Annotated in this window: 55 protein-coding genes and 1 pseudogene (1 of these 56 running past the window's edge); 34 read left to right on the forward strand and 22 right to left on the reverse strand. The window is 70.4% G+C overall.

Annotation, left to right across the window (positions count from 1 at the left end; translation table 11 throughout):
• Positions 1-123 precede the first annotated feature (123 nt).
• Positions 124-876, forward strand: a complete 753-nt coding sequence (locus OP79_RS08025; RefSeq protein ID WP_033319294.1) for a sulfite exporter TauE/SafE family protein — start codon at positions 124-126, stop codon at positions 874-876.
• Positions 877-948: 72 nt separating this feature from the next.
• Here the strand turns inward: OP79_RS08025 and OP79_RS08030 are convergent, their stop codons facing one another.
• Positions 949-1,230, reverse strand: coding sequence for a metal-sensitive transcriptional regulator (locus OP79_RS08030; protein WP_033319408.1), 282 nt, complete (start codon positions 1,228-1,230; stop codon positions 949-951).
• A gap of 88 nt (positions 1,231-1,318) precedes the next feature.
• On the opposite strand from OP79_RS08030, the gene OP79_RS08035 reads away from it, so the two are divergent.
• The gene (locus tag OP79_RS08035) at positions 1,319-1,885 is read left to right on the forward strand and encodes a rhodanese-like domain-containing protein (RefSeq protein WP_033319295.1); all 567 of its coding nucleotides are present in this window, start codon (positions 1,319-1,321) and stop codon (positions 1,883-1,885) included.
• A 93-nt stretch (positions 1,886-1,978) separates the two neighbouring features.
• Positions 1,979-3,010 (forward strand): iron-containing redox enzyme family protein, encoded by a 1,032-nt coding sequence (locus OP79_RS08040; RefSeq protein WP_033319296.1) that lies wholly within the window; start codon positions 1,979-1,981, stop codon positions 3,008-3,010.
• A gap of 36 nt (positions 3,011-3,046) precedes the next feature.
• Here OP79_RS08040 and OP79_RS08045 read toward each other — a convergent pair whose 3' ends face one another.
• The 4 genes from OP79_RS08045 to OP79_RS08060 form a co-directional block, all read right to left on the reverse strand.
• Positions 3,047-3,262 carry a CDGSH iron-sulfur domain-containing protein gene (locus OP79_RS08045; RefSeq protein ID WP_033319297.1) on the reverse strand — a complete coding sequence of 72 codons (216 nt, stop codon included), beginning with the start codon at positions 3,260-3,262 and terminating at the stop codon, positions 3,047-3,049.
• The gene (locus tag OP79_RS08050) at positions 3,237-3,899 is read right to left on the reverse strand and encodes a HemK2/MTQ2 family protein methyltransferase (protein ID WP_078491669.1); all 663 of its coding nucleotides are present in this window, start codon (positions 3,897-3,899) and stop codon (positions 3,237-3,239) included. The genes OP79_RS08045 and OP79_RS08050 overlap by 26 nt, the downstream gene beginning before the upstream one ends.
• A gap of 56 nt (positions 3,900-3,955) precedes the next feature.
• Positions 3,956-4,615 carry a dienelactone hydrolase family protein gene (locus OP79_RS08055; RefSeq protein WP_033319410.1) on the reverse strand — a complete coding sequence of 220 codons (660 nt, stop codon included), beginning with the start codon at positions 4,613-4,615 and terminating at the stop codon, positions 3,956-3,958.
• A gap of 134 nt (positions 4,616-4,749) precedes the next feature.
• Positions 4,750-5,868, reverse strand: a complete 1,119-nt coding sequence (locus tag OP79_RS08060; protein ID WP_033319298.1) for a baeRF2 domain-containing protein — start codon at positions 5,866-5,868, stop codon at positions 4,750-4,752.
• A 194-nt stretch (positions 5,869-6,062) separates the two neighbouring features.
• Between OP79_RS08060 and OP79_RS08065 the strand changes: the two genes are divergently transcribed.
• Complete coding sequence (locus tag OP79_RS08065) at positions 6,063-9,167, forward strand: FAD-binding and (Fe-S)-binding domain-containing protein (RefSeq protein WP_078491670.1); 3,105 nt, start codon at positions 6,063-6,065, stop codon at positions 9,165-9,167.
• Positions 9,168-9,612: 445 nt separating this feature from the next.
• On the opposite strand, the gene OP79_RS08070 is transcribed toward OP79_RS08065, so the two are convergent.
• Positions 9,613-10,242 (reverse strand): NADPH-dependent F420 reductase, encoded by a 630-nt coding sequence (locus OP79_RS08070; RefSeq protein WP_033319299.1) that lies wholly within the window; start codon positions 10,240-10,242, stop codon positions 9,613-9,615.
• A 232-nt stretch (positions 10,243-10,474) separates the two neighbouring features.
• On the opposite strand from OP79_RS08070, the gene OP79_RS50375 reads away from it, so the two are divergent.
• The 11 genes and pseudogenes from OP79_RS50375 to OP79_RS08125 all read left to right on the forward strand — a co-directional run bounded on the left by OP79_RS50375 (position 10,475) and on the right by OP79_RS08125 (position 22,284).
• Complete coding sequence (locus tag OP79_RS50375) at positions 10,475-11,194, forward strand: DUF4142 domain-containing protein (protein ID WP_051744494.1); 720 nt, start codon at positions 10,475-10,477, stop codon at positions 11,192-11,194.
• Positions 11,195-11,445: 251 nt separating this feature from the next.
• Positions 11,446-11,856: a hypothetical protein gene (locus OP79_RS56835; RefSeq protein WP_245685247.1), complete on the forward strand. Its 411-nt coding sequence runs from the start codon at positions 11,446-11,448 to the stop codon at positions 11,854-11,856.
• A complete protein-coding gene (locus OP79_RS56840) occupies positions 11,853-12,521 on the forward strand; it encodes a site-specific integrase (RefSeq protein ID WP_033319300.1) in 669 nt (222 codons plus the stop codon). Before OP79_RS56835 ends, OP79_RS56840 begins: the two co-directional genes overlap by 4 nt.
• Positions 12,518-12,861, forward strand: a pseudogene (locus tag OP79_RS56845) (helix-turn-helix domain-containing protein). The gene OP79_RS56840 and the pseudogene OP79_RS56845 overlap by 4 nt, the downstream one beginning before the upstream one ends.
• A 331-nt stretch (positions 12,862-13,192) precedes the next feature.
• Positions 13,193-15,643, forward strand: coding sequence for an MMPL family transporter (locus OP79_RS08090; RefSeq protein ID WP_033319301.1), 2,451 nt, complete (start codon positions 13,193-13,195; stop codon positions 15,641-15,643).
• Positions 15,644-15,782: 139 nt separating this feature from the next.
• Entirely contained in the window at positions 15,783-17,093 is a 1,311-nt protein-coding gene (locus tag OP79_RS08095) for a sensor histidine kinase (protein ID WP_033319302.1), read from the forward strand.
• 154 nt (positions 17,094-17,247) lie between these two features.
• Positions 17,248-17,547 (forward strand): response regulator, encoded by a 300-nt coding sequence (locus OP79_RS55210; protein ID WP_051744495.1) that lies wholly within the window; start codon positions 17,248-17,250, stop codon positions 17,545-17,547.
• 369 nt (positions 17,548-17,916) lie between these two features.
• A complete protein-coding gene (locus tag OP79_RS08105) occupies positions 17,917-18,861 on the forward strand; it encodes an SGNH/GDSL hydrolase family protein (RefSeq protein ID WP_033319303.1) in 945 nt (314 codons plus the stop codon).
• Positions 18,862-18,973: 112 nt separating this feature from the next.
• Positions 18,974-19,684 carry a LuxR C-terminal-related transcriptional regulator gene (locus OP79_RS08110; RefSeq protein WP_051744496.1) on the forward strand — a complete coding sequence of 237 codons (711 nt, stop codon included), beginning with the start codon at positions 18,974-18,976 and terminating at the stop codon, positions 19,682-19,684.
• Between the two features lie 714 nt (positions 19,685-20,398).
• Positions 20,399-21,631 (forward strand): sensor histidine kinase, encoded by a 1,233-nt coding sequence (locus OP79_RS08120; RefSeq protein ID WP_342669503.1) that lies wholly within the window; start codon positions 20,399-20,401, stop codon positions 21,629-21,631.
• Positions 21,628-22,284 (forward strand): response regulator, encoded by a 657-nt coding sequence (locus tag OP79_RS08125; RefSeq protein WP_033319305.1) that lies wholly within the window; start codon positions 21,628-21,630, stop codon positions 22,282-22,284. Before OP79_RS08120 ends, OP79_RS08125 begins: the two co-directional genes overlap by 4 nt.
• Here OP79_RS08125 and OP79_RS08130 read toward each other — a convergent pair.
• Both OP79_RS08130 and OP79_RS08135 read right to left on the reverse strand, forming a co-directional pair.
• Positions 22,254-22,934, reverse strand: coding sequence for a DedA family protein (locus OP79_RS08130; protein ID WP_033319306.1), 681 nt, complete (start codon positions 22,932-22,934; stop codon positions 22,254-22,256). The genes OP79_RS08125 and OP79_RS08130 overlap by 31 nt on opposite strands.
• Entirely contained in the window at positions 22,931-23,656 is a 726-nt protein-coding gene (locus OP79_RS08135; RefSeq protein ID WP_033319307.1) for a class I SAM-dependent methyltransferase, read from the reverse strand. Before OP79_RS08135 ends, OP79_RS08130 begins: the two co-directional genes overlap by 4 nt.
• Before the next feature lie 123 nt (positions 23,657-23,779).
• On the opposite strand from OP79_RS08135, the gene OP79_RS08140 reads away from it, so the two are divergent.
• Complete coding sequence (locus OP79_RS08140) at positions 23,780-24,940, forward strand: sensor histidine kinase (RefSeq protein WP_211270758.1); 1,161 nt, start codon at positions 23,780-23,782, stop codon at positions 24,938-24,940.
• A complete protein-coding gene (locus OP79_RS08145) occupies positions 24,937-25,587 on the forward strand; it encodes a response regulator (protein WP_033319308.1) in 651 nt (216 codons plus the stop codon). The genes OP79_RS08140 and OP79_RS08145 overlap by 4 nt, the downstream gene beginning before the upstream one ends.
• A 108-nt stretch (positions 25,588-25,695) precedes the next feature.
• On the opposite strand, the gene OP79_RS08150 is transcribed toward OP79_RS08145, so the two are convergent.
• The 7 genes from OP79_RS08150 to OP79_RS08180 form a co-directional block, all read right to left on the reverse strand.
• Complete coding sequence (locus tag OP79_RS08150) at positions 25,696-26,025, reverse strand: helix-turn-helix domain-containing protein (RefSeq protein ID WP_342669505.1); 330 nt, start codon at positions 26,023-26,025, stop codon at positions 25,696-25,698.
• 390 nt (positions 26,026-26,415) lie between these two features.
• On the reverse strand, positions 26,416-28,764 hold the full coding sequence (locus OP79_RS08155; protein ID WP_033319309.1) for an alpha-L-fucosidase: 2,349 nt from the start codon (positions 28,762-28,764) through the stop codon (positions 26,416-26,418).
• A gap of 437 nt (positions 28,765-29,201) precedes the next feature.
• Positions 29,202-30,674 (reverse strand): MFS transporter, encoded by a 1,473-nt coding sequence (locus OP79_RS08160; RefSeq protein WP_051744498.1) that lies wholly within the window; start codon positions 30,672-30,674, stop codon positions 29,202-29,204.
• Positions 30,675-30,796: 122 nt separating this feature from the next.
• Positions 30,797-31,972, reverse strand: a complete 1,176-nt coding sequence (locus OP79_RS08165; RefSeq protein WP_211270759.1) for an NAD(P)/FAD-dependent oxidoreductase — start codon at positions 31,970-31,972, stop codon at positions 30,797-30,799.
• The gene (locus tag OP79_RS08170; protein WP_033319311.1) at positions 31,969-32,166 is read right to left on the reverse strand and encodes a ferredoxin; all 198 of its coding nucleotides are present in this window, start codon (positions 32,164-32,166) and stop codon (positions 31,969-31,971) included. The genes OP79_RS08165 and OP79_RS08170 overlap by 4 nt, the downstream gene beginning before the upstream one ends.
• Before the next feature lie 68 nt (positions 32,167-32,234).
• Entirely contained in the window at positions 32,235-33,464 is a 1,230-nt protein-coding gene (locus OP79_RS08175) for a cytochrome P450 (RefSeq protein WP_033319312.1), read from the reverse strand.
• A gap of 475 nt (positions 33,465-33,939) precedes the next feature.
• On the reverse strand, positions 33,940-35,142 hold the full coding sequence (locus tag OP79_RS08180) for a cytochrome P450 (protein ID WP_033319313.1): 1,203 nt from the start codon (positions 35,140-35,142) through the stop codon (positions 33,940-33,942).
• Between the two features lie 236 nt (positions 35,143-35,378).
• Between OP79_RS08180 and OP79_RS08185 the strand changes: the two genes are divergently transcribed.
• On the forward strand, positions 35,379-36,008 hold the full coding sequence (locus OP79_RS08185) for a TetR/AcrR family transcriptional regulator (RefSeq protein WP_033319314.1): 630 nt from the start codon (positions 35,379-35,381) through the stop codon (positions 36,006-36,008).
• Positions 36,009-36,291: 283 nt separating this feature from the next.
• Positions 36,292-37,044, forward strand: coding sequence for a YqjF family protein (locus tag OP79_RS08190; protein ID WP_033319315.1), 753 nt, complete (start codon positions 36,292-36,294; stop codon positions 37,042-37,044).
• 3 nt (positions 37,045-37,047) lie between these two features.
• Here the strand turns inward: OP79_RS08190 and OP79_RS08195 are convergent, their stop codons facing one another.
• Positions 37,048-38,049, reverse strand: coding sequence for an alpha/beta fold hydrolase (locus OP79_RS08195; protein WP_033319316.1), 1,002 nt, complete (start codon positions 38,047-38,049; stop codon positions 37,048-37,050).
• Between the two features lie 269 nt (positions 38,050-38,318).
• Here OP79_RS08195 and OP79_RS08200 point away from each other — a divergent pair, with 269 nt between their 5' ends.
• From OP79_RS08200 to OP79_RS08210, 3 genes are all read left to right on the forward strand, one after another.
• Entirely contained in the window at positions 38,319-39,740 is a 1,422-nt protein-coding gene (locus tag OP79_RS08200) for a S1 family peptidase (protein WP_033319317.1), read from the forward strand.
• Positions 39,741-39,775: 35 nt separating this feature from the next.
• Positions 39,776-40,960, forward strand: coding sequence for a damage-control phosphatase ARMT1 family protein (locus tag OP79_RS08205; protein WP_051744499.1), 1,185 nt, complete (start codon positions 39,776-39,778; stop codon positions 40,958-40,960).
• A 126-nt stretch (positions 40,961-41,086) separates the two neighbouring features.
• Positions 41,087-41,851: an ankyrin repeat domain-containing protein gene (locus OP79_RS08210; protein ID WP_033319318.1), complete on the forward strand. Its 765-nt coding sequence runs from the start codon at positions 41,087-41,089 to the stop codon at positions 41,849-41,851.
• Between the two features lie 12 nt (positions 41,852-41,863).
• Here OP79_RS08210 and OP79_RS08215 read toward each other — a convergent pair whose 3' ends face one another.
• A complete protein-coding gene (locus OP79_RS08215) occupies positions 41,864-43,039 on the reverse strand; it encodes a PucR-like N-terminal domain-containing protein (RefSeq protein WP_051744500.1) in 1,176 nt (391 codons plus the stop codon).
• Between the two features lie 153 nt (positions 43,040-43,192).
• Between OP79_RS08215 and OP79_RS08220 the strand changes: the two genes are divergently transcribed.
• Positions 43,193-44,347, forward strand: coding sequence for a PucR-like N-terminal domain-containing protein (locus OP79_RS08220; protein ID WP_157857288.1), 1,155 nt, complete (start codon positions 43,193-43,195; stop codon positions 44,345-44,347).
• 70 nt (positions 44,348-44,417) lie between these two features.
• Positions 44,418-45,299, forward strand: coding sequence for a poly(ethylene terephthalate) hydrolase family protein (locus tag OP79_RS08225; RefSeq protein WP_106972328.1), 882 nt, complete (start codon positions 44,418-44,420; stop codon positions 45,297-45,299).
• A gap of 25 nt (positions 45,300-45,324) precedes the next feature.
• Here OP79_RS08225 and OP79_RS08230 read toward each other — a convergent pair whose 3' ends face one another.
• The 3 genes from OP79_RS08230 to OP79_RS08240 all read right to left on the reverse strand — a co-directional run bounded on the left by OP79_RS08230 (position 45,325) and on the right by OP79_RS08240 (position 47,511).
• Entirely contained in the window at positions 45,325-46,287 is a 963-nt protein-coding gene (locus OP79_RS08230) for an endonuclease/exonuclease/phosphatase family protein (RefSeq protein WP_033319321.1), read from the reverse strand.
• A gap of 249 nt (positions 46,288-46,536) precedes the next feature.
• Positions 46,537-46,731, reverse strand: a complete 195-nt coding sequence (locus tag OP79_RS08235; RefSeq protein ID WP_033319322.1) for an antitoxin — start codon at positions 46,729-46,731, stop codon at positions 46,537-46,539.
• A gap of 102 nt (positions 46,732-46,833) precedes the next feature.
• Entirely contained in the window at positions 46,834-47,511 is a 678-nt protein-coding gene (locus OP79_RS08240; RefSeq protein WP_033319323.1) for a ribonuclease H family protein, read from the reverse strand.
• A gap of 202 nt (positions 47,512-47,713) precedes the next feature.
• On the opposite strand from OP79_RS08240, the gene OP79_RS08245 reads away from it, so the two are divergent.
• The 6 genes from OP79_RS08245 to OP79_RS08270 all read left to right on the forward strand — a co-directional run bounded on the left by OP79_RS08245 (position 47,714) and on the right by OP79_RS08270 (position 51,614).
• The gene (locus OP79_RS08245) at positions 47,714-48,637 is read left to right on the forward strand and encodes a MurR/RpiR family transcriptional regulator (RefSeq protein WP_033319324.1); all 924 of its coding nucleotides are present in this window, start codon (positions 47,714-47,716) and stop codon (positions 48,635-48,637) included.
• A gap of 150 nt (positions 48,638-48,787) precedes the next feature.
• The gene (locus OP79_RS08250) at positions 48,788-49,171 is read left to right on the forward strand and encodes a hypothetical protein (protein ID WP_189321839.1); all 384 of its coding nucleotides are present in this window, start codon (positions 48,788-48,790) and stop codon (positions 49,169-49,171) included.
• 116 nt (positions 49,172-49,287) lie between these two features.
• The gene (locus tag OP79_RS08255; RefSeq protein WP_078491679.1) at positions 49,288-49,971 is read left to right on the forward strand and encodes a TetR family transcriptional regulator; all 684 of its coding nucleotides are present in this window, start codon (positions 49,288-49,290) and stop codon (positions 49,969-49,971) included.
• A gap of 115 nt (positions 49,972-50,086) precedes the next feature.
• The gene (locus OP79_RS08260; RefSeq protein WP_033319327.1) at positions 50,087-50,494 is read left to right on the forward strand and encodes a Zn-ribbon domain-containing OB-fold protein; all 408 of its coding nucleotides are present in this window, start codon (positions 50,087-50,089) and stop codon (positions 50,492-50,494) included.
• Between the two features lie 79 nt (positions 50,495-50,573).
• Positions 50,574-51,083, forward strand: coding sequence for a mycothiol transferase (locus OP79_RS08265; protein ID WP_033319328.1), 510 nt, complete (start codon positions 50,574-50,576; stop codon positions 51,081-51,083).
• A gap of 102 nt (positions 51,084-51,185) precedes the next feature.
• The gene (locus OP79_RS08270) at positions 51,186-51,614 is read left to right on the forward strand and encodes a DUF2267 domain-containing protein (RefSeq protein ID WP_033319329.1); all 429 of its coding nucleotides are present in this window, start codon (positions 51,186-51,188) and stop codon (positions 51,612-51,614) included.
• Here the strand turns inward: OP79_RS08270 and OP79_RS08275 are convergent.
• Positions 51,601-51,945 carry an STAS domain-containing protein gene (locus tag OP79_RS08275; protein WP_033319330.1) on the reverse strand — a complete coding sequence of 115 codons (345 nt, stop codon included), beginning with the start codon at positions 51,943-51,945 and terminating at the stop codon, positions 51,601-51,603. The genes OP79_RS08270 and OP79_RS08275 overlap by 14 nt on opposite strands.
• 246 nt (positions 51,946-52,191) lie before the next feature.
• On the opposite strand from OP79_RS08275, the gene OP79_RS08280 reads away from it, so the two are divergent.
• The 3 genes from OP79_RS08280 (at position 52,192) to OP79_RS08290 (ending at position 54,114) form a co-directional block, all read left to right on the forward strand.
• A complete protein-coding gene (locus OP79_RS08280) occupies positions 52,192-52,836 on the forward strand; it encodes a phosphoribosyltransferase (protein WP_033319331.1) in 645 nt (214 codons plus the stop codon).
• Positions 52,833-53,741 (forward strand): polysaccharide pyruvyl transferase family protein, encoded by a 909-nt coding sequence (locus OP79_RS08285; protein WP_033319332.1) that lies wholly within the window; start codon positions 52,833-52,835, stop codon positions 53,739-53,741. The genes OP79_RS08280 and OP79_RS08285 overlap by 4 nt, the downstream gene beginning before the upstream one ends.
• Before the next feature lie 64 nt (positions 53,742-53,805).
• Positions 53,806-54,114, forward strand: coding sequence for a DUF3040 domain-containing protein (locus OP79_RS08290; protein WP_033319333.1), 309 nt, complete (start codon positions 53,806-53,808; stop codon positions 54,112-54,114).
• Between the two features lie 51 nt (positions 54,115-54,165).
• Here OP79_RS08290 and OP79_RS08295 read toward each other — a convergent pair whose 3' ends face one another.
• Complete coding sequence (locus OP79_RS08295; RefSeq protein WP_033319334.1) at positions 54,166-54,618, reverse strand: YbhB/YbcL family Raf kinase inhibitor-like protein; 453 nt, start codon at positions 54,616-54,618, stop codon at positions 54,166-54,168.
• A gap of 131 nt (positions 54,619-54,749) precedes the next feature.
• Here OP79_RS08295 and OP79_RS08300 point away from each other — a divergent pair, with 131 nt between their 5' ends.
• Positions 54,750-55,633 carry the 5' portion of a hypothetical protein gene (locus OP79_RS08300; RefSeq protein ID WP_157857289.1) on the forward strand. 541 nt of this gene lie beyond the right edge of the window, so the window shows 884 of its 1,425 coding nt (coding positions 1-884); it begins with the start codon at positions 54,750-54,752; its stop codon lies beyond the right edge, outside the window.

Below are 55,633 nucleotides of genomic sequence, written 5' to 3' on the forward strand. Positions count from 1 at the left end.
CCCCACTCTCGGCTCCTCCCCCGCTCTTGGCTTCGCTCAAGCGAGGGGACCCTCATGCGGCGGCATGGTCGCCCGGGCTGACGCGGGTCTGCCCGTCACCGGCCCGGGCGGCGGTGTCACCGCGTGAGCACGCTGATCCTGGCCCTGGTCGCCGGAGGCGCGGTCGGGCTGGCGCTCGGTGCGCTCGGCGGGGGTGGCAGCGTCCTGGCCGTGCCCGCGTTGATCTACCTGCTCGGCTTCTCACCGGCTGCCGCCACCACCGCCGGGCTCCTCATCGTCACCGCCACCTCCGCCACCGCCCTGTACGCGCATGCTCGGGCCGGTCATGTCCGGTGGAAGGCGGGCGCGTTGTTCGCTGCGGCCGGGCTCCTTCCGGCCGCGGCGGCGGGGGCAGCGGCGGCCCGGCTGCCGCAGCCGCTGCTGACCGCCGCTTTCGGCGCCGTCGCCGCCGTCGCGGCCTTGCGGATGCTCCGGCCCGCCGACGGCACGGTCGTACGGGATGTGGCAGGGGTGCGGCCGGGCCGGGCGGCCGGAGCTGGGGCGGGTCTGGGTGCGCTGACCGGGCTGCTCGGGGTCGGCGGGGGCTTCCTCGCCGTTCCGGCGCTCGTCACCGTGCTGGCCTTCGAGATGCAGGCCGCCGTCGGTACCAGCCTGCTGGTCATCACGGCCAACTCCCTGGCCTCCCTGACCCTGCGCGGTGCCTCCGCCCCGGCTCTGGACTGGGCGGTGATCGCGCCGTTCACCGCGGGGGCGATCCTGGGCGCCTGGGACGGCAAACGCCTGACGGGCAAGGTTTCCGGCCCGCTGTTGCAGCGCGTCTTCGCGGTGGTGCTGCTGGCCGTGGCCGCGTTCATGCTCGCGGACGCCGTGGCGTGAGCGGGGGCTGCGGCATGAGCGGCCGTCGCCGTTTCGGTCGGCGCCCTGACCGGTACGTACTCGGCCCGGGGATCAGGCGAGCGACAGGAAGAGCTTCTCCAGACGGGCGCGCATCTGTTCGCGGTCACCGTCGGCGGCCAGGTCCGAGTCGGCCAGGCAGTGCTGCAGACCGGTGGCGATGATCGCGAAGCCCGCCTTGTCCAGGGCCCGGGAGACCGCCGCGAGCTGGGTGATCACCTCCTCGCAGTCCCGGCCCTCCTCGATCATCCTGATCACACCGGCGATCTGGCCCTGCGCCCTGCGCAGTCGGTTGAGCACCGTCTTCAGTTCGTCGGCCGCCATCGCCAGTTCCACGAGCCACTCCTTCGACACACATATTCTCCATACCCCTACGGGTATCCTACCCGCAGGCCGCCCCCTCGAAAGAAGAGGAAAGATCCACGTGACCACGACCGCCGTCCTCGCCCCGGAACAGGCCCACGCCCGCCTGCACGAGCTGACCGTCATCGACGTCCGCACCCCCGGCGAGTACGCCTCCGGGCATCTGCCCGGCGCCCACAACATCCCTCTCGACCACCTCGACGAGGCGCTGTCCGCCCTCAGGGGCGTCGCCGACCGCGGTGATCTCCTCGTCGTGTGCGCCTCCGGCGCCCGCTCCGCCCGGGCCTGCGAACGGCTCGCCGAGCACGGCATCACCGCGGCCACGCTCACCGGTGGCACCAGCGCCTGGACCCAGCTCGGCCACGACGTCCACCGGCCCGCGGGCGCCCGCGCCGTCTGGGCCATGGAACGGCAGGTCCGTCTGGCCGCCGGTTCGCTCGTCCTGGCCGGACTGGCGGCCGGACGGCAGTGGCCGCGCGCCCGCCTCCTGTCCGCGGGCATCGCGGGCGGCCTGGTCTTCTCCGCCCTCACGGACACCTGCGGCATGGCCCGCGTCCTCGCCAAACTCCCCCACAACCGCCCGCGCGCCACCGACCTGGACGCCACGCTCGCCGCGCTCACCGAGTGAGGCATCCCTCCGGCGGACCGGGTGTCGGTTACGCACCTCGGCGGCGGGTACCCGCACGGCTCGAATCGTGCGCCGGCCATTCCGAGGTGACCCATGGACTCCAGCGTCGCGACGCAGGTCAGCGCGCGTGGGAGTGAGCCCGTCGTCCCCGAGCCGCGCGGGCCGCTGTCCTCCGCCGTGCTGTCCACCCTCGTGCGGCAGCCACCGGGTGGCCCGCTGCCGCTGCACGAGGTCGCGCATTCCGATCCGTACGGCGAAGACCTCCAACTCGCGCTCTACGCCTGCTACGAACTGCACTACCGCGGCTTCGGCGGCGTCGACCCGGGCTGGGAGTGGGATCCGGAGCTGCTGCGGCTGCGGGCCGCCATGGAGTCCGTCTTCCATGAGGCGCTACGCGGGGACGTGGCCGGCGGCGACAGCCCCGACGACCTCGATCGCGAGCTGGACGCCCTCCTCGCCGAGCCGCGGGAACCGCGCGGTGTCTCCCAGTACCTGAAGCGGTACGGCACCCGGGAGCAACTGCGCGAATACTTCGCCCATCGCTCCGCCTACCAGCTCAAGGAGGCCGATCCGCAGGCCTGGGTCATCCCTCGCCTGGAAGGCCCCGCCAAGGCGGGCCTCGTCGCGGTCGAGTACGACGAGTTCGGCGGCGGCCGGGCCGAACGGGTGCACGCCCGGCTGTTCGCCGACCTGATGGCCGAGGCCGGCCTCGACCCGACGTACGGGCGCTACGTGGACGCCACCCCGGCCGTCACACTCGCCACGGTGAACCTGATGTCGTACCTGGGCCTGCACCGCGCCCAACGCGCCGCGCTGGTCGGCCACTTCGCGGCGGCGGAGATCACCACCGCTCCCGCCGCGCGCCGCATGGTCGACGCGATCGACCGTCTGGGCGCGGGCCCGGCCTGCCGGTTCTTCTACAGCGAGCACGTCGAGGCCGACGCCGTGCACGAACAAGTTCTGCGCCGCGATGTCATCGGCGGCCTGCTCGACGCCGAGCCCGCCCTCCTCGGGGACGTGGTCTTCGGCATCCAGGCGACCGGACTGCTCGACGACCGCATGGAGCGACACCTGATGGACTGCTGGTGCGAGGGCAGGACCTCGCTGTGCGAGCGCGGGTGGTGACCGCCCCTTTCAAGGGCGCACCTTTCGAGCCCCCTCTCAAGGGCGACGGCGTCGGTGGCTGGTGTCGCACCACGGGTACGTGCCGCTGCGTCGGCAGGCGCAGAGCGCCACCACGAAACGGTCGGAGACGACCCGACGGCCGTCGTCCAGTTCGACCTCGACCGGGCCCTCGATGAGGATCGGGCCGTCCGGTACGACGACGACGCGTCGCGGGCGTCGCTGACGCTCAGAGTCGGCGTGGTTGGTCGGCACGGATCACCACCAGCTCCTCCGTGTCCTGTCCGGGGCCGATCAGCCCGCGGGCGCGGAGTTCGGACGTGCGGGAGCGCAGCACCGGGCCGAAGGGAACCGTGGCGCGGTCGACGACCGCGGCCTTGAGCCCGGTGTCCCGCAGGCGGGCGAGCGTCTCTTCGACGCCGCACAGGGCCGAGTGCACCATCAGCAGCATCCCGCCGGGCGCGAGGCACGGCGGGGCGGCGGTGCAGAGGCGGTCCACCAGTGCCCTGCCGTCGGGCCCGGCGTCCCAGGCCAGGGCCGCTCCCCCGCGCGACGTCGGGTGCCTGGGCGCGGGCACGTACGGCGGGTTGGCCAGGATGACGTCGAACGTCTCGCCCGTGACGGGTCGCGTCAGGTCGCCCCTGACCACGCGCATCGGCACCCGCCGGACCGTCGCGTTGAGCCGGGCCGCCAGCACCGCCCACGGCGAGAGGTCAACCGCCGTCACCGGGCCCGCGCCCGACTGTGCCGCGGCCAGGGCCAGCGCGCCGGTACCGGTGCCGATGTCCAGCACCCTGGCACCGGGCCGCATCGCCGCCGGCCGCAGGGCCCTGGCCAGCAGCCAGGTGTCGCCCTGCGGCGCGTAGACGCCGGGAGGTCGCAGCAGAAACATGGGGCACGGGTACCTCGGCCCAGCCCGCGAAACCGTCACCGCCACTCGTCGGCCTCTCATACGGACCGTACGGACCGCACCCGCTCGACGCACCACTCCTTGGCGGTCTGCGCGACCTGTTCCAGCGCGCCCGGCTCCTCGAAGAGGTGGGTGGCTCCCGGCACCACGTGCAGGGAATGCGGCGCCCGCAGCATGTCGGCCGCCTCCTCGTTGAGCCGCAGCACCTCGCGGTCCCGGCCGCCGACGATGAGCAGCACAGATGCTCGTACGCGGGCCAGGGCGTCGCCCGCCAGATCGGGCCGTCCGCCCCGCGACACGACGGTCAGTACGCGCTCCGGTCGCTCGGCGGCGGCCACCAGGGCTGCCGCCGCGCCCGTACTGGCGCCGAACAGGGCGACGGGGAGCCCCCTCGCCTCGGGCTGTCCGTCCAGCCAGTCGATCGCGGCCACCAGGCGTCGCCCCAGCAGCGGGATGTCGAAGCGGTGCTCGGCCGTCAGGGTGTCCTGGATGTCCTCCCGTTCGCTGAGCAGATCCATGAGCAGGGTGCCGAGTCCGGCCGTACGCAACTCTGCGGCCACCATCCGGTTGCGCGGGCTGTGCCGGGAGCTGCCGCTGCCGTGCGCGAACAGCACCACCGCCCTGGCCTGCGTGGGGAGTACGAGATCGCCGACCAGCGTGACCTCGTCGGCCGGCACGGCAACCAACTGGGAGATCATCGGGATCATCTTCTTCCTCGGGCCGGAGGGCCCGCGGTTCGCCGTTCGGTTTGTCTGTTTCTTAACCAGTTTCTCCCCATCACGTACCCCCGGTGGCCCCGGCGAACATCAGGCCCGTACAACCAAGGAGCATGTCAATCCGCGGCCATGTCCCCCGGCTCGCGATAACGCAACAGCACGCCCACTCCGTCGGTCAGCGGGACCCGGTCCGAGTCCACCACGATCAGCTCGGCTCCGGTGCGGGCGGTGGCGTACAGCAAGGCGGCGTCGGCGGGCCGGTCGCGTACGGACTTCACCCCGAACGCCTCCAACTCCTCTGCGGACAGCGCAAGTTGGGAAGGCTCCGCGCCCACCCACAGCCGCTCGGGGAGGCGTGGGGAACGGGTGAGCAGGAGGGCTCGGGCCCGGCCGCGTTGCAGGGCGGTGACCGCGGCGGTGACGCCCTCGGACTTCTGGCGATGCCTGGCGCGCTGGGCGAGGAAGGTGTCCAGCTGGAGGCGATCCGGTGCGCTCAGCCGGCCGTCCAGCGTGCGGGCCACTTCCGTCTCCAGCAGGGGGCGGCCGGGGGCGGTGTCGGCCGCCGTGCCGGGCCCGCTCTCGACGACGGTCACGCGGTTCTGTAGGTGGATGGGCATGCGGTTGACCAGGACGCCCGACAGCCAGGGGTCGCCCTCGTCCCGGCGGAGCACGACGAGCCCGGCTCGGTGCCGCCCGGCGAGTTCGTCCAGTTCCTGAGCGATACGGGGCGCCGTACGCGGCCAGTCCTCGACCGGCACCAGGCGGCTGAGCCGTGGCCCCGGCGCGACCCGGCTGACGGGCCACCGCCCGCTCTCGGCGACGACCGAGACATACTCGCCCTTCCCCTCCGAGACGCCTCGGGTGAGGGCGACGGCCAGGTACGGGATGTCCGGTGCGCGCTGCACCGCCAGCGGCAGGGTGTCGGGCAGGTCGTCGAAGCGGGCGGTGTCGCGTACGGGCGGGTCGGGCAGGTCCGCCACCAGGACGAGTTGCCCGTGCGCGGCGAACAGGGCCTGCCCGTGCCGGCCGGGCAGGTCACAGCCGGTGCCCACCGCCGCGTCCAGAATGGAGACGGTGGCCGCGTCCGTCCCCTGGTCGCGCAGCGTGTCCCGCAGGTGGCGCCAGCGCAGATCGATCGCCTTGTCGGGTTCGTCGATGTCCCGGGAGGTGTCGAGGTGGACGCTGGCCCACGGGCCGGGCCGGGAGTAGAGCGGGTCCAGGAACGAGAGCTTCACGGTGGCTCCCTGAGCGGTGGTTCGGTTCGGCAGCGGCAAGAGCGGCGGGCGCGGAACCGGGTCACGTACGCGTCCTGCGTGTACCCGCTCGGGCTCTGCGCCATGCGCGGGCGGCTGCTGGGTACTCGACGGGCCCGTACCCGTACGTACGGCATGGCCGGCGATCCGGCAGCCGATGCCAGGAGGAGGACTCAATGGGCGTGCAGAGCCTGCCCGATCCCGTCATCAGCAGGCGACCCGAGCCGCCGGTCGACCCGGCAGCGCTGGCGGCGGCGCTGCGCGAGCGGGTCGACGGCGAGGTGCGGTTCGACGCGGGCAGCCGGGCCGCGTACGCGACCGACGCCTCGAACTTCCGGCAGACGCCGATCGGGGTCGTCGTGCCGCGTACGCCGGAGGCGGGAGCCGAAGCGGTGGCGGTGGCCCGGGAGCACGGTGCTCCGGTGCTGTCCCGGGGCGGCGGCACGAGCCTGGCGGGCCAGTGCACCAACACGGCGGTGGTACTGGACTGGTCGAAGTACTGCGACCGCCTGGAGTCCGTGGACACCGACGCCCGCACCTGTGTCGTACAGCCGGGCATCGTGCTGGACGAGCTGAACCGGCAGCTCGCGGCGACCGGTCTGCGCTTCGGCCCGGAGCCCGCCACGCACGCGAACTGCACCATCGGCGGCATGATCGGCAACAACGCCTGCGGCGCCACCGCGCAGCAGCACGGCAAGGTCGTCGACAACATCGCGCGCCTGGAGGTGCTGCTCTACGACGGCACCCGTTTCTGGTGCGGCGAGACCAGTGAGGAGGAGTACGCGGAGATCGAGCGGCGCGGCGACCTGCGGGCCACCCTGTACCGGCAGTTGAGCGCCCTCCGCGACACGTACGCGGACGAGATCCGCCGCCGCTTCCCGGACATCCCGCGCCGGGTGTCGGGCTACAACCTCGACTCGCTGCTGCCCGAGCACAACTTCGATGTCGCGGGACTGCTCGTGGGCAGCGAGTCGACGCTGGCCACCGTGCTGCGCGCCGAGCTGGAACTCGTGCCGGTGACGAAGGAGCGGACGCTGGTCGTGCTCGGATTCCCGAGCGTCGACAAGGCCGCGGACGCCGTGCCGGAGATCCTGCCGCACCGGCCGATGGCTCTGGAGGGCGTCGACGCACGGCTGATCCGCGACGAGCAGCTCAAGCACCTCAACCCGCAGGCGATCGCCGAACTGCCCGCGGGGCGTGCCTTCTTAATGGTGCAGTTCGGCGGGGAGACGATCGAGGAATCCGACGAACGGGCGCACCGGATGCTGAGCGCGCTCCACGAGAGCGAGCACGACGCGGAGGTGGCCTTCCTGGACGACCCTGCGCGCGAGGAGGAGCTGTGGCAGGTCCGTGAGGCGGGTCTCGGTGCCACTGCGCACGTCCCGCACCGGCCCGACACCTTCGAGGGCTGGGAGGACTCGGCGGTGCCGCCCGAGCGGCTCGGCGACTATCTGCGGCGGCTGCGCGGGCTGTTCGAGGAGTTCGGGTACCAGAGCGATACGGGGCCCAGTCTCTACGGGCACTTCGGTCATGGCTGCGTACACACCCGCATCCCGTTCGACCTGTACAACGCCGACGGAGTGAAGGCGTACCGGCGGTTCATGGAGCGGGCGGCCGATCTGGTCGCGGAGTTCGGCGGGTCCTTCTCCGGGGAACACGGTGACGGGCAGAGCCGCGGTGAGCTGCTGCCGCGGATGTTCGGCGACGACCTGGTCGAGGCGTTCGGCCGGCTCAAGGCGGTCTTCGATCCGGACGACCGGATGAATCCCGGCAAGGTCGTGGCGCCGTACCGGCTGGACGAGAATCTGCGGCTGGGTGCCGACTGGGCTCCGTACGACCCGCAGGGTCTGTACTTCCACTATCCGGACGACGGCGGGTCCTTCGCGGAGGCGGCCAACCGGTGTGTGGGGGTGGGCAAGTGCCGGCAGCTCACGAACGAGGGCGGCGCGGTGATGTGCCCGTCGTACCAGGTCACGCGGGAGGAGGAGCACTCCACGCGGGGGCGGGCCCGGCTGCTGTTCGAGATGCTGGACGGTCATGGCGACAGTGCGGTACGGGACGGATGGCGCTCGGAGGCGGTACGGGACTCCCTCGATCTGTGTCTGGCCTGCAAGGGCTGCAAGTCCGACTGTCCGGCGGACGTGGACATGGCCACGTACAAGGCGGAGTTCCTGGCCCACCACTACGCGGGGCGGCCGTGGCGTCGGCCACGGTCCGATCTGTCGATGGGGTGGTTGCCTGCGGCGGCCCAGGCTGTGGGCCGGCTGCGGCTCGGGCCTGCGGTCAACGCGGTCACACACGCGCCTCTGCTGGCGCGGGCGGCCGTCGCGGTCGCGGGGGTCGAGCGGCGTGAGGTGCCGCTGTTCGCCGACGAGACGCTGCAGCAGTGGTTCGCTCGCCACGAGCCGCAGGGCGACGGGGCGCGCGGCACCGTTCTGCTGTGGCCGGACACCTTCACCAACTTCTTTCACCCGCACATCGGGCAGGCCGCGGTACGGCTGATGGAGGACGCGGGCTGGCGGGTCGTCCTGCCCGCGGAGCCGCTGTGCTGCGGGCTGACCTGGATCTCCACGGGTCAGCTCGGCACGGCCCGGCGCATCCTGACCCGGACCGTGCGCCACCTCGCCGAGCACCTTCACAGCGGCGGTCTTGTGGTCGGTCTGGAGCCGAGCTGTACGGCGGTGTTCCGGTCCGACGCCGGCGAGCTCTTCCCCGGGGACCGGGATGTACGCAGGTTGCGGCGGCAGACGGTGACTCTCGCGGAGCTGCTCACCGAGCACAGCCCTGGCTACGTCCCTCCGCCCGTGCCGGAGGGCCGATCTGAGGCGCTGGCGCAGGTGCATTGTCACCAGCACGCGGTGCTGGGGTGGGACGCCGACGCGGAGTTGCTGCGCCGCGCGGGGGTCGACGCCGAGCGTCTGGAGTCCGGCTGCTGTGGGCTGGCCGGCAACTTCGGCTTCGAACGCGGGCACTTGGAGGTCAGCCGGGCCTGCGCGGAGCGCGTTCTGCTGCCGCGGCTGCGCGAGGCTCCCGCCGGGGCGGTCATCCTGGCCGACGGCTTCAGTTGCCGCACCCAGATCCACGAGTTCGACACCACCGGCCATGAGGGAGTCCACGTGGCGGAGCTGCTCGCCTCCGGGCTGCCGGACGCGCCGGGCAGCGCCTACGGTGTCGCCCCGGGCGCCCGCCCGGCTCCTCCGGGCCGCGGGGCGCTCCGCTGGTTGTGCGGTTTTTGGGTGCGGGTGCGTCGTGGCTGGTCGCGCCGTTCCCCGCGCCCCTAGGTTCGTTGGGGGTCGGGGCCGTGGGCCGGTGCGTCAGCCCGTCGCAGGCCGGGCATACGACCCTGGCCCGGTACAAGGCCCTGGTCCTCCGAGACCGAAGCTACGCGACGGGCATACGACGCACCGGCCCACGCCCCCTCCCGCCGGAGGGAAGCTGCGGGTTCGTTGTGGTGCGGGCTTTCAGGGCGCGGCCTTGCGCGGGGTGCGGGCTTTCCCGGGGCCCGGGCTTGTTCGGAGCGCCGGGGTCTTCGGGCCGCGGGTAGCCGCAGGCTTTTGCTTTTCAGGGGCGCGGGGCTGTGTCGATTTGCGGCTCCGCCGCGTGGGCGCGACCAGCCGCGACGGCGCCGCAGCCGCGACACGACTGTCACACCCCACCCCCTGGCAGGGGTCTGGGGGCGCAGCCCCCAGTTTCGGGAAGGGGCGGGGCCGGGGAAAAGAACCCCCGTCAGACGGCGGCGTGCACCAACGCGTCCAGTTCCGCGGCCGACAGTTCGGCGGTGAAGGCGGTGGTACCAGGCTGGTGCCTGCGGCCGCCCCGGCCCAGGTAGCCGGCGTCCACCGGGTCGAAGCCGAGGTCGCGGATCAGGCCCGCGACCACCGCCTTGGCCTCTTCGTCGTCGCCGGACAGGGGGATGGCGAGCCGTGCGGGGTCGCCCTTGGGGCGGCCGCGGTCGCGCAGGTTCTGCCAGTGGATGGCGTTGAACGCCTTGACGAGGTCGGCTCCGGTGAGGGCCCGTAGCTTCTCGCTGGAGGTGGTCCTGTCCTCGTCCAGATCGGGGTCGTGGCCGTCCCGTTCCGGGAAGTAGTTGCAGGCGTCGACCACGACCTTGTCGCGCAGCTCCGCGATCGGCAGCTCGTTGATCCGCCCGTAGGGGATCGCGACGACGACCAGTTGCCCGAACCGGGCGGCCTCCTGAGCCGTGACGGCCCTGATCGGGCCGTTGATCTGCGAGACCAGGTCCTTCAGTGTCTCGGGGCCGCGCGAGTTGGCGATGGTCACCTCGTGGCCGATGCCGGCCAGCCTCCTGGCGAGTGTGGAGCCGACCCGACCGGCTCCGATGATCCCGATGCGCATGGTGTTTCCCCTGCCGGTGTCTGCGGGCGGGCGCTGGAATCTCCCGCGATCTCCAGACGGAGTTTCCGGATAAGCGCTGACGAAACGACCACCGAGAAGACAGCCGCGAAGACCGCACGCCCGTTTGCGCCACCCAAAGTGACGAAACAGTCACCTTGGGTGTGAATGGTCAGCATCAGCCCTTTGTGGGCGCACCGCACAACCGCATACAGACGAGACGAACGGATGCACCATGCATGTGAAGCGCTGGGCTCCCATGGCCCTCACCTTCCTCGCCCTGTCCGGGACGTCCGCCGCGTCCGCGACCGCCGACGAACGGCCCGAACTCCCCAGGCCCGATCGTTACTTCCTGCGCGCGGCGCACCAGGGCAACCTCGCCGAGATCGCCGCCGGCTGGGACGCCCGGCGCCACGCCGCCACCGACTGCGTGAAGCAGGCGGGTGCGATCCTGGCGACCGACCACACCCAACTGGACGAGCACGGCAGGGCCCTGGCCGACAAGCTGGGCGTCCCCCTGTCCGGCATGCTCACCGCCACCCAGCGGCAGGAACTCGCCGCGGTCAAGGCCAGGGCCGGCACCACCGAGTACGACGAGGCCTGGCTCGACTCCCGGCGGGCTGCGCACAAGACAGCCCTGGCGCTCATCGACCAGCAGCTGGACTCGGGCTCGAACCCCGAGGTCAGGGCCGCGGCGCGGGACGCCCGGCCAGTGGTGGCCAGGCATCTGCGAATGATGCGCGCAGACACCTGCCGTACGGAGTCGGCGTCGGCGTCTGCTCCCGCGGCCATGCACGCGAATTCCGGCGCCCACTCGGCCGCCGACGCGGATACCAGCGGTCAGTCGGCCGCCGACAACCGGGAAGCCATCCTGGGCGCCGCCGCACTGGGCAGCGGTGGCGTGCTCATGGTCATCGGCTGGCGCATGGCCGTCGCACAGCGGCGCTCCATGTAGTGAGTACGCGCGGGTTCCGTTGGAGCTCTGACGGCCCGGAAACTGGCATCTCAGCGGGTAGATGAGGGTGCCACGCACGCTCGATCGCTCGCGTGAAAAATCTTTGATAATTCACAAAATCTGCGAGTGGTCGCAGTGTGCGTGCTCGTGTCAGGTTCTGAAAGTCGCGTGCTGACTCTCGTGCGCCCGGCTCCGGACCCCGGCGGTCGCGATGGATCCAGCCTGTGTGTCGGTGGAGACCGGCCTCGCGGATGTGGTCACGCTGCAACGGCGGCGCCACGGTGCACGACGAGGAGAGCTTCTTCCTCGACACGCTGTCGGAGTACCAGTGGGCGCGCGATGTGGCAGGTCTGGCGCCGACGACGCTGGACGGGCTGATCAAACCGGTGATCGAGGTCTGCAAGTTCTACGGCACCGTTCCGTGGCAGCTGACGTCCCGCGAGGTCGACCGGTACTTCGCCGGGCCGGGCAAGCGGGCCCAGTCGACTCTGCGCGGCAAGATCAACAAGATCGACGCGTACTTCGCGTTCCTGGAGCAGCGGTACGCCGGCGAGATCATGCGCCGCTTCGGCGCCGCCGTCGAGTCGCCCATCGACCCGTTCAACCGGCCCGGCACCGCGGAGATTTCGGGCTGCGCATCCCGCCCTCCCAGACAGCGATGAAGGACTTCTTTGGCCGGTGGCGCGGGGACCTGCCGAACGCGCGAAAGTACGCGGTCGCCTGCCGCGACTACGTGATGACGAAGCTCGCCTACCTCTCCGGCGTCCGGGCAGCGGAGCTGTGCGGGGTGTGCCTGGGCGACATCCACTGGGAGCACGGCCAGTGGGGCCGGTTCGTCGTCCTGGGCAAGGGCGCCCGGGGCTCCGGCCCGCGGCCGCGGGAGGCATACCTCTTCCAGGAGGGCCGTGCCCTGCTGTGGTGGTACATCGAGGAGATTCGGGGCGAGTTCAGGGACGACGCGGAGCACCCGCGGGCACCGCTGTGGCCCTCGGAGCGCAAGTCGAAGGCAATCGCTGACCTGAACGTGCCGGTCGCACCGGCGATCGTGCCTTCGACGTTCCGGAGGGCGTTGCACACCGCGGCCGCGCACTACCTGACGGGTCCGGTCTCCGACCTGTTTCCGCACCTTTTGCGGCATGCCTGCGCGACGCACAACTACGAGCGCGGGATGACACTTTGGGAGGTCCAGAAGGTCCTCGGACACGACTGGTCAACGACGACTCTTCGGTACATGGCGACTGCTCACGCTGACCCGGAGCTCGCGAATCTGGCGGCCAGCTCCCGGGCGGCCCAGCGACTGGTGATGGACAAGGGGAACCTTCGGTGAAGTGGAATCTGCGGATGGTGGCCGCCCAGCGGGAGGTGTGGCGGCCGACCGAGGTGCTCGCCGCCTTTCAGCAGGTCGGGTTCAACCCGTCGCTGAGCAAGGTGGCCGCGCTGTGGAGCGGCACGTCGGTCACGGTGCGCCTCGATGACCTGGACAAGATGTGCGCCGCGCTGAACTGCACGGTCGCCGACCTGCTCCAGGCCGAGCCGCTCGCGGCGGGCCAGGCCGCGCCGGAGTCCGGCCAGCGCGCGGTCGGCGCCGAGGAACAGTCGGCGGCGGACCCGGTGCGGCCGGTGCCGCGCCGTCGTGGTGCGGGCCATGCTCGCTCCCGCCGAGTTGAGGGGCCGACCGGTGACGGTGGGCCTTCAACAGAGCCCGTTCCGCACGCAGGCTCCCGTCCACACCCGTTCAGGAATTCACGAACTCGCGCGCTTTCGACCGGCCGCCGCAAACCCGCGGCGGCCGCGTCGTGGCCACCGTCTCTCTTCGATCGGGGCATCGCCGGCCGACGGGCTGCGAGGAGGACAGGGCGTAGTACTGCGGTACTAACGGGCCCCGCCGGATTCGGTTCCGCGGTACGGGATGGTCGCCCGGTACCGCTCCTAGGTTGAGATCGCGGGTCAGTCAGGCCCAGCTCACCCAATGATCTCTTCTCCTGGTGGGAGTAATCCGTGGCCACCTTCCTCTATCGGCTCGGCCGGCTGTCGTTCCGGCGACGACGCATCGTCGTGATGCTCTGGGTCGCCGTCCTGGCCGCCATCGGCATCGGCGCCATGAGTGCGCCCGGCACATCCTCCGGGGCCCTGAGCGTTCCGGGCACGCAATCGCAGAAGGCGATCGACCTGCTGCAGAAGGAGTTTCCGCAGGCATCCGCCGACGGTGCCACCGCGCGGGTGGTGTTCGAGGCGCCCAGCGGGCAGAAGCTCACCTCCGCCGCCAACAAGGCCGAGGTCGAGTCCCTGGTGGCGAAGCTGGAGAAGTCGCCGCAGGTGTCGGGCGTCTCCGATCCCTTCACCAGCGGCCTGGTCAGCAAGTCCGGCACCATCGCCTACGCCCAGGTGTCCTACACGGTCGCTCAGGCCGACGTCAGCGGCGCGGCCCACGCCGTCCAGACCAAGGTCGTCGCCCAGGGCGAGAAGGCCGGCCTGAAGGTGAGCCTGGGCGGCAACGCCGTCAAGGACAAGGCCACGAGCAAGGCGGCCGAGCTGATCGGCGTCGGGGTCGCCGCCGTCGTCCTGGTGATCACCTTCGGCTCGATGATCGCGGCCGGCTTGCCCCTGCTCACCGCGATCCTCGGGGTGGCCGCGGCCATCCTGTCGGTCACGCTTGCCACGCATTTCTTCGACCTGGCCTCGGCCTCCACGACCCTGGCACTGATGCTGGGCCTGGCCGTCGCCATCGACTACGCCCTGTTCATCGTCTCCCGCTACCGCAACGAGATCCGCGACGGCCACGAACCCGAGGAAGCCTGCGGGCGGGCCCTGGGCACCGCCGGGTCCGCGGTCGTCTTCGCCGGCCTGACCGTGATCGTCGCGCTGAGCGGCCTGAGCGTCATCGGCATCGGCATGCTCACCTCCATGGGCCTGGCCTCCGCCTTCGCCGTCGCCGTCGCCGTGGTCATCGCGCTGACCCTGCTGCCCGCCATGCTCGGCTTCGCCGGTATGCGGATCATGAAGGGCAAGCTGCTCACCCGCCGTATGAAGGCGCTGGAGCGCGGCGAGGGCGAGTCGATGGGCGTGCGTTGGGCGAGGTTCGTCACCCGCAACCCGGTCAAGGTGCTCGCCGTCTCGGTGGTCGGCCTGGCCCTGGTGGCCATCCCCACGATGTCCCTGAAGATGGCCCTGAACGACGACTCCGGGAAGCCCCCCGGCACCACCCAGCGCATCGCCTACGACACCCTCAGCAAGGGTTTCGGGCCGGGCTTCAACGGACCGCTCACCGTGGTCGTCGACGCCCGGGACAGCGACAATCCCAAGGCTGCCGCCCAGGACGCGTACACCATGCTGAGCAAGCTGGACGATGTCGCGGCCGTCCGTCCTCCCTCCTTCAACCAGGCCGGCGATGTGGCCCTGCTCGGCGCCGTCCCCAAGAGCGCCGCCACCAGTGAGGCCACCAAGGACCTCGTGGGCGAGATCCGCGGCCACGGCGGCGCCCTGCACCAGGACACCGGCGCCGACCTGATGGTCACCGGTCTGACCGCCGTCAACATCGACGTCAGCACCAAGCTCTCCGACGCCCTCGTGCCCTACCTGGCCATCGTCGTGGGCCTGGCCCTGGTCCTGCTCCTGCTGGTCTTCCGGTCGATCGTGATCCCGCTCAAGGCAGCCCTGGGCTTCCTGCTCAGTGTGGTCTCGACCCTCGGGGTCCTGGTCGCGGTCTTCCAGTGGGGCTGGCTGAAGGATCTCTTCGGCGTCGACCAGACCGGACCCATCGTCAGCCTGCTGCCTATCGTGCTGATCGGCGTGGTGTTCGGACTCGCCATGGACTACGAGGTCTTCCTCGTCTCCCGGATGCGGGAGGAGTACGTCCATGGCGCCGAACCCATGCAGGCCGTCGTGGAGGGTTTCCGGCACAGCGGACGGGTGGTCACCGCGGCCGCGGTCATCATGGTCTCCGTCTTCTCCGGATTCCTCCTCGACGACGAGGTGCTGATCAAGTCGATCGGGCTGGGGCTCGCCGCCGCCGTGTTCTTCGACGCCTTCGTCGTCCGGATGACCATCGTCCCGGCGGTGATGGCCCTGCTCGGCCACCGCTCCTGGACCCTGCCGAAGTGGCTGGACCGGGTCCTGCCGAACGTGGACGTCGAGGGCGAGAAACTGCGCCACGCGCTCGAAGCCGAGCAGACGGACTCCGCGCCCGAGCCCGTACTCGCCGGTGTCGCCGCCGGGGTCCACGCGGGCTCGGACGGCCACAGCGCCCCCCACGCCTTCACCGGCGTCCACGCTTCTGGTGTCACGGACGCGCCGGCACCTGCCCAGCAGGTCCCGGGGAAGGCACGAGGACTGTCCAGGTTCAAGCAGCGCCTCGCACGGGGCGGTGACGCCACCGTCCCCGCCGACACGACGGAGTCGGAGGCACCGGTACGCAGGAAGCTGCTGAAGAACCCGATGCGCAGGAGGTGACGAGAGCGAGCCGTAGCACCGGCTTCCGCACCGGCTCCTGACGTGGCGGCCGACTCTCCTCGGCCGTCTCCCCTGCCCCGCCCGTCGGCCCGATCCCCCCGGGCCGGCGGGCGGCCTGACATCGCGAAGGGTCTGTCCCGTGCCCGCACCCAGTGCCCCCGTTCCCGCCCCACGTCCGGACGAGCGCCAGTTCCTTCAGGCCCTGACGAGCGATCCCGAGCAGCGGGTGATCGTCTCGGTCGTCTCCCGGCTCGCCTTGTGGCGGCGGGCCGACCGGGCCCGTCCCTGGGTCCGGCGGTGGGGGGTCCCGGTCTTCTGCCTCGTGGTCGGCAGCGACGCCTACGCCAATCCCCACAACGTCGGCAATCCCCAGCTGCCGATCGTCCTCGCCTTCTGTATCCCGCTGCTGTGGCGGGAACGACGCCCCATGCTGGTCTTCGCCCTCACCACGGCCGTTTCGATCGTGTCTCTTCCTCTGGGTGTGCTGACCGGCGCCGAATTCGCCCGGGTGGTCGCCCTCTTCAATGTCGGCCGTCACTGCACGCCGCGCCGGCTGGCCGTTGCCACCGGCGTCACCCTCGTGCAACTCGTCGCATGGGCCTACTTCTTCTGGCGCGGCCAGCAGCTGGAGTACGTCACGCGTCCGGAGCCCGTGACGTTGATGGTGATGGTCGCCGTAATGGCGTTCGCGGCACTGGGCCTGCTTGTGCGGCTGGCCTACGCCTACATCGACGCCTTGAAGAAGCAACGGGACCAGCAGGCCCGTCTCGCCACCGCGCAGGAACGCGCCCGCGTCTCCCGTGAGATGCACGACATCCTCGGCCACACCCTCGCCGTCATCGTCGGCCTCGCCGACGGCGCAGCCGGCCTCACCGAGACCAAGCCCGAACGCGGTGCCCAGACCCTCCGCACCATCAGCGCCAGCGGCCGCGACGCCCTGGCCGAACTGCGCCGCCTGCTCGCCGTCATCGGCGACGACCGCCACGGCCAGGGCCGGTCGCACGACGTCCCTCTCGCCCCGCAGCCCAGCCTCGCCGACCTCGACGCGCTGCTCGACCGGGTCCGCGCCGCCGGCCCCACCGTCGCCCTGCACGCGCACGGCGACCTCACCGAGCTGGCCCCAGGACTCCAGCTGTCCGCGTACCGCGTCATCCAGGAGGCCCTGACCAACACCGTCAAGTACGCCGCCTCCGACACCTCGGTCCACGTCTCCATCGCCGCCGACCCCGACACCGTACGCATCACGGTCGAGGACACCGGCCCGCCCCGTACCCCGCGTACACGCCGTGGCCGGACGGGCAGCGGCCGGGGGCTGGTCGGCATGCGCGAGCGCGCCGCCCTCTACCGGGGCGAGGTCACCGCCGGCCTCAACCCGCACGGCGGCTGGACCGTCCACGCCACCCTCATCCTCAACCCGCCGGTCAACTCCCTGGAGAATGACCCCGCTTGAACATCGTCCTCACCGTCGACGGCAAGGCGCTGCAGCGGATTGGGCTTCGGCATGCTGCTGGAGGTTCAGCCCCGGCCTCACCGTCGTCGGCGAGGCCGCAGACCAGCGCAGCAGTCCGTACCGCCGCCGAACTCCGCCGATGCCGTCCTGACGGATGTCCGCATGCCCGGCATGGACGGTATCGAGACCACACGGCACATCGTCGAGTCCGGCGGACCTCCCGGAGTCCCAGCTGACCAGCTTCGAGCCGCACGAGTACGCCTACGGGGCGCTGCGCACCGGAGCCAGCGGGTTCCGGCTCGCGGACGCCCACCCGGACGAACTCCTGGTGGGAATCAGGACGGTCGCGTGCAGCGACGCCGTGGACGTGCCCGCCATCCCGCGCCGCCTGCTGGAAACCGTCACCGCGCGGATCGCCCGGCCTGGGCTCGGCATCGCCCCGACCCGCGCCTGACCGGCCTGCCCAGCATGAGCGCAAGGTCCTGGCCGATATCACCGCCTGGGCACGATCGGCGTACAACCCACGACACGGGACTCGCCCGGCCGACCCGACCGCGCCTGGGCCCAGAGTCGACGCGCCTTCCTACCGCGGTACTACTCAGCACTGCCGTATTCGGTCCCGCGGTGCCGATGACATGCGCGTTTCCCTGCCTAGTTTGACGGCAGGATCACACACGCCTCGTCCCCGCCGTGATCCGGGCAAACCCTCTCTCCCCAGCCGGCCCTGCCGGTCCCGCTCCGGGCACCGCCGCCCCTCGCCCACAGCCCCCTGCGCGGTGCCCGCCCAGCAGTTGGTCATCCGTGACAACGACAGGAGAAACCCATGGGACCGTATGCACGCACAGGTCTGGCCGGAATCATGAGCTGCGGCGTTCTACTCACCGCCGTCCTCATCGGACGGCCGGACGGCACCGACACCGCCACCGGCAACGCCCAGGACGAGCGACCGCAGCCGTGGCCCTACGTCGCTCTCGGCGACTCCTACACCTCCGGCCCGAAGATCCCACGACAGTCCGGGGCACCGGTCGGCTGCGACCGTTCCGACCACAACTATCCCGCGGTGGTGGCACGCCAACTCGGCGTCACGGCTGCCGACTTCCGTGATGTCAGCTGCAGCGGTGCCACTATCACCGATCTCACCGCGCCGCAGAAGACGTCCAACGGCACCAACCCCGCCCAGCTTTCGGCCCTCTCGACGCGGACGCGGCTGGTCACTCTCGGCATCGGCGGCAACGACATCGGCTTCGGCTCGACGGTCACGAAATGCGTCACGATGGGCGTGATGTACGGCGCGATCGGCAGTGACCGCCTCTTCTCCGACGATGCGCCCTGCAAGAAGCAGTACGTCGACGGCGGCACCGACGAAGTGGCACAGAAGATCCAGGCGACCGGCCGACAGCTGTCCGCGGCGCTGGCCGAGATCGAACGGCGTGCACCGAAGGCCCGGGTCTACGTCGTCGGCTATCCGGCGATCGTGCCCGCCGAAGGCAAAGGCTGCGGCGGGGAACTGCCCCTCGCGCCCGGTGACGCGACCTACCTGCACGACAAGGGGAAGCAGCTCAACACCATGCTGCGCGGGCAGGTTGAGGCCGCCGGAGCGACGTACGTCGACACCTACTCCCCGTCCGTCGGTCACGACGCCTGCTCCGCGCAGAAGACCCGCTGGATCGAGCCCCTGCGGCCCAGCAGCCCGGCCGCCGCCGTCCATCCGAACGCGCACGGCGAGCAAGGCATGGCCGACGCCGTGCTCCGCGCGATCGGCGACTGAACGCCCGCAGGAGGCAGGGGACTTCCAGTCGCCGGCGACCGGCCTATCTGATCCACCCCGCCCAACCGCGCTCGTTGCCGGCATGGCGCCCCACAGGAAGAGCCCCGGCAGCATGCCCACCGTTCTCGTTGTCAACGACCAGAAGCTGCAACGCCTCGGCTACCGCCTTCTGCTGGATTCCGAGCCGGACCTGAATGCGGTCGGCGAGGCGGCCGGCGGTGCCGAGGCGGTCCGCATGAGCACCGCGCTTCGCCCGGACGTCGTCCTCATGCACATCTTCAAGCCCGGCACGGACTCGATCGACACCGTCCGCCGCATCGCACGCGGCGACAGTCCGCCCCACCCTCGTGTACTGGTGCTTGCCCCCGTCGGGCTCGACGGGTACGCCTGGGCCGTGCTGGCGGCCGGTGCCGAGGCACTGCTTCCGGAGAACACCGCCCCGCACGAGCTGACCGCGGCCATTCGTGCGGTGGCGGCCGGAGGCGCCGTCATCCCGCCCGATCTCACCCGCCGGCTCATCGACACCGTTCGACGTCGGCCGCCCGCCTCCGCGTCCCTCCCGACGGAACGGCTCGGCGCACTCACCGAACGTGAACGTCAGGTCCTTGTCGCCGTGGCCTCCGGCTGGAGCACCACAGAGATCGCCGCACACCTGTCCATCGCCCCGACCACTGTCAAATCCCACGTCTGCCGCATACTCACCAAGATCGGCGCCCGCAGCCGCGTCCAGGCAGTTGCCTTCGCCTACGAGTCGGGCCTGACCGAACCGCAGACCACTCGCTCACCGCTCCCTACGCCCGGGCGCGCCCGCCCGACCCTGTGAGGCGGACCGTGGACCGCTCGTCGCAGCCGAGGAGGGGCACCCTAGTACCCCGGTACTAGTCGGCGTCGCCGTATTCCCGCCCACAGTGCCGTAGCGCCAGTCGATACCGCTTCTAGGTTGAAATCCGGGCCTGGTCAGGCCCATCCACGCAAAGACCTCTTTCCTGGCGGGAACAAATCCGTGGCCACCATCCTGCGCCGACTCAAGTCGGTCAGCGTTTCACTCACTCATGGCGGCCGGACCGGCCACGATGCTGCTTCTGTCGGCCTTCCCCTCGCTCCTGGACCCGCACATGCTCACGCTCGTCCTGAGACTCGCCGTGGCATCGGACTCCGCCTCGCCTTTGCCCTGTTCGAGGGCGAGAAGTCGCGCCACGCCCTCGACGCCCAGCAGACCGCCCACCCCACGGCCCCCTTCTCCCCGGCTTCGACCCCGGCTCCGGCGGCGCGAGTCCTGGCCAGGCCAGGACGACCGCAGAACCCGAGCCGTCGTCAGCCGTACGATCGCGGAAGAGCGGCCGGCCCCGATCGGCGTTCTTCCCGAGTCGCCGCTCGTCTATCCATTCCCCCGGGACCGGCGAGCGGATCGCCTGCACCGCGGAGGGCACAGACCTTGACACCCACGCCCCCACAGGATTCCCGGCCCGGTCGACACGTCCCCAGCCGACCCGAGCTGCCCGAGGCACTGACGAGCGACGCTGAGCAACGTGTGATTGTGTCGATCATCGCTCGGCTGTCTTCCTGGCGGTGGGCGGACCGGACCCACCCCCGGGTCCGGAGGTGGGGCGTACCGCTGTTCTGCGCCGTCCTGGGACTGCCGTCCATGCTCAACCCCGCCGGAGAATCCGGGGTCGCCGAAGAGCTGCTCCTCACCGTCGCCGTGGCCGTTCCGCTGCTGTGGCGGGAGCGCAGGCCCATGCTGGTCTTCGCGCTCATCACTGCCACCGCCGTGCTGATGGCCTCCACAGGGTCCCTCCATGACGCCAACGCCAGTGCCGACGTCGCTCGCATCGTGGCCCTGTTCAACGTCGGCCGCTTCGGCACCCCCCGCCAGCTGCTCATCGCCGTCACCATCTCCCTGGTGCAGTTGGTCGCCTGGGCCGTCACGCTGTGGAGCGACGGTCAGCTGGAGTACGCCAGACGGCCGGAAATCCTCCTGCTGTTGGGGGTGGTGACGGTGACGGCCATCGCCGGGCTCGGCCTCGCCACCCGCCTGGTGAACGTCGTCATCGCCGGCCTGCAGAAGGAGAAGGACCAGCAGGCCCGTCTCGCCGTCGCCCAGGAACGTGCCCGCGTCTCCGGGGAGATGCACGACATCCTCGGCCACACCCTCGCTGTCATGGTCGGTCTCGCCGACGGCGCCGCGGGCCTGACCGAGACAAAGCCTCAGCGCGGCGCCGAAACCCTGCGGATCATCGCCGACAGCGGCCGTGGCGCCCTCGCCGAACTGCGCCGCCTACTCGCCGTCATCGGCGACGACAACGACCGGCCGGACGAAGCCCCGCTCAGCCCGCAGCCCGGCCTGGCCGACCTCGGTCCGCTGATCGAACGCGTCCGTGCCGCCGGACCGAGCGTCACCCTCGGCACCGACGGCGACCTCACCGCGCCGGCCCCTGGTCTCCAGCTCGCCGTCTACCGCATCGTCCAGGAAGCTTTCACCAACACCCTCAAGTACGCCGCCGCCGACACCTCCATCAGCGTCCGGGTAGCCGTCGGGTCCGAAACGGTCCACGTCGATGTCGAGGACACCGGCCCTCGCCACGCACCCCGCTCCCGCAGACGGAACGCAGGAAGCGGCCGCGGTCTGGTCGGCATGCGCGAGCGCGCGGCCATCTATCAGGGCCAGGTCACCGCCGGGCCCAACCGCGAAGGCGGCTGGAGCGTCCACGCCCGCCTCCTGACCACCCCGCCTGTCACCACGACCACAACGGAGAACCCTCGCGCATGACCACCGTGCTCATCGTCGACGACCAGGCCCTGCAACGCCTCGGCTTCAGCATGCTGCTGGAACAGCACCCCGACCTCACCCTCATCGGCGAGGCCACCCACGGTGCCGAAGCCGTCCGCAAGGCCGCCGAGCTCAAGCCCGACGTCGTCCTCATGGACGTCCGCATGCCGGGCATGGACGGCATCGAGGCCACCAGACGCATCATCGAGTCCGGCGGACGCTCCCGCATCCTGGTCCTGACCACCTTCGACCTCGACGAATACGCCTACGACGCCCTGCGCGCCGGAGCGTCCGGGTTCCTGCTCAAAGACGCCCTGCCCGACGAACTGGTCTCCGGCATCCGCGCGGTGGCCGCCGGAGACGCCGTCATCTCGCCCGGTCTGACCCGCAAGCTCATCGACGCCTTCGGCAGCCGTCTGCCGGGCCACACGCCCGAACAGCAACGGCAGCTGGCCCGCCTCACCAACCGCGAACGCGAAGTGCTCACCGCCATCGCGACCGGCTGGAGCAACACCGAGATCGCCAAACGCCTCTCCCTCGCCGAGTCCACCGTCAAGTCACACGTGAGCAGCATCCTCACCAAGATCGGAGTCCGGGACCGGGTCCAGGCCGTGATCTTCGCCTACGACACCGGCCTCGTCAGGCCCGCCTGAACATGGCCGGAGGACGCCGTACCAGGCTCGGGCGCCGGTTCCTGGGCTTCAGACAGCGGGCGGCGCTTCCTTCGCCACAACAGCGCGCCTCCGATCGCCATCAGAGCGACCAGGGCGAAGGCGGGGCCGCCCAGTGTCAGGACGCGCTGGAGAGAGGTCGCGGCGGCGTATCCGACACCTGCTTCCGCTGTGGCCCACACACAGGCGGCGACGACGCTGTAGGGAGCGATGCGCCGGTAGGGCAGGCGGGTGGCGCCCGCGAAGTGCGGGGCGAGGGTGCGCACCACCGGCAGGAAACGGGCCAGGAAGACCGCTCGGCCGCCGTGGCGCGTCATCAGCGTCTCGGCCTGGTGCCAGGCGGCACCCGGTATCCGACGGCCTATGCGGCCTCCGCGCAGCTGATCACCGAGGAGTCTGCCGGTGCGATGGGCGAGGAAGTCACCCGACACCACGGCTCCGGCCGCGGCAGCGATCACGAGGGGAAGGCTGATGTGGCCGGTGCGGGCCAGCGCGCCGGCGGTCAGGAGCAGGGTGAGCGTGGGGATGAAAGCGCCGACGAGAAGGATCGACTCAGCCAGGACAGCGGCGGCCACCACCGCGTACGCCGAGGCCGGGGAGATGTGGCCGAGGATGTCGGAGAGCGCGTTCACCGCCGCGCCTCGACGGACTGCGGCTCGGGGTGGTCCGCGGAGACGAGGGGGCGTTGCAGATGCCAGACGTAGGCGGGGGGAACATTGGCCCACACCGTCCAGCGGCCCGTGGCGTAGGTGCCCTGGTAGGCGGCCATGATTTCGTCGACGGCGGCGTGGCGGCGGGCTTCGGCTCGCGATGCCGTCAGGGCACGGGCCTTGCACGTGCCGAGGTAGGCGAAGTAGGTCAGCGTGCCGCCGGGGTGGAGCAGTTCCATGTAGCGGGCCATGATCCGCCCGACCTGCACGGGCGTGAAGTTGGTCAACGGCAGCCCCGAGACGATGACGTCGTAGCGCTGGTCGGTGTCGAGCTGCTCGACGTAGGTCTGGTGCACGTTCACCTGCGCGGGCCTGGCAGCCAGGTCTGGATGCGTGGTGACGAGATGGCGCAGTCGCGCGGCGAAACGCGGGTTTGCCTCGACGATGTCCAGGCGGCTGGCTCGGGGCAGTTCGGGTATCAGGGTGCGGGTGACCGCGCCGGTCCCGGCCCCGGCTTCCAGGACCGCCAGCGGGCGGGGCGCCTGAGCCCGTACGGGATCGATCAGAGCGCGGGCCAGGGCCTTGCCGCTGGGGGCTATGGCACCCGTGGTGCGCAGATCACGGGCTGCCTCGATCAGGAACATCCAGCCTTCGGCATTGCGCTGCGCCAGGACACGGTCGCGGGAAGTGGTCCAGTCGTTCATGGAATTGACGCTAGAAAGCCGCGTCCAGCATCGGATCCGTCGTTCTGCGACGGCGTCCCCCTACGAAAGTAGGGGGTGGACATCATTGATCGTCAGACGGAACGGCGCACCGGTCTGCCTAGCATGGCCCAGGTGAGCAGCAGAGAAAGCCGCAGGTGGGCGGCTTACGGGCGTAGGGCTCTCGTGGCCCTGTGTGTACTGACCGCCGTGCTCGACGAGGTGGCGACCCAAGGGCGCCACCTGGCCCCCGTCATGGCCACAGCGCTGGTGTGCGGAGCGGCCCTGCTCGTGCCCCGGCTGCGATGGCCCGCTGCTCCGTTGTTGGTCACCGTGGCCACGGCATGGTGGGGATCGTTGCTGCTGCCCATGCTGGCAGTCGTCCTGTACGACCTGGCCGTGGACCGCCGGGCGCGGATGGCGGTGGGCTGTGCTGTCGCCGCGCTGGGCGCCAACCTGTTCAGCTACCGGGCCACCTCCCTGTGGACGGGCCAGTCCTACGCGTCCACGGTGCTCCTGCCGGTTCTGGCCGTGCTCGTCGGGCTGTGGCTGGGCAGCCGGCGACGCCTGCTCCTGGCGTTGGCAGCCGACGTCGAGCACCTGAGCGTCGAGGCGCAGCTGCGCGAGGAGGCGGCCCGCATCGCGGAACGGTCCCGTATCGCCGCCGAGATGCACGACGTCCTGGCCCACCGCCTGAGCCTGATCGCGCTGCACACCGGCGTGCTGGCCACCAAGAACGACATGCTGCCCGCACCGGTCGCGGAACGACTCGGTCTGCTGCGCACGGCGTCCGTCGAAGCCCTCACCGATCTGCGCGACGTTCTCGGTGTGCTGCGCGACCCCGACCCCGGCCCCACGCCGACCAGCGCCGCGCTCACGCCGGTTATGAGGGAAGTAGGGGAACTGGCCGACGAGGCCCGCGCCGCCGGCCAGCACATCGAGCTGACCACCGACGGCCTTCCCGAGCGGGCTCCGACCACCCACCGTCTGGCCGTGTACCGCATCGTCCAGGAAGCACTGACCAATGCCCGCAAGCACGCCGACGGTGCTCCGGTGACCGTACGCATCGACTACGGGCCGCCCGCCACCCTCGTCGAGGTCACGAACCCCCCTGGCACTCCCCGCACGGACACCGTCGGCAGCGGATACGGACTCGTCGGCCTGCGCGAACGCGTCACCGCCCTCGGCGGGCACCTGAACTCCGGACCGGCCGGCGCGGGCGCCTGGCGACTGGCTGCCCGCATCCCCCACCCCGCCGGCATCGAACAGAACGGCACCCGCACATGATCCGCACCATGATCGTCGATGACGACGCCCTGGTCCGCCTCGGCCTGGCCGACCTCCTGGACGGCGACCCCGGCATCGAGGTCGTCGCCCAGGCCCCCGATGGTCTGAAGGCCATCGAACAGGCCACCGCCCACCGCATCGACGTCGCCCTCGTCGACGTACGCATGCCCCACATGGACGGCATCACCGCCACCGCCCGCCTGCGAGCCATCCCTCACCCGCCGAAGGTGATCACCCTGACCACCTTCGACCTCGACGAGTACGTCTACAACGCCCTCGCCGCCGGAGCCGACGGCTTCCTGCTCAAGGACACCGACCCCGCCGAAATACTGCGCGCCGTCCACCTGGTGGCCGCTGGTTCGGCCATGCTCCACCCCACCGCGGCCCGCCGTCTCATCGACCGCTACCACGCGGCCAACCAGCCCGAAGCAACCGCTGCCAAGGCCCGGCTGGACAGGCTCACCCCACGCGAACGCGACGTGCTCGCCCTGCTGGCCCGGGGCGACACCAACGCCGACATCGCCACCCGCCTCGCCATGCGCGAGAGCACCGTCAAGGCCCACGTCAGCCGTGTCCTGACCGCGCTGGAAGTCACCAACCGCGTCCAGGCCGCCCTCATGGCCCGCGACGCGGGACTCACCTCCTGATGACTGACTCGTCGGGCCGATGCCGTCGAGCCGATCCCTGAGGGAAGCCTGGTTGCAACCTTGAATGTCCCCGCCCTGTGCTCACACGTGGCGTCTGACTTCCTGGACCTACGCCCGCCGTGTTGTGGCAGTGCGGTTGGGGGTGTGTCGAGTGCGTAGCCGGGCCGCGTCCTGGCCCGGCCGGAGACCGTAAGTGCTGCGGTACTCGCGGTTGAACTGGGTGGCGCTCACGTATCCGACCGCCTGAGCGATCTGGGCCGCGGTGGCGTGGCCGGCGAGTAGGCGCCGACGTGCCTCCTGCATCCGCAGGTGTTTCTGGTACTTGAGGGGGCTCATGCCAGTGGCCGCTTTGAAGTACCGGTACAGGCTGGCAGGGCTCATGTGCGCCGCGGAGGCGATCGCGTCGACGCTGAGCGGCTCGGTGTAATGCGCGCATATCCATCGAAACCGCCGTCGCCCGGCGCATGAAAGCCGACCGCATTCGCGTTCTCAAGGGACTGTGACCAGTGAGCACATAGAGAGCGGACCAGAAGTGAAGGCACCAGTGCGCGCCGAACATGAAAGCGGTGCCCACACGCCTGGCTTTGTACGTGGGAGCTGGGTTCTGGCAACACCTGAAGGCTTGCGGTGAGCGCATCGGTGTGTCCCGTGCTGAGGCGCTGCCTCAGCGGACTGCCTGGGCCAGGAATCCCCTCACTCTTCAGGGAGGGGAGGATTCAAGGGGCGTGCCCCGATGACGTACCGCATCAGCATCCGTTGAGGAACCGGTGTCGCGAGCGGCATCGTGCCGTCGCGACCACCGGTCGTGTTCAGGGCGTACGCCGAGTCTCAGCCACGCCAGTGCACTTTGAAGACCCACGCATGCTGCCCCGCCTTGCGTGCGGCTTCGGGGACGTCGATCACCAGCGCCCCGTTGCTGAGGGTCCATGTCAGGGGCCGGCCGTGGCCGAGCATCGTCACCTTGTCGCCGCTGCGGATCGGGATCGGTGCTTCGACGGTGAGCTTGGCGCCCGGCTTGGCCAGGGAGTGGATGTAGAAGGCCTCGTCCGGGCGGACGGTGAACCGCAGGTCCTCGCCCAGTTCGGCCATCCGGGACCAGTACGTGGTGTCGTAGATCGCCTCTCCGTTGGTGCGCAGCCAGCGGCCTGTCTCGCGCAGTCGGGTCTGCATGATCTCAGGGATGGTGCCGTCGGCACGCGGGCCGATGTCGAGGAGGAAGTTGCCGTTCTTGGAGACGATGTCGACGAGGCTGTGTACCACCTCTTCGGTCGTCATGTAAGCGTCGTCCGGTGTCGCCTGGTTGTAGCCGTAGCTGAAGGGGTCCAGGCCGCGGCTGGACTCCCACTTGGCGACGACCGTGTTGTCGTACGTCGTGTACTCGGGCGTGGTGAAGTCGTGGAAAGCGATGCCCGCACGGTCGTTGACGGTGACCTCGATGGGCCGGGGGCGGTTCTTGGCGTGGTTGAAGTATTCGGCGAGGACGTTCAGGCTGTCGTTGGCGCCGCCGATGTCACACCAGATGACCTCGGGGTCGTAGCCGTGGATCAGCTCCCTCATCTGTGGAGCCTGGTAGTCCTTCACGTAGTCCTTGCCCGCGGTGTAACCCGTGTACGGCTCCGGCTCCTGGGTGTACGGATTGCGCGGGGCGTGACCCATCCAGGGATTGTCCGGGTTGAACCACTCGGGCATGGAGAAGTAGAGCCCGCGGTGGAGTTCGGGTGTGTAGCGGCGGGACGCGTCGAAGAGTTCCTTGATGAGGTCCCGTTTCGGGCCCATCTTCACGGAGCTGCGGTCGGAGACCTTCGTGTCCCACAGGGCGAAGCCTTCGTGGTGCTTCGAGGTCAGCACGTGGTATTCCGCGCCCGCGTCCCGGAACAGTTCGACCCAGGCGCGCGGATCGAACTTCTCCGCCGTGAACATCGGGATGAAGTCGTCGTAGGCGAAGCCTTCGCCGTACTTCTCGCGGTGGTACGCGAAGACCGCGTTGGCGGGGTCCTGCATGTGGTTCCAGTACCACTCGGCGTACTGCTTTCCGACCGGCGACCAGGCGGGCACCGAGTAGACACCCCAGTGGATGAAGATGCCGAACTTGGCGCCGTGGAACCAGTACGGCGCCTGGTGGCCGGAGAGAGAAGCCGCAGTGGGCTGGTAGTCGGCGACTCCGAGGGTCAACCGGCTTTTCTGCGCGGCGGCTTGAGATCCGCGTCCGGTGACGGTCACCGAGCCGTCCCGGGCCGTGCCGGGGGCGGTGCCCACACGGTTGCGGATGCCCACGCGGACGCGGGCCTGCTCGCCGGGGTCCAGACGGCGGACACGACCGGCCTCGACCGTGCGGGCTCCCGGAACCTCGACGCGCACCGACACGCCGTCCGCGGCCAGGACGGCGACCGTCCCCGCGTTGACGACGGTGGCTTCGACGCTCTGGGCGCCGGACGACTCCAGGAGCAAGTTGGTGGACCGGGCCCCGCGCAGAGCCAGCGCGCGCCCCTGAGCGGCAGGTTGCAGGGACAGCGCGAACACGTGGAGCGAGGTCTTGTTCGCCTCCGCCGGGTTGGTCACCGGAAGCGTGATCGCTACGGCGTCGCGCCGTGGATCGAGCCACAGCTCGGACGTGCCGATCCCCACGCGGTGTTCGTCCCTGGTGCCGTCCGGTCCGTAGCGGTACGGCACCGACAGAGATCCGCCCGCGGAGTACCAGTCGGAGCCGCCGAGGGTGGCGGTCGTGGTCGAGCCGTCCGTGTAGTGGACCGTGGCTGTGCCGGAGGCGTTGCCATAGCTGCCCGCGGTGAGGAAGACGGCCGAGAGGTAGCGGCCTTGAGGCAGTTCGGCGCGCTGGCCGAGTGCGACGACATTGTTCTTCGCGCCGTCAGCGGAGGCCGGGAAGACGAAGGGCACGCCGTCGACTTCGACACGGCCCGTCGGAAGTTCCTCCTCCGGGAACGTGTAGCCCGAGCCGTCGAAGTCGCCGCCCCGTGCGGAGGCGGTGTCGATGCCGTCGTTGTCGTAGAGGGCGTCGAGCGGGACAGGGACGGGGTCGGGGACGGGAGCCCACGGCCCGGCGTGCTCCGGGAGCGGTTCGGCGGCGTGTGCGGCGGTGGCTGAGGTGAGGGGAAGGGCTGCCGTGGCGGCGACTCCGGCCGCAGCGCCCAGGACCTGACGTCTCGGATACGTACCCATGAGCGGCTCCAATTCATCGGATGTCTGATGATTGAGGGGACTCGTCGCGGTGTCAACGGGACGGACAGGGAGGGCAATTAGAGAGATAGGTAGGACGACACAGTGGATGGCTCGGGCGTATATACCGTTTGATCAGTTTTCCGGTGGATCTCAGGGGAGTGGGGAGAGTTGGCACGGGTGCACGGCGGTGTGTGTGGCTGCCTCTGGCGGTCTCGGAGCTTTGTCGCGGAAGAGGAAGGACATCCTCAGATGCCTCAAGCGCTTCGTCGTAGAGAAACCGCGCTTTCCGTGCCGTCCGACGTGCTGAGGACGTGCGAACCCCCGAGGCGCCCGCCGTGTGGGGGCGGGCGCCCTTACAGAACCACACGCCCACGGAGCACGGCGTGCAGGCGTGTGGGCACCGAATATGCAGCTTCCTACTTGCTGGAAGCAGCGTCCTACTCCGCGCCCGCGGTCTTCACGGCGGCTGACTCCGCCGGGGCGGGGACCTCTATCGGGGGTCTACGGGGGATGAGGCTCGCGAGGGTGAAGGAGAGGACACCGGCGCCGACGCCCAGGGCCAGGACGGCACGCAGGCCGTTCTCCGTCGGGATGTGCACGCCGTGGAAGTCGGTGGTCATGTGCGCCAGGATCAGGCCGGCGACGGCGCTGGAGACGGTCGTGCCGATGGAACGCATAAGGGCGTTGAGGCCGTTGGCTGCGGCGGTCTCGGACACCGGCACGGCTTCCATGATCAGCGCGGGCAGCGCGCCGTAGGCGAAGCCCACTCCTGTCGCCACGATGCAGGAGGCCACGATGACCTGCCAGAGCCCGGACATCATCACCATGGTGAGCAGGTAGCCCGCTCCCACGATCACGGACCCGATCATGAGCGTCACCCTCGGCCCCTTGGTCTTGGTGATGCGCGCTCCGTACGGGGAGACCGCCATCATCGTCAGACCCTGCGGAGCCATGACCAGGCCGGTGGCGACCAGAGACTTGCCCAGACCGTAGCCGGTGGCCTCAGGCATCGTGAGCAGCTGTGGCAGCACCAGGTTCATCGCGAACAGGGCGAGGCCGAGCGCCAGTCCGGCGAGGTTGGTGAGCAGTACCTGCGGTTGTGCGGTGGTGCGCAGGTCCACCATGGGCTGCGGGGCGCGCAGTTGGAACCAGCCCCACAGCGGCAGCACGATCACGGCCACGGCGAACAGGGAGAGGACCGTACCGCTTCCCCATCCCCAGTCGGCGCCCTTGGAGACCGCGAGGAGCAGGCAGACCAGGCCCACCGCCATGCCGACCGCACCCATCAGATCGAAGCGCCCGCCTGTACGCACCTTCGACTCGGGCACCAGCAGGAACACGAGCCCGGCGGCGACCGCGCCGAGGGCCGCGGACACCCAGAACAGCACGTGCCAGTCGAAGTTGTCGGCGATGACCGCGGCGGCGGGCAGGCCCAGGGCGGCGCCGACGCCGAGGGAGCCGAGCATCGCCGCCGTCGCCGCGGGCACTTTCTCGGCGGGCAGTACGTCGCGCATGATGCTCACGCCCAGCGGCACCACGCCCGCCGCCAGTCCCTGCAACGCCCGTCCGACGAGCAGCGGACCGAGGGAGTCGCTCAGCGCGCAGATCACCGAGCCCAGCACCATCAGGCCGACGCCGAGCAGGAGCATGCGCCGCTTGCCGTACATGTCGCCGAGCCGGCCCGTCACGGGAGTGGAGACTGCGCCGCACAGCAGCGTGGCCGTGACGGCCCAGGCGGTGTCCGAGGCCTGGGCGTCCAGCAGTCGGGGCAGGAGGGGGACGATCGGGATCACCAGGGTCTGCGTCATCGCGCCGGCGATCCCGGTGAAAGCGAGTGTCGCCACCACGACGCCCAGACGTAACGACGGGAAATTCTGCGCCTGGGCGGTCGGCGGGTGTGTTCCGGACATGAGTGAGCCTTCCCTGTGGGGGGTGCGGGCTGAGAGCGGCCGCAACGGAATGGGCTGACGTCGGTGAGGACAGGGAGCAGGTGGGGGTTGCTCATTCGGGCGGTGGGCCCGTGCGCGCCGGCCTAAAGCGCGTTGGAGGCCAGTGCGTCGTGCCAAGGAGTGCCGGTAGCGATGGCCTGGCGCCACGGGCGGATGGCCTTGGGCGGCATGCCGACGGCGAGGACTCCGGTCAGCGTCTCGCCGGTGCGGTACGCGGCCACGAACCTGCGCTCGCTCAAGTCGCCTTCCATGACGGCCACTTCGTCGTGGCCGCGCAGATATCCGTACGCCTGGATCCTCATGTCGTACTGGTCGGACCAGAAGTAGGGCACCGGCGCGAACGGCTTGCCGGTCTCAGGGTGGAGCAGGTTACGGGCCGCGGCCATGCCCTGCTCGGCCGCGTTGGTACGGTGCTCGATCCGCATCGGTGTCCCGAACAGCGGGTTGTGCCAGCGGGCGACGTCCCCGGCCGTGTACACCTTCGGCGCGGCACGGCAGTACTCGTCGCAGAGCACGCCGTCGGCCACCGGCAGGCCGCTGCCGCCCAGCCACTCGGTGTTGGGAAGCGATCCGACGGCCACCAACACCTCGTCGGCCTCGACCAGTTCGCCGTCCGCCAGACGCACGCCGCGCTCGGTCACTCCGGTCACGGTGACCCCGGTGCGCAGGTGCACGCCATGGTCGCGGTGGGCCTGCGAGAGGATCTGTCCGACCTCCGTGCCAACCGCGTGGGCCAGTGGCACCGGGGCGGGTTCGAGCAGGACGACCTCCACACCGAGCCGCCATGCCACGGCGGCGGCCTCGGCGCCGAGGAAGCCGGCGCCGACCACCACCAGGCGGCTGCCCGGCTTCAGCCTCTCCCGCAGGGCGAGCGCGTCGTCGAGGGTGCGCAGGACGTGGGCGACACCGTCACCGGGAAGGCGCCGTGGCCGTACACCGGTTGCGATGACCAGTCGGTCGTACGGCACCGTCGAGCCGTCCGCCAGCCGCACCAGACGTGCGGCGGGGTCGAGGCCGGTCGCGGCGGCGCCGAGGCGCAGGTCGAGGCCGAGGGTGGCGAGGTCCTCCGGAGTCCGCAGGGCCGTCCTGTCGGCGTCCCACTGACCGGACAGGACCTGTTTGGACAGCGGGGGCCGGTCGTAGGGCGGGTGGAGTTCGTCGCCGACCAGGGTCAGCGTGCCGTCGTACCCCTCCCGGCGCAGTGTCTCGGCCGCCGCCAGACCGGCGGCCGAGAAACCGACGACCACAATCCGCTTCACCGCTCGGCCAGGCGGATCGCCGCGGCCGGACAGACGGCCACGGCCTCCCGTACGCCGTCGAGGAGTTCGACGGCGGGGTGCTCCTCCAGCACCACGGCGACGCCGTCCTCGTCTCGTTGGTCGAACACGTCGGGGGCGGCCATCACACACTGTCCGGCCGCGACGCATTTCGGTTCGTCCAGCTCCACGCGCATGGTTTCTCGTCCTCGGTTCTTCAGGGGTGGGGCTTCAGTGGGGGTTTTCAGGGGCGGCGGCCTTGCGGCTACCAGGCGACCGGCAGCTCGTACACGCCGTAGACCACCATGTCGTGACGGAAACTCAGTTCTTCCAGGGGTGCGGCCAGGCGCAGGTGCGGCAGCCTGCGCAGCAGCGCGGGCAGGGCCTCCTGCAGTTCCACGCGAGCGAGGGACTGGCCGAGACACTGGTGGACGCCGTATCCGAAGGCCACGTGTCCTCGGGCGTCGCGGTCGAGGTCCAGGACGTCGGCGGTCTCGAAGACGCTGTTGTCCCGGTTGGCGGAGGGCACACCGAAGACCAGCATCTCGCCCTCCCGTACGAGGTGACCGCCGACGACGATGTCCTCGGTCGCCACGCGCACCAGCATGTCCTGGGCGATCGTCAGGTACCGCAGGAGTTCCTCGACGGCGGCGGCGACCACCTTGGGATCATCGGTGTCGCGGATCCGGGCGGCCTGCCGGGGGTTCTCCAGCAGGGTCAGCGTGCCCAGCGCGATCATGTTGGCCGTGGTCTCGTGCCCTGCGAGCAGGAGGACCATGCTGTTCATGGCCACGTCGAGAGGGGTGAGCTCTCCGGTGACCACCCGCTCGGTGACCAGCCGGCTGATGAGGTCGTCCCCCGGCTCGCGCTCCTTGCGCTTTACCAGGTCCTGGAGGTAGCCGAACAGTTCGCCGCTCGCCGCCTTCCTCTCCTCCTGTGGGGTTCCCTTGCGCATCAGCGTGGCGCTGCGTGTCTGGAAGAAGGCGTGGTCGTCGTAGGGCACCCCGAGCAGCATCGAGATCACCAGGGACGGAATCGGCAGGGCGTACGTGCGCACCAGGTCCGCCGGCGGACCTGCGGCGATCATCTCCTCCAGGAACTGGTCGACCAGCGACCGGACATGCGGCCGCATCGCCTCGACCCGCTTGACGGTGAACTCGCCGGTGAGGGTGCGCCGGATGCGGGAGTGCTCGGGATCGTCCATCCGCGGGAACGCCTGCGGCTGGCCGTGCTGCTGGGTTTCCATCAGCTGCGGGTAGCGCTGTCCGTCAGCACTGAGCCGCGGATCGCCCAGTACCTGCTTGACATCGTCGTACCGGGTGACCGCCCAGGCGATGCGGCCGTTGCTCAACCGCACCTGGAGCAGCCCGTCGGCGCGCCGCCAACCGGCCTGCACGGGGGGTGGGTCGAAGGGGCAGCGGGGGGAACGCGTGCCGGGGTAGTCGGGAAGGCCGGTGCCGTCGTTCGGCTGGGTCTGGTCGGTCGCCGTACTCATGGTTGCTCCTGTGGGGGGGAGGGGGTGGACGAGCAGTGATCCGCCGGAGCAGGTATGCGAGGCGCCTGCTCATGGGTGGTGTGGTGCTCCGCAGCAGGTGGGCCATCTCCATGCCGGGGTCAGCGGGGATGAAGGAGTCGGTCTCGTCCCGGATCCGGTCGAGGTGGTCTCGTACGTCCTCAGCCGTCAGCGCCGGGTTGTGGTAGCCCTGCGTCCGTGCGACGAAGAACCGCGCGACCTGTCCGGCACCTGCGGTGTAGACCTCACCGGATAACGGGCAGTCCTCGTGGCCAGGAAGGCGACCACGGGCGAGACCAGCGCCGGGTCGAGGCTGCGGGTGAGGGTGTTCATCATCTCCAGGGCCGCGGGATCGACGGGCGGCCGTTCGCGCCGCCGGTCCGCGCGTCCGCCAGGGATCCGGCGAGCATGCGGGTGGCGGCGACCGGCCCTCGTGCTGCAGGGCGCCCGAGCCGTGTCACCAGGCGATCGGCAGCGCGTGGACGCCGTAGATGCTCATGTCGTTGCGGAACCTGATCTCCTCCGGCGGCACCGCGAGCCGCAGGCCGGGCAGCCGGCGCAGGAGCACGGGCAGGGCGATCTCGAGTTCGGCACGGGCCAGGACCTGTCCGAGGCACTGGTGCACGCCGTGTCCGAAGGCCACGTGTCCGCGGGCGTCGCGGTCGATGTCGAGGCGGTCGGGGTCGCTGACGAAGCCGGGATCCCAGTTGGCTGCCGCGAGGTTCATGACCAGGAGGTCACCGGTGCGGACGAGCCGGCCACCGAGCTCGATGTCCTCCTTGGCCACTCGAGTGACCAGGTTGTGCACGATCGTGAGGTGGCGCAGGAGTTCCTCCACCGCGGCCGAGACCACCTTCGGGTCGTCCGTGTCGCGGATCCGCGCGAGCGCGGCCGGGTTCTCCAGCAGCGTGAGGGTGCCCAGCGCGATCATGTTTGCGGTGGTCTCGTGCCCGGCGTTGAGGAGGATCAAGCTGTTCATCGCGAAGGTCTCACGGCTCAGCTGCCCTTCCTGGAGGTGCTCGCGCGCGACGCGGCTGATCAGGGCGTCGTCCGGCTCGCGTTCCTTCTTCCCGATGAGGTCGAACAGATAGCCGAAGATCGACTTCCTCGCCTTCTGCCTCTCCTCCTCCGTGGCGGTGCGGCTCATCAGGACGGAGGTGATGTCCTGGAAGTAGGCGTGGTCGTCGTAAGGCACTCCTAACAGCATCGAGATCACCAGGGAGGGAATGGGCAGCGCGTACGCCTCGACCAGATCCGCGGGGCTGCCGGAGGCGACCATGGTGTCGATGAACTCGTTCGCCATCTCCTCGATCCGCGGGCGCATGGCCTGGACCCGCTTGACCGTGAAGTCCTTGGTCAGCATGCGGCGCAGCCGGGCGTGTTCGGGGTCGTCCATCCGGGGAAACATCTGGGCGCCGGCCATGCTGCTCTGCTGCATGGGGACCTCTGCGCTGATCCGCGGGTCCGTCATCGCGGCCGTGACGTCCTCGTACCGGCTCACGGCCCAGGCGGCGTGGCCGTTCCAGTTCACCCGTCGCAGACCACCCGTCTCCCGCCACTCCCGGTACTCGGGAGCGGGGGCCAAAGGGCAGCGTGCGTCGCGGTCAGCGGGGAACTCGGGAAGACCGATGGCGTCATCGGTGCCGGTCGTGGTGGACATGGAACCTCCTGGAGCGTCGTGGGGGGAAGGCGCCGAGGTACTGGTGAGCGAGCCGTCGTGACCACTCGAAGAACGCAGAGGCACTACACGCGTCATGGACTGCACACAGCGCTCCGCGTTCGCCACTCACCGGATCATTCGCGAGCCGACATGCAGCGGTAACTGGCAGCTGACTGCCAGTTCCATGGTGCCCCTGATGCAAGTGGCAGTCAACTGCCTCTTGGTACTCTGTCTTCGTGGCCACAGATTCCGAGCGACTCCTGCGGACCGACGCAGCCCGCAACGCCGAGCGGATCCTGCGCTCCGCCCGCGAGGTCTTCGCCGAGAGCGGCCCCGACGCACAACTGGACGAGATCGCCCAACACGCCGGGGTCGGTATCAGAACGCTCTTCCGGCGCTTTCCCAACAAGGCCGTCCTCGCGAAGGCCGCATTAGAACAGGGCATCGCCGAGTGCATCGCTCCGGCCATCGAACAGGCACTCCTCGATGACGACCCGCTCCTGGCACTCAACTCCGTGATCGACGCCGCCATGTCGCTGGCCGCCCGCGAGCACAACACCCTGGCTGCCGCGAGAAACGCCGGCGCCGTCATCTCGGACGCCATCGGCCCGTACTACGCGTCGCTGACCCTCCTCACCCGTCGGGCCCAGGAGGTCGGACGCATCCGCGCCGACCTCGTACCGGACGACATGCCCAGAATCATGGCCATGCTCTTCAGCCTGCTGTGGACCATGGACCCGGCCAGCGACGGCTGGCGCCGCTACCTCTCCCTCATCCTCGATGGCCTGTCACCGGCGGCGGCGACCCCACTTCCCGAGTCCGTTCCGCTGCGGCCATCACCACGACCTGGAAACTGGCCGATCTGACGCGAGGGCCGAACGGCGCCCCTCGGCGAGACACTCGCCTCCGTCCAACGGACGGAACCTCCGTACGGCATCCCGGCACCCGTCGGCAGGTGGAACACGTCCGCCAAGGCTGCTTCGATGGGCGACTCCGAGGCGCGTTCAACCCCTTGGGCGCCCAAGATTCCACGAACTCGCGCGCTTCGACGAGCACTGAGACGAAGCACAGCGGGCACTGAGACGGGCACCGAAAAGCCATGCCCACATCGCAGCCCGCTACCTTCGGCCCCTCTGCCATCCTGGCCTCGTGCCGCAGCCGAGCCCCGTCACCCCCGACGCCCCCACCCCGATACGCACTCCCCTCCTCACCCAGCAGTGGCTCGATCTCGCCTTCGTCCACTGGGCCGTCGAACCGGCCCTCGTGGCGGGCCTGTTGCCGAGGGGAACCGTTCCCGACGCGCATGACGGAGTGACGTACGTCGGGCTCGTCGCCTTCCGGATGCACCGGGTCGGATGGCTGCGTCTGCCCGGGGTGCCGTATCTCGGGACCTTCCCGGAGACCAACGTGCGCCTGTACTCGGTGGACGCGCACGGGCGCCGCGGTGTCGTCTTCCGCTCGATGGACGCCTCCCGGCTGATCCCGGTGGTAATGGGCCGCGTCGGCTTCCGGCTCCCGTACCTGTGGTCCCGGATGACCGTCCGCTCCGCCGGCGACACCGTCACGTACACCAGTTCCCGCCGCTGGCCCGGCCCGCGCGGCGCGTACAGCCGCATCACCGTACGGACCGGTGAACGCATCGAGGAACCAACCGAGTTGGAGCACTTCCTCACCGCCCGCTGGGGCATGCACAACGCCTTCTTCGGCTCGGCGTCGTACCTCCCGAACGACCACCCGCGCTGGCCCCTGCACCGCGCCGAACTGCTCACCTGCGAGGAGAGCCTCATCACGGCGGCCGGCCTGCCCGCCCCGAGCGACGCCCCGGTCAGCGTCCTGTACTCCCCCGGCGTCCCGGTCCTCCTCGGCCGCCCGTCCCGCCCGGCGGGCATCCCGACTCCGTAATGATCACCGAACGGCGAGGCGGAGTGAACCCAGCCATGCAACCAGGAGCCGGCCCACTTCCTCGGGACGTTCCTGCTGCACCCAGTGACCGCAGTCCTCGAGGACATGGGAGGAGACCAGGCCGGGGAGGGTCGTCGGGAAGGCCTTGACCGCGTCGCCCAGCCAGGCGAGGGAGGCGTCCTTTTCGCCTGCGAGGAAGAAGGACGGCTGGGTGATCGGGGCTCCGTCCCACTCGGCGAGGTCCTCCCAGTCCCGGTCGACATTGCGGTAGCGGTTGAGCGCTCCGGTGAGTCCGGTGCGCTCGAACTCGCCTGCGTAGTAGTCGAGTTCCGCGTCGGTGAGCCAGGACGGCCGGGCCTTCACGAATCGGCCGGAGAGCTGTCCGCCTTCGGGGACGAAGAAGACGCTGCCGTCTCCTGACGTGGGCATCGTGTCGGCCGACAGCGTGGCGTAGAAGCCCGCCAACCAGCCCCGTACGTCCGGCTCGATCTCCGCCTCCGCCCGGCCGGGCTCCTGGAAGTAGCTGACGTAGAACTCCTCGTCCCCGCCGATCATGGCGAAGGCGTCGGTCGGCCGGATCGCGTTCCGTGGTGCGTACGGGACGCCGAGCAGTCCCACGGCGGTGAAGACGTCCGGCCGGAGCAGGGCGGAGTCGGCCGCGATGGTCGAGCCCCAGTCGTGGCCCACGATCACTGCGGTCTCCTCGCCGAGGGCGCGTACGACCGCGACGTTGTCTTCGACGTGTGCCGTCATCCGGTATGCCGCCACGTCGTGCGGCTTGGAGGAGCGCCCGTACCCGCGTACGTCGACGGCTACGGCACGGTAGCCCGCCGCCACGAGCGCGGGGAGTTGGCTGCGCCAGGAGTACCAGGACTCGGGGAAACCGTGCACGAGGAGGACCAGCGGGCCCCTCCCCTGCTCGACCAGATGGATACGGCCACCGGGGACATCCACCAGCCGATGCTGGACGTCCCCCGGTGTGTACGGGTCCGCGGCGTGCGACATACGTCCTCCTCGGGGTCGGAGATCCACTGACCTCGATCGTCGTAGGCACGGCTGCGTCGGCGCGAACAAAGTTGCTACTTCGGCAACAACACTCCCCTGCCGACCGCTCCCTCAGTACGCGCCCGACCGTCGGGATCCGGCCAGCTCCGAAGAGTCGGCGGGTCCGGTGAACCGGACGGTATGCCGGCACGTACTGAAGGAGGGCGTCCACCCTGCGTGGGCGCCCGCGCGGATGACGCTGTGTCAGGACAGGCGTACGGGAGCCATGGATGAGGCATGCACGACGGAACGTTCAGCGGTTCGCGCGGTTCGCCGCCATCGGCGGGCTGGTCTGCGGAGGGCTGATGGTCTCGCAGGCCATGGCGAGTGAGACGTCGGCCGAGTCGGACCGGCCGGGCGCCGTGAGCCAGGCCGCCGACACGGGCCGGGGGCTCGTCTCCGAGCTGGGCACCGAGCGTACGGCGGGTACCTGGATCGGTGCCGACGGGCGCCCGATGGTCGCGGTGACCGACGAGGAGGCGGCGGCCGACGTACGCAGGGCGGGCGCCGGGGCCAAGATGGTGGACCACAACATGCGCGAACTGCGGTCCGCCACCGCCACGTTGAAGGACTCGCCCCGGGTGTCCGGCACCTCGTGGTCGATGGACTACGCCAACAACCAGGTGGTCGTACGCGCGGACAGCACCGTCTCCGCCGACGAGTGGTCACGGTTGACCAAGGTCGCCGAGAGCATCGGGAAGTCCGTACGGATGGAACGCATCGACGGCACGTACACCACCCGCCTGAACGGCGCCGAGCCGCTCTTCGCCGGCGCGGGCCGCTGCTCGGCGGGCTTCAACGTGACCAACGGCCGGGCCGACTTCATTCTGACGGCGGGCCATTGCGGTCCCGAGGGCACCACCTGGTTCTCGGACCAGCAGGGCACCCAGCAGGTCGGGACGACCACGGACGTGGAGTTCCCCGGCACTGGTGACTACTCCCTCGTCCGGTACGACACCGGCACCGTGCTCGAGGGGCCCGATGTGGTGGCCGTCGGCAACGGCCAGGGCGTGCGGATCACCGGTGCGGCCGATCCGGCCGTCGGGCAGAAGGTCTTCCGCAGCGGGAGCACCACGGGGCTCCAGTCCGGCGAGGTGACCGGCCTGGACGCGACGGTGAACTACCCGCAGGGCACGGTCACCGGGCTGATCGAGACCACGGTGTGTGCCGAGCCGGGCGACAGCGGCGGCCCGATGTTCGCCGACGGCACGGCGCTGGGCATCACCTCGGGCGGCAACGGGGACTGCGACAGCGGCGGTACGACGTTCTTCCAGCCGGTCACCAAGGCGCTGGACACCCTCGGCGTACAGCTGGCCGCCGATCCCGATTCGGCGGGCGGCCAGCAGGCGACGCCCTCGGCCCGCGACGACGACGCGGGCGCGGGCGACGACGCCGACAACGGGGCGGGCGCGGCCGTGCCGCCCGGCGGGGCCTCGACCGCGCCCGGAGGCGTGGGGTCGGTGGAGACGGTGCCCGAGGGCGGGGCGGACGACGACGCCTCGTCGCTGGTCGCACGGATCGCGGAGTACCGGAATCTCGGGCCGGGGCTGCTGGTCATCGCCGGAAGCCTGATCGCGCTGGTGGCGATCCAGATCCGTATGGAGCGGGGACGCAGGCAGTACCGCAGCGAGTACTCACAGAACTGGGGCTGACGTGAGCGCCGTACGGTGAACGGTTTACTGGAGGAATGACGCTTCCCGGCCCAGCGCCCGACGACCACGACCGCGCCCCTGTCATTGTCGGCACCACCGGCTCCTTCGCGCGGAGTGTGCTGGACGAGCGGCATCCGGCCCTCATCGAGCGGGTACGGCAGGCCACGCCGTACCCGCCCGAGCAGCAGCGCGCGCTGGACGCCCTCCTGGAGGAGATCACCGAGGGAGTGATCGAGCCGCTGGACGAGGCCGAACCGGGTGCCGAGCAGTGGCGGGACGAGCCGCACTACGGGCAGCGCTGGCCGGACGTCCCCTTCCTGTGGGCTGAGAGCTTCTTCTACCGCAAGCTCCTGGCTGCCCTGCGGTACTTCACGCCGGGCCCGTGGCAGGGTGTCGACCCCTTCGCCCCGTTCAAGAACGCCGAACTCACCAGCTCCAAGCTCGACGACGAACTCTCCGCGCTCGACCGCCTCCCCCAGCTCCCCTCGGAGGAACAGGACCGCACGCTCCTGCACTCCTCCCTCTGGGGCAACCGCGCGGACCTCGGCTTCCAACTGTCCGCGGGCGCCGAGGGGTTGGGTGCCCGCGTCCCCGGACTCGTGGTGGACGACTCGGCCGCGCTGTGGCAGATCCTGGCCACAGCACAGCCCGGCAAGGTCTGCCTGGTGGCCGACAACGCCGGACCCGAACTGCTCCCCGACCTCGTACTCGCCGACCATCTGCTGACCACGCGCCGCGCGACCTCGGTCGTCCTGCACCTCAAGCCGTACCCGTACTACGTCTCCGACGCCACCACCGCCGACGCCCTCGCCTGCCTGGACCGCCTGGCCACCGCGTCCGGTCACGCGGCGGACGTCGGCAAGCGGCTGCGGCAGGCGATCACGAGCGGCCGCCTGATTCTGCGTACCCACCCGTTCTCCTGCGCACCACTCCCCTACGCGGACATGCCGGACGACCTCCGCCGCGACTTCGCGTCCGCCAGGCTCACGATCATGAAGGGCGACCTCAACTACCGCCGCCTCGTGGGCGACCGGCACTGGCCCGCCACGATCCCCTTCGCCGAGGTCACCGCGTACTTCCCGGCCGCGGTAGCGGCGCTGCGCACGCTCAAGTCGGACGTCGCCACGGGCCTGCCGCCCCGCACGCTCGAGCAACTGGATGCGACCGGGGAAGCCTGGCGCACGAGCGGAACGCACGCTCTGATCCAGGTGAGTGTCTGACCCTTCGCCTCGACAGCCTGGAGACCGAGTGCGTGGGCTGGTTCCGAGTCCGGCATCGTGGGCGTTCGTTTTCTGGCAGGCTCAGGTCATGCGTGCAGAGTTTCGGCGCCGGGCTGGAGGCTTGTGATGGAGACGCTCGACTCGCAGGATCCCCTGTCCGTCGCGGTGACCCAGGCGATCCGTGGAGGTGACGTGGCGGCGCTGCGGCAGTGCCTTGCCGAGCATCCCGGCCTCGCCACCACGCGGATCGTCGAACGCGGCCCGGGTGCCGGGAGCCGGACGCTGCTGCACATCGCCGCGGACTGGCCCGGTCACATTCCCCACGGCCCCGCGGTGGTCGCCACGCTCGTGGCGGCGGGCGCGGATCCCAACGCCCGTTTCGGCGGGGCCCATTCGGAGACCCCGCTGCACTGGGCGGCGAGCAGCAACGACGTCCCCGTGCTCGACGCGCTCCTCCAGGCGGGCGCCGACATCGAGGCCCCGGGTGCCGTGATCGGCGGCGGTACGCCACTCGCCGACGCGCGCGGTTTCGGCCAGTGGCGGGCCGCGCGCCGACTCGTCGAACTCGGAGCGCGTACGACGCTTCAGGACGCCGCCACGCTCGGTCTGCTGGACCGGGTGAAGGCCTTCGTGGAAGGCCCCGGACCGGCCGACGACAAGCCGGCGGAGCACGAACCGGTCGACCACGACGCCCTCACCCGTGCCTTCTGGGGCGCCTGCCACGGCGGCCAACTGGCCACCGTCGAGTACCTGCTCGCGCACGGCGCCGACCTCGACTGGATCGGCTACGACGACAAGACCCCGCTCGACATCGCCCGCGCCTCGGACGCCGACGCAGTCGTTCGGTGGCTGCGCGATCAGGGAGCGAAGGGGCGCGCCGAACTGCCCTGAGCGTCGGCGCGCTCAGCGGACTTCCGGCGACAGCAGCCACGTGAGTACGAGCATGGTCTCCAGGTGCCGTTCGGGATCCGGGCAGGTGCCGTCCGTCAGTTGGGTGATCTGGCGCAGGCGGTAGCGGACGGTCTGCTCGTGGACGTGGAGGCGTTCGGCGGTGAGGACGGCGTTGTCTCCGCAACGGAGGTAGACCAGCAGGGTTTCCAGGAGGGGTTCCCGGCGGCGGGGCGGGAGTTCGAGCAGCGGACCGAGCAGGGTGGTCGCGGCGGCTTCGAGGAGGTCGCCCGACTGGAAGGCAGTCAGGACGGCCAGGTGGTCGACGCAGCGCAGCGGCGCGTCCGCGGACAGCACCCCGCGATCGACCAGGTCAAGACCGCGCCGCGCCCAGCGCAACGACACCGCGCCCTGGTCCACGGGCACCGCGGGCCCGAGTGCCCCGCCCTTGGCCTTCGGCAGCCAACGCGGGCCAGGATCACGGGGGTTGGGCAGGATGAGGTACGGCGCGGCGGGGCTGCGGTCGGCGAGCACCTCGGGCGGCAGGACATGCATCTGCGGGTGGTCCCCCGGCGGCAGGGCGAGCACGGCGAGGGTGCGCGGCAGCTGCCACCCGGCCGCCGAGGCCAGCTCGGCGAGCGGCCGCGGCCCCTGCCCGGGCTCGGTGACCAGCGCGTCCCGCAGCCGGTCCCGCTGCACGTCGACCGGGTCACGGCCGCACACGTCGGCGTACCCGCGCGAGGCCGCCGCGATGACCGTACTCATCAGCTCGAAGGCGTCCTCGGTCATCGTCCCAAGGACGGATTCCGGCCAGCCCTCGCGGTACGCGTCCTCGATGAGCCGGCGGCACGCCACCCGCCCTCCCAGGTCGAGCGCGTCTCTCAGCATGTCGAGGGGGTGGCCGAGGCGGCCGTGCTGGGCGCCGATGGCCTCGTACAGGGCGATGAGCTCGGCGATAGTGGCGGGGCCGGGCCGGGGCACGTCGTGGAGCGAGACGAAACAGCTCACCGTCCGGTCGATGACCTGACGTACCGAAAAGCCGTCCGTGTCGTCGGCGATGTGCGTGTAGTCCGGCAGCCCGGAGCGTACGGCCTTCTCCATCTCGTCGACGACGGCCGGCATCTGCCGCAGCAGCATCCGGCGCATCTCGCCCGGGAGCGGATCGGCGTCCTGTGCGTTCGCGAGGGTCAAGGTGCCTCCCGTGGATTCCCGTGGGGCTGAACAATCCTGCGTGACTCCTGTGACGTGCGCCAGATTTCGCGCGAGCGCACGGCGAAGGTGTCATCCGCCTTACACTCCAGACCACGATGACTCACCTTCTCGTGCTAGCAAGGGAGTTGCCACGTGTCAGCTGCTGAGCCGTTCTTATCCAGGCGTCCGTGGCATGAACTGCCGCCGGCCCTCGCCCCGCGTCTGCGCACCCGGCTGCCGGAGCTCACCACGGAGATGGTGCAGGCGATCCGCCGGGAGGTACGCGACTACCGGCAGCCGTTCGGCTCCGCCGTGGCCCGGGATGTCGCCGAGGCGGTGCGTCTGGCGGCCACTCAGTTCACCGAGCTGGTCGAGGAGCCGGATGCGCCGCAGCACCACTATGTGCCGCGTTTCAGAAGGCTGGGCAGGCTGGAGTACCTGAGCGGGCGCGGTATGGACGGGCTGCAGGCCGCGTACCGTATCGGCGCCCGGGTGGCGTGCCGCCGCTATGTGGACGTGGCGCGGGACGCGGCGCTGTCGGGAGAGATCGCCGTTCCGCTGAGCGAGGCCGTGCTCACGCATATCCACGCGATGGCCGGGGAGTCGGTGACGGGTTTCGAGGAGGCGCGGGCCGGTGCCGCCGACGACGTCCTGCGCAGCCGTCGGCTGCTCGTGGCACGGCTGTTGCAGCGCCGCCGCGATCCGCTCGCGGAACCGTTGCCGGACCTGGCCCGCAGGGCCGCCTGGCCGCTGCCGGAGCGGGTCCGCTGCGTGCTGCTGCCCGCCTCCGTCAAGGTGCCCGGCCTCGACGCCGATGTCCTGCGGGTGACCAGGGACGATGAACTGCATCTGGTGGTGCCCGACGAGCGGCTGCTGACGGCCTTTCAGGGCACCGGTGCGGCGGTGGGCCCGGCCGTCCCCCTGGAGGAGGCCTGGATCTCGCTGCACTGCGCCCGGCTTGCCCGACGCCTGGGACGGACCAGCGCCCAGGACCACCTCGCGGAGCTGCACCTGCTGCACGGCTCCCCGATCGGAAGTCTCCTGGCCGACCAGGTACTTGAGCCGTTACGGGACCTCCCGCCGGGCAAGGCCGGGCGCCTCACGGAGACGCTCGACGCGCTGCTCGCCTCCACCGGGCGTACCGCCCCGGAAGTCGCCGCCGCGCTGGGCATCCATCCGCAGACGGCCCGCAACCGACTGCGTCAGCTGACCGCGCTGTACGGCGACCGGCTCGACGATCCGGCGTTCCGCTTCGACGCGCAGCTCGCGCTGCGCAGCAGGTCGGCAGGGCGTTCCTCGCTCCTCTGACAAACTCCCGTACAGAATTCAGCAGTTGAACGAGAAGCGGTACTGAACTTCTGTCAGCATGCTCAGCCGCATGAGACATGCGAGCACCCGCACCGTGAAACGACTCGGTCTGCTCTCCGGCGCCGCCGCCCTGGCGGTGACCGGTGCGAGCCTCCTCCCCCAACAGGCGGAGGCCGGCCCCACGGACTTCCAACGGGGTCCGGCGCCCACCGAGCAGTCCATCACCGCCGAGCGCGGCCCCTTCGCCACGGCCCAGACCACGGTCGACGGCCCGAACTTCAACAAGGGGACCGCCTACTACCCCACCGACACCAGCCAGGGCACGTTCGGGGCCGTGGCGATCAGTCCGGGGTTCGCGTCGCCGGAGGCCGTCGTCAGTTGGTACGGCCCCCGCCTCGCGTCCCAGGGTTTCGTCGTACTGACCCTGGAGACCAACTCCGGCAGCGACCTGCCCGACTCCCGGGCGACCCAGTTGGTCAACGCGCTCGACTTCCTCGTCCAGAGCAGCTCCGTGAAGGACCGTATCGATCCCAATCGCCTTGCGGTGATGGGCCATTCGATGGGCGGCGGCGGCTCGCTCAAGGCCTCCGAGCTGCGTCCTTCGCTCAAGGCCGCCATCCCGCTCATGCCGTGGAACAACGACAAGACCTGGCAGGGCGACCGGGTACCCACGATGATCATGGGCGCCCAGAACGACGCCATCGCGTCGCCGGCCTCGCACGCGAAGCCGTTCTACGACAGCCTCACCTCCGCACCGGAGAAGGCGTACCTGGAGCTGAGGAGCGAGGGCCATCTGGTCGCGGTCTCACCCAACGTGACGATCGCGAAGTACAGCATCGCCTGGCTGAAGCGGTTCGTCGACGAGGACGTGCGCTACGAGCAGTTCCTGTGCCCGGCCCCGACAGCGAACCTGCAGATCAGCGAGTACCGGAACACCTGTCCCACGGGTTAGCCGGACCGGCCACGGAGCACACGGCTCAGCCGGCCCGGTCACGGAGCACGATCTCCGCCCAGAGGGAGTCGTGGTCGGAGTAGTCGCTGTGCTCGGTCTCGCTCCAGTTGACGGTGGCGGACGGGGGGACGAAGAGGTAGTCGATCTTTTTCAGGCCGAAGGTCGCCTCACCGGCCCGGCAGGGCACCGTCCAGTTGTTCATGTGGTTGCCGCAGGGACTGTCGGCTTCCTTGAACTCCCCCGCCGCCCCGTCCCCGTAGTCACGGTGGTAGAAGCTGTCGGTGGGCGCGGCATCCGGCGTCGTGTTGATGTCGCCCATGAGGAACTTCTGGTATCCGCGGTAGGTGGTGGCCAGAAGCCGTTTCGCCTCGGCAGCCTCCATCCGACGGGCTTCCTGGAGCTCGGGAGCAGAACCGCTCGACATATGGATCGAGCACACGGCCAGGCGCCGTGCTTGCGAGCGTACGCAGAGTATTTCGCGCTGTTCGCGACCGGCCGGTGAACCGAGGTCGTGGCCACCGCCCGCCTCAGGCGTGAAGCCGAGGTCGTCGCGGTAGAGGAGGGCGTTGCCGAATGCCGAGTCGTGCCAGCACTTCGCCGGGGTGCCGACCTCGGGCACCACCGGGTCGAACACCGCCGTATAGCCGGGCAGTCGGCTGTCGAGCCGCTCCGTCCAGTCCTGGCATCCCTCCTGGATGGACACGAAGGCCGGCCGGCGATCCTTGACGGTGCGTACGAAGTCGTCGGCGGCCTCGTCGCCGGCCGTCCCGTACTTCGGGTTGCCGCCCGCCATGTTGAACGTGCCGAGCCGGTACGTCGTCGCGGCCGGGCCCGCCTGGATGGGTGCCGGGCCGGGCGGTGCGGGCTCCGGGTTCGCCCGCAGGGGTGCCGCGCTGGAGGGCAGGCCGACGAGCAGGACGAGGGAAGCCGCCGCCAGGACGACCCGACGGCGGGACGAAGGCGGAGCAAATCTCGTTGACGCTGCCATGTACGCAGTGCCCCCCTCCTGCTCCGCTGCCCCACCACCATGGCACAGCGCCATCCTGCGCTGGAACAACAGGAGTTCTGGTCAGGTGATCCACACGGTGGCCGAAACTCGCCGTTACCGCGGGCATAGTCGACCGGGCCGCACCGTGGGGCGTGGGGCGTGGAGGGGGCACTCGTTCGTCACCGCCGCGGACATGAGGGACCCCCGTCACCCCGGAGGTGTCGCCCCCAGGGCCACGAGGGGCCGGGGTCAGGACTGCGGCGGGCGGTCCTGACGCTGCTCGCCGCCGAACTGGTCCTTGAGCTTGTCCTGGGCGGTGTCGACCTGACCGCTGTACTTGCCCCGGGTCTTCTTGTCCACGAAGTCGCCGCCCTTGTCGATGCCCTTGGACGTCTGCTCCGGGTGGCCCTTCAGCATGCTCTTGATCTTGTCCATCATGGACATGAGACATCCTCCTGATCAGTGCACCCCCCACCTATCCAGGGTCACCGCAGGTGGGGGGTTTCGCATCCCAGGGAGGCAGGGTCGAGCCGGGCCGCCGGAGGGCTACGCCTCCGTACGACACTCGGGGTGGCCCCAGCCGTCGGGGTTCTTGGCGATGGTCGCGCCCGCCGCGTAGGGGCGACCGCAGCGGCAGCGGCCCGGGAACTTGGCCTTCAGTGTGCGGGACGACGAGGCGGAGGAGGTGCGCTTTCGGGCGGGCGCGGCCTTCTTGCCGCCGCCGGACGGGGGCGGCTCCGGCGATCCCTGCTCGCTGCCCGCGGGTTCCTGGACGAAGGCGGCCTGGCTCGCGGCCCGGTCGGCGAAGTCGTTGAGCGGGTCCCCGCCGACCTGGTGCGCGGGTACGTAGCGGAAGTCCACCTCGCGGCCCGCCAGCAGCTCGTCGATGCGTACGACGAGGTCCTGGTTGGCCACCGGCTTGCCCGCGGCCGTCTTCCAGCCGTTGCGCTTCCAGCCGGGCAGCCAGCTCGTGACGGCCTTCATCGCGTACTGCGAGTCCATCCGGATCTCCAGCGGCACGCCCGGCTCGACGGCCGCCAACAGCCGCTCCAGCGCGGTGAGTTCGGCGACGTTGTTGGTCGCCGTCCCCAGCGGTCCGGCCTCCCACGCGACGGGGGTCCCCGTCGCGTCGGCGATCACCCAGGCCCAGCCGGCGGGCCCTGGGTTTCCCTTCGACGCCCCGTCACACGCGGCGATAACGCGTTCAGCCATGCGTACGATCATGCCAGAGCGCTCCGCTGGGTTTTGCGGTTCCAAGCTGCGGCTCGTTTCGAAACTGCAGTTCGTTGTGGCTGGTCGCGCAGTTCCCCGCGCCCCCAAGGAAGGCCTGCGGCCTCCTCAGGGGCGCGTGCGCGAACGGATCACCGTCCGTCCCTCATGCCTCGCTGTATGTTGAACCACTGTGGGAGACCAAGGAGGCGCACCGGTGCCATCGCCGCAGCGGGCTCGCGCGCAGGCGTCCGCGATCAGTTCGGGAAAGCCGGTGCCCGAGGCGGAGGCCGCCCCCACGTCACGGCTGCGGGCACTGTTCGACGGGCCCCGGCTCTCCCCCGGCCAGCGGCGTATCGCCCAGTACCTGATCGAGCACATCACCGAGGCCGCGTTCCTGTCGATCACGGAGCTCGCCGACCGGGTGGGTGTGAGCCAGCCGTCGGTGACGCGCTTCGCGACGGCGGTGGGTTTCAGCGGCTATCCCGCCCTGCGGGAGCGGCTTCAGTCGATCGCGCTCAGTACGCTCGCGTCCGCGCCCGACGCCGCCGAGGAGGCCCGCCCGAACGAGCTCCAGGCGGCCGTCGACGCGGAGATCGACAACCTGGAGAACCTGCGGCGCGACTTCGCCGATCCCGAGCAGGTGATCGAGGCCGGCCGCGCGCTGTCGCAGTCGACGCCGCTCACGGTCTTGGGCCTGCGGATCTCCGGCTCGCTGGCCGAGTACTTCGCGTACGCCGCCCGCCGCATCCACCCGGACGTCCGGCTTGTGACGCGGGGCGGCAGTGTCGCGTACGACGCACTGCTGCAGTCGCGCGAAGCGGGCGGGAGCTGGGTGCTGGCCTTCTCCATGCCCCGGCACGCGCACGAGACGCTCACTGCCCTGCGGGTCGCCCGGCGCGCGGGACTGCGCGTCGCCCTGATCACCGACCTGGCGCTCGGCCCGCTCGCCGACGAGGCGGACGTGGTGTTCGCCTCCGGCACCGGCTCGCGCCTCGTCTTCGACTCGTACGCCGCGCCCGGCGTGATGTCCGCGGCCCTGCTCCAGGCGATGACCGACGCGGATCCCGAGCGCACACAGGCCCGCCTCGACGAGTACGAGCAGGGCGCGGAACAGCACGCGTTCTTCCTCAAGGACTGAGTGGTCGCCTGCCGCAAGGCGTGATTCGGGCGTATTCAACGATGCCTTCACATGAATTTTTTCATGCGCTTGCGTACCCGACGGTATATATGAATACTTCTCGCTGATCGGGAGTCCCCCGAACCGCCCGCCGCCCCGGAAGCGATGACGATGTCCCTGACGTACTCACCGATCAGCACGGACTGGCCCCGCCAGGTGAAGACGCCCGGCAACCGGGACTGGGAACGATCGGCGGCCAAGTGGCTGCGCGAACTGGTGCCGTCCCGCTACGGCAGCTACCCGCTGCTGATCCGCGAGCCCGTTCTGCTCGCCCGCCACGCGCAGATCCAGCTCCAGCAGGAGATACGGGTCGTCCGCACCGCGCTGCACAGCGCCCGGGCCGAGCTGCCCTCCATGGGGATGCCGGAGTCCGTCATCGAGCACACCATCAAGCTGTACGCCGCGGAACTCACGCAGCTGAACCACATCGCCCGCGCTGTACGCGTCGTCACCCAGGCCCTGGTGGACGGCAACAGCGGACGCACCGGACGCTGAGCCGACCAGGCGCCGCACTGCGACGCATGGCACTGAGTTCCCTGCGAACAGCGCACTGAGTGCCATTTCGCCTGGCCGATGCTAGGTTTCCGCACATGACCGTTCCCAAGCCGCCGATGCGGGACGCGCTCGTGGCGGCTGCGTTCCAGTTGTTTCTGGAGCGGGGGTACGAGCAGACCACCGTCGATGACATCGTGGCGCTCGCCGGGGTCGGACGGCGGTCCTTCTTCCGGTACTTCCCGTCGAAGGAGGACGTGGTCTTCCCGGACCACGAGCGCTGCCTGGCCGATATGACCGAGTTCCTGGGCCGAGGCGGCGACGAGCACGATCCAGTGGCGCGGGTCTGTGACGCGGCGCGGCTCGTACTGCGCATGTACGCGGAGAACCCGACGTTCTCCGTTCAGCGTTACCGCCTCACCAAGAAGGTCCCGGGGCTGCGCACGTACGAACTCTCGGTGGTCTGGCGATACGAGCGGGCCCTCGCCGAGTATCTGCGCCGGCGCTTCGCGGGGCAGCCCGACGGAACCCTGCGGGCCGATGTGATCGCCGCGGCCGTCGTCGCCGCGCACAACAACGGGCTGCGGTCGTGGTTGCGTTCGGACGGCGAGAGCGACGCGAGCGCGGAGGTCGACCATGCGCTCGCCCTTGTGCAGCGGACCTTCACTCCGGGCGCCGGGCCCGAACCCGCGGAGGACGTCGAGGACGTCGTCGTGCTCGTCTCCCGGCGCGGGGCGCCGATGTGGCGGGTGGTCCAGGAGATCGAGGCGACGCTGGGACACCCTCCCGACCGACAAAACTGAGGGAACTGAGTGCCTTTACTGGTGGCACTCCGTGCCATACGCTGGATTCAATGCGGCGCACAGCAGTTGCGCGCGCATCACATCAGATTCCGGCCCAGCGCAGGGAGATGACATCGTGTTCCACCCGGGAAGCCGGACCACGGCGGGCGTACTCGACGCGGAGACGGCGACGACCACGAAACCGGCCGAAGAGGGACTCCACTACCAGCGCTGTCGCTGGTGCGGGACCACCATGTTCCACCGGCTGCTCTGCCCGGTCTGCGCGGGCAGCGACCTGCGGACGGAGCGCAGCGCTGGCCTGGGCGTCGTACGCCACGCCACCATCGTCCAGCGCAACACCCCCACCGCCCGCAATGTGTCCCTCGTCGAGCTGGCGGAGGGGTTCACGGTGCGGGGGCGGGTGCAGGGCCCGCTCATCGCGATCCGTGTCGGTGACCGCGTACAGCTCACCACGGCCGCGGACCCGGTGCGCCGCGAGCCGGTGTTCAAGCTCTGCGAAGAGCCGTACTCCGGCTGGTTCTGACCGGCTTCGGACGCGCGCGGGCGGGCTCGCGCGGGAACACTGGCAGGGTCAGCTGCCCGTGCGGAGCGTGGAGGAAGCCATGCAAGCCAAGGACGTTCTCGTCGACGCGTACAGCCGCATCCAGGAGGAAGTCCACGCCGTCGTCGACGGACTCTCCGCGGACGATCTGAACACCCGTCTCGACGACAAGGCCAACTCGATCACCTGGCTCGTCTGGCATCTCACCCGCGTCCAGGACGACCACGTCGCCGATGCCTCCGGTCTCAAGCAGGTCTGGCTCGCGCAGGACTGGGCGGACCGCTTCGGCCTGGGCCTCCCCCGCAGGGACACGGGTTACGGTCACACCTCGTCGAAGGTCGCCAAGGTCCGCGTGGACTCGGGCGAACTGCTCCTCGGCTACCACGACGCCGTCCACGAGCAGACGCTGACCTTCCTGCGCGACCTGGACGACGACGAGCTCGACCGCGTCGTCGACGAGAACTGGTCCCCGCCCGTCACCCTGGGCGTCCGCCTGGTCAGCGTCCTCTCCGACGACCTGCAGCACGTCGGGCAGGCGGCGTTCGTACGGGGAGTCCTGCAAGCGCGTTGAGGGCCGTGTATTCGGCGGCTCCAGGGACACTCGCGTGATGTACGGGTCCGCCGGCCATGCCGGAGGAACACGGGGCCCACGCACGCGGAGGAGTCGGGAACCATGCGGCACGACGAGCTGATCTCAAAAGTGCGGGAGCGGGCAGGACTGCCCGACCGGAGTTCCGCCGAGCAGGCCACGCGGGCGGTGCTGTCGACGCTGGCGGAGCGCATACCCGTCGGGCTTGCCGACCATCTGGCCGCCCAACTGCCCGCGCCACTGGCCGAGTCGATACGAGAGAAGGTGTCCTCGCCCGCCGGGAGCTCCGAGCGGCGCGGCTCCGGTGAGCGCTTCGACCTGACCGCGTTCGCGGGGCGGGTCGCCTGGCGTGCCGGTGTGCCCGAGGATGCCGCACTGCGGGAGGCGGTCGCGGTCTTCGAAGTCCTGGACGCGGCGGTCTCACCCGAGGAGATGGAGAAACTGGCGCGCGTCCTGCCCACGGACATCCGTACGCTGCTGCCGGTCGCCCGGGCGGACATCACTGAGGCGTAGGGGGCACGTCCGGGGCGATGTCGAATGTGTCCGAGAGCCGGGTCAGCCGCAGGAGGCGTCTGTGGCGCGGGTCGTCGAGGACGAGGAGCAGCCGGCTGCGCTCGCCTCGTAGGCGATTGCGGATCCGGCACAGCAGGGACAGGCCGCTGCAGTCCAGGAACGTGACCTGCCGCAGATCGAGCACCAGCTGTCGGGGCTGTGTGTCGCACACGGCGTCGAGGGAGGTCATCAGCTCCGTCGTGGCCAGGAGGTCCAGCTCCCCGGAGAGTTCGATGACCGTACTGCCGCTCAGCGTCCGCTTCCGGAGGCCGTACGTCGGTTGCTGCACCATCGTCCCCACCCCCTTCGGGGTGCGCGCACGTGTGTCGTCATGGCGTGGAGGGACGAGTGGGACAGCTCTCCCTTGGAGCCCTTGGGGTGCGGCTACCCCCTGTGGGCCACACCAATCGATTCAGTCGTACGCGTGGAGGCCGCGCCCTTCGTTCCGCATGGCCCACGATCGCGGGGGTACTCGGCGTTCGCCCTGCCCCCTCACCACCAGGGAGAACGCACTCGGAGGGCGGAAGGAGTGGAGCTCATGCGATTCCGTGACCGAAGGCAGGCCGGTGCGGCCCTGGCCGAACGGCTGCTCGTGCGGCGGGAGGAAGGGGCGTTGCCGGATCCGGTCGTGCTCGCCCTGCCGCGCGGTGGCGTCGTGGTGGCCGCCGAGGTGGCGCGGGTGCTCGACGCCCCGCTGGACGTGCTGGTCGCCCGCAAGATCGGAGCGCCGTTCCAGCCGGAGCTCGGCGTCGGCGCGATCGCCGGGGACGATGAACCGTTCTTCGACGAGCGGGCACTGGACCGGCTCGGGCTGAGCAAGGCGGCCCTGGAGCCCATCGTGGAGCAGGAGCAGGACGAACTGCACCGGCGCGAACAGCTCTACCGCAAGGGCAGGGCGATCCCCGAACTGACGGGCCACACCGCCGTCGTGGTGGACGACGGCGTGGCCACCGGAGTCACCGCGCTCGCCGCCCTGCGTTCCGTACGGCGCCACGATCCCGGCCGTGTCACGCTCGCCGTCCCGGTGTGCTCGCCGGAGGCGGCCCTGCTGGTGCGGGAGGAAGCGGACGAGCTGGTGTGTCTGCACGAGCCGGTGGCGTTCATGGCGGTCGGGCTCTGGTACGAGGAGTTCGACCAGGTCACGGACGACGAGGTGCTCGACGTCCTGCACGGGTTGTCGTGACCGGACAGAGGGTCCTGCTCACCGGGTGGTTCAGCTTCCTGGACGGGGAGGCCACGGCCGGTGACGTACTCGCGCTGCGGCGGGTGGAGCAGGCGCTGGCCCGCGAGGGACTGCCGTACGACACGGTGTGGAGTCCCGGTTTCCAGCCCGATGCCCTGCACTTCGCGGACGTACGGCCGGATGCGTACTCCCACCTGGTGTTCGTGTGCGGGCCGCTGCATGGGCCCCAAGTCGCCCGGCTGCACGAGGAGTTCAGGGCCTGCTGGCGTATCGCGGTCGGTGTCTCCGTGGTCGATCCCGACGATCCCGCCGCCACCGGGTTTCACCTGGTGCTGCCGCGGGACGCTCCCGGTACGGATCCGGCGTTGGACCTGTCGGCGAGCGCCCCGATCGGTCGGCCCACGCCCGTCGTCGGGGTGATCCTCACGTACGGCCAGCAGGAGTACGGGCCTCGTCGGCGGCACGGCGAGGTGGCCGACGCGGTGACGAGGTGGCTCGCGGGCAAGGACTGTGCGCCGGTCGTGCTGGAGACGCGTCTCGATACACGGGACTGGCGGCTGGACTCGACACCCGAGCAGTTCCAGTCCGTGCTCGCCCGCCTGGACTGCGTCGTCACCGACCGACTGCACGGGCTGGTGCTCGCGCTGCGGACCGGGGTCCCGGTGCTGGCGGTCGATCCGGTCGCCGGTGGCGCGAAGGTGACCGCTCAGGCGCGCGCCTGCGACTGGCCGGCCCTCGTTCCGGCCGAGCGGCTGGACGCCCGCCAGCTGGACCGCTGGTGGGACTGGTGCCTCACGTCGGGGCGGGCCGCGGCTCGGCAGAGCAGGGACGAGTTCCTGCACGAGCCTGTCCGGGACGGCGTGCCCGGGCTCGTCGAGGCGCTGTCGGGGCGCCCGTCCGGTTAGTTAGTTCGCCGGAGCGCGGGGCACCCGTGGCCATCGAACACCGCCCGTCGTAGAAGGAACGAAAATGGCGACAGGCCGACTCCCCGATCGCGAACAGCGCATTCTGGACGAGATGGAAGTGGACCTGCGACGCGACCGACGGTTGCGTCGTAGGCTGCGCACCCTACGGATCAAGCGACGGCTCAACCCCGCACGGGCCGCCGATTACCAGCCCCGCGTACCGACCGTCGCTCTCCTGTTGTCGGTGTCGGTGGTGCTGATGGTGGCGGGTATCCGTACCTCCGAGCCGGTCGTGATCTGGGCCTTCGCCGTGCTGTGGCCGCTGACGCTGTTCGGAGTCTTCCGGCTGTTGTGCCGGTGGACAGAGCCATGAGCCGGGGCCGGCCCGTGGGTCAGGGCTGACCCACGGGCCGGGTCTCGCGCGTCAGCGTTGGTAGAGCCCGACCAAGGTGCCGCCGGCCAGTTGCTGACGGTCGAGGACGTTGTGCACGTCCTCGGCGGTGGCTTCGTCCGGGATGGAGACGGGGCCGGGGAGGGCGTACAGGCGGAAGAAGTAGCGGTGCGCCTTGTCGCCTACCGGAGGCTGTGGGCCGCCCCAGCCCGGTTCGCCGAAGCCGTTGATGTGCTGGTGACCGCCCGGGGGCTTCTCGTCGGCGTCCAGGCCCTGGCTGCGCGGATCGATGCCCGTCACCAGCCAGTGGATGAAGGTCCCGGACGGCGCGTCCGGATCTTCGCAGACCAGAGCCAACTCCACTGTTTCGTCGGGGACTCCGGACCAGGTCAGAGGCGGGGAGACGTTGTCGCCCAGCTTGGCGTAGCGGTCCGGGATCATGGCGTGGTCATTGAATGCGGTGCTTTTGAGTTCGATTCCGGCCATGCGCGCCGCAGTACCCCGAAGGAGCGCGGGCACACCTGACGCGGCCGGAACGGTGTGGCCCGCCCGCGGCGTTAGCGGCGCCCCGCGCGGGGAACCCGGCATCCCACCCCCTCCGAACCGAGGAGGCCCCTGTGCGCAATCGTCGGCGGGTGAGCCGTACGCTCTGTGACTTCGACTCGTCGGTCGCGGCCGTCCGTGCGGTGAGCAGATTCATGCGCGGGCGCGACTTCCGTGCGCTGGGTGCGGGGCCCGCCTCCGCGCGTCTCGCGGCGCTCGCCTCGGCGCTGCCCGCCGGGGCGCAACGCCGGCTGTTCGTCACGGCGGGACAGTTCCAGAGTTCGCGCGCGTCCCGGGTGCGCGGGCTCACGAGTGAGGACCTGTCCTCCTGGACCGTCGGGGAGTACGGTCCCGGCCCGTATCCCGCCGTCTTCATCGGCTCCGTCAGCGGTGCCGCCGTACACCTCGCGGCCGCGATGGGTGCGCCGGTGCTGCCGCAGACCTACCTGGTTCCGGTACGGGCCCGGGTGGACCCCGACCGCCCGCGGGCCTCGCTGATGGCGGGCCTGGAACTGGGCCGCAGCATGGTGGCGGCCAACCCTGATCTCTCCCTGTGCCATATGCACGACCCGAGTCAGGACCGGGCCATGCTCGTGCGCTTCCTGTACTTCCGCTTCAAGCGGCTGCGGCTCGGGGCGACGCTGGAGCGGTTCCTCGAGGAGCGGCTGGCTCCCGGCGCGACGATCTTCATCGTGGACTGCACTCTGACCTGGCCCGTCACCGTGCTCGGGGAGCGCCACAGCTTCCAGTTCGGCGCGCTGGGCGGCATGTCGCCCGACGAGTACGTCACCGGAAGCGACCGGGTCGCCGAGCATCTCGCGCAGCAGGGATCTCCGGTACGCCGCTGGGACCCGCCGCCTGCGGACGAACGGCGGCCCGAGGCCGAGTGGGGATACGACGACGCTCTCACCAAGGACATCACCGAAGTGGCGGCGCGGTGTGGCTACCAGGTACGGCG

The organism is Streptomyces yerevanensis, assembly GCF_000716805.1.
GTDB classification, from domain to species: domain Bacteria; phylum Actinomycetota; class Actinomycetes; order Streptomycetales; family Streptomycetaceae; genus Streptomyces; species Streptomyces flaveus.

Excerpts from the sequence above, each read along its gene's own strand:
- OP79_RS08210 (WP_033319318.1), top strand. The coding sequence starts at position 41,087 with ATGGAGACGCTCGACTCGCAGGATCCCCTGTCCGTCGCGGTGACCCAG.
- OP79_RS08295 (WP_033319334.1), bottom strand. The coding sequence starts at position 54,618 with ATGGCCGGAATCGAACTCAAAAGCACCGCATTCAATGACCACGCCATG.
- OP79_RS08065 (WP_078491670.1), top strand. The coding sequence starts at position 6,063 with ATGGGCGTGCAGAGCCTGCCCGATCCCGTCATCAGCAGGCGACCCGAG.
- OP79_RS08050 (WP_078491669.1), bottom strand. The coding sequence starts at position 3,899 with ATGTTTCTGCTGCGACCTCCCGGCGTCTACGCGCCGCAGGGCGACACC.
- OP79_RS08200 (WP_033319317.1), top strand. The coding sequence starts at position 38,319 with ATGAGGCATGCACGACGGAACGTTCAGCGGTTCGCGCGGTTCGCCGCC.
- OP79_RS08105 (WP_033319303.1), top strand. The coding sequence starts at position 17,917 with ATGGGACCGTATGCACGCACAGGTCTGGCCGGAATCATGAGCTGCGGC.
- OP79_RS08225 (WP_106972328.1), top strand. The coding sequence starts at position 44,418 with ATGAGACATGCGAGCACCCGCACCGTGAAACGACTCGGTCTGCTCTCC.
- OP79_RS08265 (WP_033319328.1), top strand. The coding sequence starts at position 50,574 with ATGCAAGCCAAGGACGTTCTCGTCGACGCGTACAGCCGCATCCAGGAG.
- OP79_RS08135 (WP_033319307.1), bottom strand. The coding sequence starts at position 23,656 with ATGAACGACTGGACCACTTCCCGCGACCGTGTCCTGGCGCAGCGCAAT.
- OP79_RS08290 (WP_033319333.1), top strand. The coding sequence starts at position 53,806 with ATGGCGACAGGCCGACTCCCCGATCGCGAACAGCGCATTCTGGACGAG.
- OP79_RS08235 (WP_033319322.1), bottom strand. The coding sequence starts at position 46,731 with ATGTCCATGATGGACAAGATCAAGAGCATGCTGAAGGGCCACCCGGAG.
- OP79_RS08055 (WP_033319410.1), bottom strand. The coding sequence starts at position 4,615 with ATGATCTCCCAGTTGGTTGCCGTGCCGGCCGACGAGGTCACGCTGGTC.
- OP79_RS08255 (WP_078491679.1), top strand. The coding sequence starts at position 49,288 with ATGCGGGACGCGCTCGTGGCGGCTGCGTTCCAGTTGTTTCTGGAGCGG.
- OP79_RS56840 (WP_033319300.1), top strand. The coding sequence starts at position 11,853 with ATGAAGGACTTCTTTGGCCGGTGGCGCGGGGACCTGCCGAACGCGCGA.
- OP79_RS08280 (WP_033319331.1), top strand. The coding sequence starts at position 52,192 with ATGCGATTCCGTGACCGAAGGCAGGCCGGTGCGGCCCTGGCCGAACGG.
- OP79_RS08205 (WP_051744499.1), top strand. The coding sequence starts at position 39,776 with ATGACGCTTCCCGGCCCAGCGCCCGACGACCACGACCGCGCCCCTGTC.
- OP79_RS08040 (WP_033319296.1), top strand. The coding sequence starts at position 1,979 with ATGGACTCCAGCGTCGCGACGCAGGTCAGCGCGCGTGGGAGTGAGCCC.
- OP79_RS08145 (WP_033319308.1), top strand. The coding sequence starts at position 24,937 with ATGATCCGCACCATGATCGTCGATGACGACGCCCTGGTCCGCCTCGGC.
- OP79_RS08250 (WP_189321839.1), top strand. The coding sequence starts at position 48,788 with ATGTCCCTGACGTACTCACCGATCAGCACGGACTGGCCCCGCCAGGTG.
- OP79_RS08175 (WP_033319312.1), bottom strand. The coding sequence starts at position 33,464 with ATGAGTACGGCGACCGACCAGACCCAGCCGAACGACGGCACCGGCCTT.
- OP79_RS08170 (WP_033319311.1), bottom strand. The coding sequence starts at position 32,166 with ATGCGCGTGGAGCTGGACGAACCGAAATGCGTCGCGGCCGGACAGTGT.
- OP79_RS08070 (WP_033319299.1), bottom strand. The coding sequence starts at position 10,242 with ATGCGCATCGGGATCATCGGAGCCGGTCGGGTCGGCTCCACACTCGCC.
- OP79_RS08270 (WP_033319329.1), top strand. The coding sequence starts at position 51,186 with ATGCGGCACGACGAGCTGATCTCAAAAGTGCGGGAGCGGGCAGGACTG.
- OP79_RS08240 (WP_033319323.1), bottom strand. The coding sequence starts at position 47,511 with ATGATCGTACGCATGGCTGAACGCGTTATCGCCGCGTGTGACGGGGCG.
- OP79_RS08110 (WP_051744496.1), top strand. The coding sequence starts at position 18,974 with ATGCCCACCGTTCTCGTTGTCAACGACCAGAAGCTGCAACGCCTCGGC.
- OP79_RS08125 (WP_033319305.1), top strand. The coding sequence starts at position 21,628 with ATGACCACCGTGCTCATCGTCGACGACCAGGCCCTGCAACGCCTCGGC.
- OP79_RS08230 (WP_033319321.1), bottom strand. The coding sequence starts at position 46,287 with ATGGCAGCGTCAACGAGATTTGCTCCGCCTTCGTCCCGCCGTCGGGTC.
- OP79_RS50375 (WP_051744494.1), top strand. The coding sequence starts at position 10,475 with ATGCATGTGAAGCGCTGGGCTCCCATGGCCCTCACCTTCCTCGCCCTG.
- OP79_RS08155 (WP_033319309.1), bottom strand. The coding sequence starts at position 28,764 with ATGGGTACGTATCCGAGACGTCAGGTCCTGGGCGCTGCGGCCGGAGTC.
- OP79_RS08275 (WP_033319330.1), bottom strand. The coding sequence starts at position 51,945 with ATGGTGCAGCAACCGACGTACGGCCTCCGGAAGCGGACGCTGAGCGGC.
- OP79_RS08160 (WP_051744498.1), bottom strand. The coding sequence starts at position 30,674 with ATGTCCGGAACACACCCGCCGACCGCCCAGGCGCAGAATTTCCCGTCG.
- OP79_RS56835 (WP_245685247.1), top strand. The coding sequence starts at position 11,446 with ATGTGGTCACGCTGCAACGGCGGCGCCACGGTGCACGACGAGGAGAGC.
- OP79_RS08195 (WP_033319316.1), bottom strand. The coding sequence starts at position 38,049 with ATGTCGCACGCCGCGGACCCGTACACACCGGGGGACGTCCAGCATCGG.
- OP79_RS08180 (WP_033319313.1), bottom strand. The coding sequence starts at position 35,142 with ATGTCCACCACGACCGGCACCGATGACGCCATCGGTCTTCCCGAGTTC.
- OP79_RS55210 (WP_051744495.1), top strand. The coding sequence starts at position 17,248 with ATGTCCGCATGCCCGGCATGGACGGTATCGAGACCACACGGCACATCG.
- OP79_RS08140 (WP_211270758.1), top strand. The coding sequence starts at position 23,780 with ATGGCCCAGGTGAGCAGCAGAGAAAGCCGCAGGTGGGCGGCTTACGGG.